Annotated in this window: 55 protein-coding genes and 1 tRNA gene (1 of these 56 cut by a window edge); 21 read left to right on the top strand and 35 right to left on the bottom strand. The window is 67.1% G+C overall.

All coding sequences use genetic code 11. The annotated features are described in order from the left end of the window. Positions 1–680: the 5' portion of an MJ0042-type zinc finger domain-containing protein gene (locus tag AC3ANX_RS01300; protein WP_488335249.1), read on the bottom strand. Its footprint begins 46 nt before the window's first position; the window shows 680 of its 726 coding nt (coding positions 1–680); it begins with the start codon at positions 678–680; the stop codon falls past the left edge of the window. A gap of 171 nt (positions 681–851) precedes the next feature. Between AC3ANX_RS01300 and ftsE the strand changes: the two genes are divergently transcribed. The 4 genes from ftsE to AC3ANX_RS01280 all read left to right on the top strand — a co-directional run bounded on the left by ftsE (position 852) and on the right by AC3ANX_RS01280 (position 3,784). After that, positions 852–1,559: a cell division ATP-binding protein FtsE gene (gene ftsE, locus AC3ANX_RS01295; protein ID WP_488336856.1), complete on the top strand. Its 708-nt coding sequence runs from the start codon at positions 852–854 to the stop codon at positions 1,557–1,559. Next, positions 1,556–2,449 (top strand): cell division protein FtsX, encoded by an 894-nt coding sequence (locus tag AC3ANX_RS01290; RefSeq protein WP_488335248.1) that lies wholly within the window; start codon positions 1,556–1,558, stop codon positions 2,447–2,449. Before ftsE ends, AC3ANX_RS01290 begins: the two co-directional genes overlap by 4 nt. A gap of 112 nt (positions 2,450–2,561) precedes the next feature. Beyond that, the gene (locus tag AC3ANX_RS01285) at positions 2,562–3,098 is read left to right on the top strand and encodes a YdcF family protein (RefSeq protein ID WP_488335247.1); all 537 of its coding nucleotides are present in this window, start codon (positions 2,562–2,564) and stop codon (positions 3,096–3,098) included. Next, the gene (locus tag AC3ANX_RS01280) at positions 3,095–3,784 is read left to right on the top strand and encodes a lysophospholipid acyltransferase family protein (protein ID WP_488335246.1); all 690 of its coding nucleotides are present in this window, start codon (positions 3,095–3,097) and stop codon (positions 3,782–3,784) included. Before AC3ANX_RS01285 ends, AC3ANX_RS01280 begins: the two co-directional genes overlap by 4 nt. Positions 3,785–3,803: 19 nt before the next feature. On the opposite strand, the gene AC3ANX_RS01275 is transcribed toward AC3ANX_RS01280, so the two are convergent. From AC3ANX_RS01275 to AC3ANX_RS01265, 3 genes are all read right to left on the bottom strand, one after another. After that, a complete protein-coding gene (locus AC3ANX_RS01275) occupies positions 3,804–4,382 on the bottom strand; it encodes a hypothetical protein (RefSeq protein ID WP_488335245.1) in 579 nt (192 codons plus the stop codon). A 112-nt stretch (positions 4,383–4,494) separates the two neighbouring features. After that, on the bottom strand, positions 4,495–5,187 hold the full coding sequence (locus tag AC3ANX_RS01270) for an RlmE family RNA methyltransferase (RefSeq protein WP_488335244.1): 693 nt from the start codon (positions 5,185–5,187) through the stop codon (positions 4,495–4,497). Positions 5,188–5,197: 10 nt separating this feature from the next. Further along, positions 5,198–6,214 (bottom strand): Ppx/GppA phosphatase family protein, encoded by a 1,017-nt coding sequence (locus AC3ANX_RS01265; protein ID WP_488335243.1) that lies wholly within the window; start codon positions 6,212–6,214, stop codon positions 5,198–5,200. 179 nt (positions 6,215–6,393) lie between these two features. On the opposite strand from AC3ANX_RS01265, the gene AC3ANX_RS01260 reads away from it, so the two are divergent. Next, positions 6,394–6,467 (top strand) — tRNA-Gln (locus tag AC3ANX_RS01260). A 102-nt stretch (positions 6,468–6,569) separates the two neighbouring features. Here the strand turns inward: AC3ANX_RS01260 and AC3ANX_RS01255 are convergent. Further along, the gene (locus tag AC3ANX_RS01255; protein ID WP_488335242.1) at positions 6,570–7,430 is read right to left on the bottom strand and encodes a metallophosphoesterase family protein; all 861 of its coding nucleotides are present in this window, start codon (positions 7,428–7,430) and stop codon (positions 6,570–6,572) included. A gap of 70 nt (positions 7,431–7,500) precedes the next feature. Between AC3ANX_RS01255 and AC3ANX_RS01250 the strand changes: the two genes are divergently transcribed. The 4 genes from AC3ANX_RS01250 (at position 7,501) to AC3ANX_RS01235 (ending at position 10,750) form a co-directional block, all read left to right on the top strand. Further along, positions 7,501–8,394: a diacylglycerol/lipid kinase family protein gene (locus tag AC3ANX_RS01250; RefSeq protein ID WP_488335241.1), complete on the top strand. Its 894-nt coding sequence runs from the start codon at positions 7,501–7,503 to the stop codon at positions 8,392–8,394. A 77-nt stretch (positions 8,395–8,471) separates the two neighbouring features. Then, positions 8,472–8,897, top strand: a complete 426-nt coding sequence (locus AC3ANX_RS01245; protein WP_488335240.1) for an HIRAN domain-containing protein — start codon at positions 8,472–8,474, stop codon at positions 8,895–8,897. A 148-nt stretch (positions 8,898–9,045) separates the two neighbouring features. Continuing rightward, positions 9,046–10,194, top strand: coding sequence for a zinc-dependent alcohol dehydrogenase (locus AC3ANX_RS01240; RefSeq protein WP_488335239.1), 1,149 nt, complete (start codon positions 9,046–9,048; stop codon positions 10,192–10,194). Continuing rightward, positions 10,187–10,750, top strand: coding sequence for a hypothetical protein (locus AC3ANX_RS01235; RefSeq protein WP_488335238.1), 564 nt, complete (start codon positions 10,187–10,189; stop codon positions 10,748–10,750). The genes AC3ANX_RS01240 and AC3ANX_RS01235 overlap by 8 nt, the downstream gene beginning before the upstream one ends. A 147-nt stretch (positions 10,751–10,897) precedes the next feature. Here the strand turns inward: AC3ANX_RS01235 and AC3ANX_RS01230 are convergent, their stop codons facing one another. The 6 genes from AC3ANX_RS01230 to AC3ANX_RS01205 all read right to left on the bottom strand — a co-directional run bounded on the left by AC3ANX_RS01230 (position 10,898) and on the right by AC3ANX_RS01205 (position 17,129). After that, positions 10,898–11,215 (bottom strand): hypothetical protein, encoded by a 318-nt coding sequence (locus AC3ANX_RS01230; RefSeq protein ID WP_488335237.1) that lies wholly within the window; start codon positions 11,213–11,215, stop codon positions 10,898–10,900. Positions 11,216–11,406: 191 nt separating this feature from the next. Beyond that, the gene (locus tag AC3ANX_RS01225; RefSeq protein ID WP_488335236.1) at positions 11,407–12,129 is read right to left on the bottom strand and encodes a PP2C family protein-serine/threonine phosphatase; all 723 of its coding nucleotides are present in this window, start codon (positions 12,127–12,129) and stop codon (positions 11,407–11,409) included. Beyond that, positions 12,126–13,115 (bottom strand): type VI secretion system-associated FHA domain protein, encoded by a 990-nt coding sequence (locus AC3ANX_RS01220; protein ID WP_488335235.1) that lies wholly within the window; start codon positions 13,113–13,115, stop codon positions 12,126–12,128. The genes AC3ANX_RS01225 and AC3ANX_RS01220 overlap by 4 nt, the downstream gene beginning before the upstream one ends. 17 nt (positions 13,116–13,132) lie before the next feature. Further along, positions 13,133–14,791: a protein kinase domain-containing protein gene (locus AC3ANX_RS01215; protein ID WP_488335234.1), complete on the bottom strand. Its 1,659-nt coding sequence runs from the start codon at positions 14,789–14,791 to the stop codon at positions 13,133–13,135. Next, entirely contained in the window at positions 14,788–15,414 is a 627-nt protein-coding gene (locus AC3ANX_RS01210; protein ID WP_488335233.1) for a LysM peptidoglycan-binding domain-containing protein, read from the bottom strand. Before AC3ANX_RS01210 ends, AC3ANX_RS01215 begins: the two co-directional genes overlap by 4 nt. A 107-nt stretch (positions 15,415–15,521) precedes the next feature. After that, positions 15,522–17,129 carry an EAL domain-containing protein gene (locus tag AC3ANX_RS01205; RefSeq protein ID WP_488335232.1) on the bottom strand — a complete coding sequence of 536 codons (1,608 nt, stop codon included), beginning with the start codon at positions 17,127–17,129 and terminating at the stop codon, positions 15,522–15,524. A gap of 305 nt (positions 17,130–17,434) precedes the next feature. On the opposite strand from AC3ANX_RS01205, the gene AC3ANX_RS01200 reads away from it, so the two are divergent. Further along, a complete protein-coding gene (locus tag AC3ANX_RS01200) occupies positions 17,435–18,115 on the top strand; it encodes a hypothetical protein (RefSeq protein WP_488335231.1) in 681 nt (226 codons plus the stop codon). Between the two features lie 62 nt (positions 18,116–18,177). On the opposite strand, the gene thrS is transcribed toward AC3ANX_RS01200, so the two are convergent. Beyond that, positions 18,178–20,178 (bottom strand): threonine--tRNA ligase, encoded by a 2,001-nt coding sequence (thrS, locus tag AC3ANX_RS01195; RefSeq protein WP_488335230.1) that lies wholly within the window; start codon positions 20,176–20,178, stop codon positions 18,178–18,180. 169 nt (positions 20,179–20,347) lie between these two features. Next, positions 20,348–21,166: an LD-carboxypeptidase gene (locus AC3ANX_RS01190; RefSeq protein WP_488335229.1), complete on the bottom strand. Its 819-nt coding sequence runs from the start codon at positions 21,164–21,166 to the stop codon at positions 20,348–20,350. A gap of 125 nt (positions 21,167–21,291) precedes the next feature. Between AC3ANX_RS01190 and AC3ANX_RS01185 the strand changes: the two genes are divergently transcribed. After that, complete coding sequence (locus tag AC3ANX_RS01185; RefSeq protein WP_488335228.1) at positions 21,292–22,689, top strand: glutamate ligase domain-containing protein; 1,398 nt, start codon at positions 21,292–21,294, stop codon at positions 22,687–22,689. Positions 22,690–22,710: 21 nt separating this feature from the next. Further along, on the top strand, positions 22,711–22,965 hold the full coding sequence (locus AC3ANX_RS01180) for a DUF6356 family protein (RefSeq protein ID WP_488335227.1): 255 nt from the start codon (positions 22,711–22,713) through the stop codon (positions 22,963–22,965). A 19-nt stretch (positions 22,966–22,984) separates the two neighbouring features. On the opposite strand, the gene AC3ANX_RS01175 is transcribed toward AC3ANX_RS01180, so the two are convergent. Continuing rightward, the gene (locus AC3ANX_RS01175; RefSeq protein ID WP_488335226.1) at positions 22,985–24,949 is read right to left on the bottom strand and encodes a potassium transporter Kup; all 1,965 of its coding nucleotides are present in this window, start codon (positions 24,947–24,949) and stop codon (positions 22,985–22,987) included. A gap of 141 nt (positions 24,950–25,090) precedes the next feature. Between AC3ANX_RS01175 and pdeM the strand changes: the two genes are divergently transcribed. Next, positions 25,091–25,753 (top strand): ligase-associated DNA damage response endonuclease PdeM, encoded by a 663-nt coding sequence (gene pdeM, locus AC3ANX_RS01170; RefSeq protein WP_488335225.1) that lies wholly within the window; start codon positions 25,091–25,093, stop codon positions 25,751–25,753. A gap of 144 nt (positions 25,754–25,897) precedes the next feature. Here the strand turns inward: pdeM and AC3ANX_RS01165 are convergent, their stop codons facing one another. Continuing rightward, positions 25,898–26,410: a class I SAM-dependent methyltransferase gene (locus AC3ANX_RS01165; RefSeq protein WP_488336855.1), complete on the bottom strand. Its 513-nt coding sequence runs from the start codon at positions 26,408–26,410 to the stop codon at positions 25,898–25,900. Between the two features lie 194 nt (positions 26,411–26,604). Between AC3ANX_RS01165 and AC3ANX_RS01160 the strand changes: the two genes are divergently transcribed. Continuing rightward, positions 26,605–26,925, top strand: a complete 321-nt coding sequence (locus AC3ANX_RS01160; protein WP_488335224.1) for an antibiotic biosynthesis monooxygenase family protein — start codon at positions 26,605–26,607, stop codon at positions 26,923–26,925. 87 nt (positions 26,926–27,012) lie between these two features. Here the strand turns inward: AC3ANX_RS01160 and AC3ANX_RS01155 are convergent, their stop codons facing one another. After that, complete coding sequence (locus AC3ANX_RS01155; RefSeq protein WP_488335223.1) at positions 27,013–29,295, bottom strand: CDC48 family AAA ATPase; 2,283 nt, start codon at positions 29,293–29,295, stop codon at positions 27,013–27,015. Positions 29,296–29,616: 321 nt separating this feature from the next. On the opposite strand from AC3ANX_RS01155, the gene AC3ANX_RS01150 reads away from it, so the two are divergent. Continuing rightward, a complete protein-coding gene (locus AC3ANX_RS01150; protein ID WP_488335222.1) occupies positions 29,617–30,507 on the top strand; it encodes a LysR substrate-binding domain-containing protein in 891 nt (296 codons plus the stop codon). Between the two features lie 361 nt (positions 30,508–30,868). Here AC3ANX_RS01150 and AC3ANX_RS01145 read toward each other — a convergent pair whose 3' ends face one another. After that, positions 30,869–31,324, bottom strand: a complete 456-nt coding sequence (locus AC3ANX_RS01145; protein WP_488335221.1) for a peptidylprolyl isomerase — start codon at positions 31,322–31,324, stop codon at positions 30,869–30,871. A 152-nt stretch (positions 31,325–31,476) separates the two neighbouring features. On the opposite strand from AC3ANX_RS01145, the gene mgtE reads away from it, so the two are divergent. Continuing rightward, on the top strand, positions 31,477–32,886 hold the full coding sequence (gene mgtE / locus AC3ANX_RS01140) for a magnesium transporter (protein WP_488335220.1): 1,410 nt from the start codon (positions 31,477–31,479) through the stop codon (positions 32,884–32,886). Positions 32,887–32,910: 24 nt separating this feature from the next. After that, on the top strand, positions 32,911–33,315 hold the full coding sequence (locus AC3ANX_RS01135; protein WP_488335219.1) for a DUF1489 family protein: 405 nt from the start codon (positions 32,911–32,913) through the stop codon (positions 33,313–33,315). Between the two features lie 103 nt (positions 33,316–33,418). Here AC3ANX_RS01135 and pheT read toward each other — a convergent pair whose 3' ends face one another. From pheT to rpmI, 5 genes are all read right to left on the bottom strand, one after another. Continuing rightward, positions 33,419–35,806 carry a phenylalanine--tRNA ligase subunit beta gene (gene pheT / locus AC3ANX_RS01130; RefSeq protein ID WP_488335218.1) on the bottom strand — a complete coding sequence of 796 codons (2,388 nt, stop codon included), beginning with the start codon at positions 35,804–35,806 and terminating at the stop codon, positions 33,419–33,421. Positions 35,807–35,894: 88 nt separating this feature from the next. Then, complete coding sequence (gene pheS, locus AC3ANX_RS01125) at positions 35,895–36,977, bottom strand: phenylalanine--tRNA ligase subunit alpha (protein ID WP_488335217.1); 1,083 nt, start codon at positions 36,975–36,977, stop codon at positions 35,895–35,897. A gap of 55 nt (positions 36,978–37,032) precedes the next feature. Next, positions 37,033–37,653 carry a LysE family translocator gene (locus tag AC3ANX_RS01120; RefSeq protein WP_488335216.1) on the bottom strand — a complete coding sequence of 207 codons (621 nt, stop codon included), beginning with the start codon at positions 37,651–37,653 and terminating at the stop codon, positions 37,033–37,035. Between the two features lie 236 nt (positions 37,654–37,889). Further along, entirely contained in the window at positions 37,890–38,255 is a 366-nt protein-coding gene (gene rplT, locus AC3ANX_RS01115; RefSeq protein ID WP_242147995.1) for a 50S ribosomal protein L20, read from the bottom strand. Positions 38,256–38,273: 18 nt separating this feature from the next. Further along, the gene (rpmI, locus tag AC3ANX_RS01110; RefSeq protein ID WP_093223455.1) at positions 38,274–38,477 is read right to left on the bottom strand and encodes a 50S ribosomal protein L35; all 204 of its coding nucleotides are present in this window, start codon (positions 38,475–38,477) and stop codon (positions 38,274–38,276) included. Positions 38,478–38,629: 152 nt separating this feature from the next. Between rpmI and AC3ANX_RS01105 the strand changes: the two genes are divergently transcribed. Then, on the top strand, positions 38,630–40,753 hold the full coding sequence (locus AC3ANX_RS01105) for an AsmA family protein (RefSeq protein ID WP_488335215.1): 2,124 nt from the start codon (positions 38,630–38,632) through the stop codon (positions 40,751–40,753). A gap of 30 nt (positions 40,754–40,783) precedes the next feature. Here AC3ANX_RS01105 and hisN read toward each other — a convergent pair whose 3' ends face one another. Continuing rightward, a complete protein-coding gene (gene hisN / locus AC3ANX_RS01100) occupies positions 40,784–41,566 on the bottom strand; it encodes a histidinol-phosphatase (protein WP_488335214.1) in 783 nt (260 codons plus the stop codon). 183 nt (positions 41,567–41,749) lie between these two features. Between hisN and AC3ANX_RS01095 the strand changes: the two genes are divergently transcribed. After that, a complete protein-coding gene (locus AC3ANX_RS01095; RefSeq protein WP_488335213.1) occupies positions 41,750–42,808 on the top strand; it encodes a GGDEF domain-containing protein in 1,059 nt (352 codons plus the stop codon). Between the two features lie 393 nt (positions 42,809–43,201). Here AC3ANX_RS01095 and AC3ANX_RS01090 read toward each other — a convergent pair whose 3' ends face one another. Next, on the bottom strand, positions 43,202–43,489 hold the full coding sequence (locus tag AC3ANX_RS01090) for a 4a-hydroxytetrahydrobiopterin dehydratase (RefSeq protein ID WP_488335212.1): 288 nt from the start codon (positions 43,487–43,489) through the stop codon (positions 43,202–43,204). Positions 43,490–43,544: 55 nt separating this feature from the next. On the opposite strand from AC3ANX_RS01090, the gene ccmA reads away from it, so the two are divergent. Beyond that, entirely contained in the window at positions 43,545–44,138 is a 594-nt protein-coding gene (gene ccmA, locus AC3ANX_RS01085; protein WP_488335211.1) for a heme ABC exporter ATP-binding protein CcmA, read from the top strand. Between the two features lie 20 nt (positions 44,139–44,158). After that, the gene (locus AC3ANX_RS01080; protein WP_488336854.1) at positions 44,159–44,785 is read left to right on the top strand and encodes a heme exporter protein CcmB; all 627 of its coding nucleotides are present in this window, start codon (positions 44,159–44,161) and stop codon (positions 44,783–44,785) included. Positions 44,786–44,815: 30 nt separating this feature from the next. On the opposite strand, the gene AC3ANX_RS01075 is transcribed toward AC3ANX_RS01080, so the two are convergent. The 11 genes from AC3ANX_RS01075 to coxB form a co-directional block, all read right to left on the bottom strand. Beyond that, positions 44,816–45,451, bottom strand: coding sequence for an outer membrane protein (locus AC3ANX_RS01075; protein ID WP_488335210.1), 636 nt, complete (start codon positions 45,449–45,451; stop codon positions 44,816–44,818). A gap of 211 nt (positions 45,452–45,662) precedes the next feature. Further along, positions 45,663–46,538 (bottom strand): class I SAM-dependent rRNA methyltransferase, encoded by an 876-nt coding sequence (locus AC3ANX_RS01070; RefSeq protein ID WP_488335209.1) that lies wholly within the window; start codon positions 46,536–46,538, stop codon positions 45,663–45,665. Further along, on the bottom strand, positions 46,535–47,938 hold the full coding sequence (thrC, locus tag AC3ANX_RS01065; RefSeq protein ID WP_488335208.1) for a threonine synthase: 1,404 nt from the start codon (positions 47,936–47,938) through the stop codon (positions 46,535–46,537). Before thrC ends, AC3ANX_RS01070 begins: the two co-directional genes overlap by 4 nt. Before the next feature lie 93 nt (positions 47,939–48,031). Further along, positions 48,032–48,595 carry an SURF1 family protein gene (locus AC3ANX_RS01060; RefSeq protein ID WP_488336853.1) on the bottom strand — a complete coding sequence of 188 codons (564 nt, stop codon included), beginning with the start codon at positions 48,593–48,595 and terminating at the stop codon, positions 48,032–48,034. 53 nt (positions 48,596–48,648) lie between these two features. Further along, on the bottom strand, positions 48,649–49,050 hold the full coding sequence (locus AC3ANX_RS01055) for a DUF983 domain-containing protein (RefSeq protein ID WP_488336852.1): 402 nt from the start codon (positions 49,048–49,050) through the stop codon (positions 48,649–48,651). A gap of 5 nt (positions 49,051–49,055) precedes the next feature. Continuing rightward, on the bottom strand, positions 49,056–49,970 hold the full coding sequence (locus AC3ANX_RS01050; protein WP_488335207.1) for a cytochrome c oxidase subunit 3: 915 nt from the start codon (positions 49,968–49,970) through the stop codon (positions 49,056–49,058). A 34-nt stretch (positions 49,971–50,004) separates the two neighbouring features. Then, positions 50,005–50,487 carry a cytochrome c oxidase assembly protein gene (locus AC3ANX_RS01045; RefSeq protein ID WP_488336851.1) on the bottom strand — a complete coding sequence of 161 codons (483 nt, stop codon included), beginning with the start codon at positions 50,485–50,487 and terminating at the stop codon, positions 50,005–50,007. Positions 50,488–50,534: 47 nt separating this feature from the next. Next, positions 50,535–50,669, bottom strand: coding sequence for a hypothetical protein (locus AC3ANX_RS01040; protein WP_488335206.1), 135 nt, complete (start codon positions 50,667–50,669; stop codon positions 50,535–50,537). A gap of 12 nt (positions 50,670–50,681) precedes the next feature. After that, positions 50,682–51,587: a heme o synthase gene (locus AC3ANX_RS01035; protein ID WP_488335205.1), complete on the bottom strand. Its 906-nt coding sequence runs from the start codon at positions 51,585–51,587 to the stop codon at positions 50,682–50,684. Positions 51,588–51,665: 78 nt separating this feature from the next. Next, positions 51,666–53,357, bottom strand: a complete 1,692-nt coding sequence (gene ctaD, locus AC3ANX_RS01030) for a cytochrome c oxidase subunit I (RefSeq protein ID WP_488335204.1) — start codon at positions 53,355–53,357, stop codon at positions 51,666–51,668. Positions 53,358–53,360: 3 nt separating this feature from the next. Continuing rightward, complete coding sequence (coxB, locus tag AC3ANX_RS01025; RefSeq protein ID WP_488335203.1) at positions 53,361–54,467, bottom strand: cytochrome c oxidase subunit II; 1,107 nt, start codon at positions 54,465–54,467, stop codon at positions 53,361–53,363. Positions 54,468–54,581: the final 114 nt, after the last annotated feature.

The raw sequence follows: 54,581 nt of genomic DNA, 5'->3' as shown, positions 1-54,581 counted from the left end.
TTGACCGGCACGTCGAGCTTGGCGCTGTTGAAGGCGACCTGCCCATGCGGCGCGAGCATCATCGCGTCGGGGCGGATCGTCCAGCTATAGACAAGGCGGCCACGCTCGTCGCGCAGCTCGGCGCGAATGTCGGGCACCTGCTGGCGCGTGTCGGTGGGGTTGAGCACGTTGCCGCTGATCGCAAAAATCTCGCTGCCATTGTCGAGATCGTGATGGTCGATCGGCTTGCTGACGATCTTGAGCGGCGTCTCGGTCGGCCCGATCGGCAGGCCGAGCTGCGCGGCGAGCCCCGGCGCGCCCGAATAGAGCACGGCGGCCGCGGCGATCAGCATCACCAGCCCCGCCGCGATCGCCGCCAGCGTCCAGCGTTTGGCAGGGTTGCGGCGCGGCTTGAATGGCGGGCGATGCGCAAAGGCGTCGTAATCGGCGGCGCGGTAGCTGTCGTCCTCATAGACGCGCGGCTGCGGCGGTTCAGCACTTACGACCGGCTCGGCTGGCTCGGCGTCCGGCTCGGGCGCCGGCGCGACGGGTTCCGGCGCGGCAACCTCCGCCTCGGGTTCGACGCCGGGCTGGAACCAGCTATGCCGGCAGTTCGCGCAGCGCACCGTGCGCCCGTCGACGCCGATCGCGGTGTCGGGGACGAGATACCGTGTGCGGCATTCGGGGCATTCGAGGATCATGACGGTTACGCAGTCTCAAGGCAGCGGGCCACCCGCAGCCTCGCCCCGAATCTAAGCATCGCTGCGGCGCGGTGGCAAGTCTTTCGAGTCGCGCGGCTTGATGGATCGCGTGCGATCGTGCGATGGCGTGGCTGGGGCATGACTGAGGAAGCGAGCGGCACGCGCCGATCCATGGCGAATATCGTCCAGTTCGAGAATGTGGGCTTGCGCTACGGCGGGGGCGCCGAGACGCTGTCCGACGTGAGTTTCACGCTGTCGACCGGCGCGTTCTACTTCCTCACCGGTGCGAGCGGTGCGGGCAAGACCTCGCTGCTCAAATTGCTCTACCTCGCGCAGCGGCCGACGCGCGGCGCGATTCGCATGTTCGGCGAGGATGCGGTGACATTGCCGCGCGCGCGCATCCCCGGTTTCCGCCGCCGCATCGGCGTGGTGTTCCAGGACTTCCGGCTGGTGCCGCATCTGTCCGCCTACGACAACATCGCCCTCCCCTTGCGCGTCTCCGGCGTGGCGGAGAGCGATATCGATGCGCCGGTGCGCGAGATGCTGGCATGGGTCGGGCTCGACCAGCGCATCGAGGCCAAGCCGCCGACGCTGTCGGGTGGCGAGCAGCAGCGCGTCGCGATCGCGCGCGCGGTGATCGGGCGGCCCGAGATCCTCGTCGCGGACGAGCCGACCGGCAACGTCGATCCCGACATGGCCGAGCGGCTGCTCCATCTGTTCGATTCGCTCAACCGGCTCGGCACCACCGTCGTGGTGGCGACGCACGATTTCCACCTGCTCGGGCGCATCCCCGATGCGCGGATGATGCGGCTCGACAAGGGGCGGCTGCTCGATCCGACCGGCTCGCTGCGTTTCCCGCCGCCGGACGAGACGGCATGAAGATCGGCTTCGTCACCGCCGCCGCCGATCGCCGGCTGCTGGACGAGCGGCGCGGCACGCGCGCGATGATGTGGATCATGGCGATCATGCTGTTCCTGACGGCACTTGCCGCCGCGCTCGGGCTGGCGACGCTCGCCGCGACGACCCTGCTCGACCGGCAGTTGGTGGGGCGGCTGACCGTGCAGATCGTCGAACCCTCCGCACCGGCGCGCATTGCACAAACGCAGGCGGCGCTCGCCACCCTGCGTGCCATGCCGGGCGTGCGCGACGCCGCCGAAGTCGATCGCGACCGGCTCGCGCGGCTGCTGCGGCCGTGGCTGGGCGCGGATGGTGCCGATCCCGACCTGCCGATCCCCGCGATGATCGACGTCGATCTCGCCTCGGGCAACGATGCCGCGATGGCGGCGGTGCAGGCGGCGGTGGCGCGTGTCGCCCCATCCGCGCGGGTCGACCGGCACGAGAGCTGGATGTCGCCGGTCAGCAGCTTCATGCGGCTGGTGACGTGGCTCACCGCCGGGCTGGTCGCGCTGATCGCGGGGGCGACCGCCGCCGTCGTGATCCTGGCGGCGCGCGCCAGCCTGGAGACGCACCGCGACACGATCGAGGTGCTCCACATGCTCGGCTCGACCGACGTGCAGCTCGCGCGGCTGTTCCAGCGCCGCATCGCGCTCGACACGCTGATCGGCGGGGCAGCGGGCACGGTACTGGCGGCGATCGTGACGGCGGCGATGGGCGCGCGGCTGGCGGCACTCGGCTCGGACCTGCTCGACGGGCTCACGCTCGGCCAGCGCGACTGGGCGCTGCTGGCGATGCTGCCGTTCGCCTTCGCGCTGCTCGCCACCGTCGCCGCGCGCTTCGCGGTGATGCACGCGCTTAGCAAGATTTTGTGATGGGACGTATCTCCCTCCCCCTGCTCGTCGCTCCAGCGCACGCTGGAGCCTTTTGCGGCAAGCGCGCGCGCTATCACCGGGAGACCCCAGCTTTCGCTGGGGTGACGGGACGATGATCCGCAAGCTCGCCGCGTCGCTTGCGCTGCTGTGGGGCGGTGGCTTCGGCGTGTTCCTCGTGACGATGCCGGGGCCGCTCGACGATCGCCGGACCGATGCGATCGTGGTGCCGACCGGGGCTGCGGGGCGGATCGATCGCGGGCTCGCGCTGCTCCAGCGCCACGCGGCGCAGCGCATGCTGGTGTCGGGCGTCGCGCCCGAGGTGCGGCCGGGTGAGCTGGCGCATCAATATCACGTCTCGCCTGCGCTGATGGCGTGTTGCGTCGATCTCGGCCATGAGGCGGTCGACACCCGCTCGAACGCGGAGGAGACCGCGGGCTGGCTGCGCGAACATGGCTATCACACGGTGCGGCTCGTCACCTCTAACTGGCACCTGCCGCGCGCGCGGCTCGAACTGGTCAACGCCACCGGCGACGACATCACCGTGCTGGGCGACGGCGTGGCGAGCAAGCCGCGCTTCGTCACGCTGCTGGGCGAATACAACAAGCTGATCGTGCGCCGCATCGCGCTGCTGCTGGGGATCGGAGCGTGATCGTGCTGCGCAACCTGGCCTTCATGGCGATCTTCTACGGCGGTTCGGTGCCGTTCGTGCTGCTTTCGCCGGTGGCCGCGCTGTTCGGCAGGCGTGCGCTGCTCGGCTATGCGCGCGCGTGGATCGGCTTCCATGCGTGGGCGGCGCGCGTGTTGCTCGGCATCGTGACGCGGGTCGAGGGCGATCCGCAGCTCGCCACCCCCGCGCTCTACGCCGCCAAGCACCAGTCGATGTACGAGACGCTCGAACTGAGCCGCCTGCTCAACCGGCCGACGATCGTGATGAAGCAGGAACTCGCCGCGATCCCGATCTGGGGTTGGGCGGCGCGGCGCTACGGCGTGATCGTGGTCGACCGGGAGGCATCGGCGGGCGCGCTCAGGCGGATGCTCCACGACGCCAGAATCGCGCTCGATGCGGGCCGCTCGATCGTGATCTTTCCGGAAGGGACGCGCGTCGCGCCCGGTGAAGCGCCGCCGCTCAAGGCCGGGTTCGCGGGGCTGTACCAGATGCTCAAGCTGCCGGTGGTGCCGGTCGCGCTCGACAGCGGGCGGGTGTGGCCGCGCAAGGGCTGGAAACGGCCCGGCGTGGTGACGATCCGCTTCGGCGAGGCGGTGCCGCCGGGGTTGCCGCGCAAACAGGCCGAGGCGCTGGTGCATGCCGCGATGAACGTGCTGGAGCGGGACTGAGCAGAGCGACGCCCGCCGGTCAGTGCACTTCCTGCTTGGTCTGCTTGTGGAGGTTGGGACCGAGCAGATCGCGATCGGTCTTCGACCATGCCAGACCGGGGCTACGCGGCAGATTTTCCTGGTAGAAGCCGCCCGGGTCGCCGGTGAAGCCGGGTTGGTTGTGCAGCGCGCCGTCCGCCATGTTCAGCTTGTTGTGCATCGCCTCATGGACGATCATGTTGGCGAGCAGCGCGGGCTGGTCGCAATACGGAGCGTTCCAATAGACCTCCGAAAGGTTGCCGCTTGGTCCGATATAGGTGCGGCCCGCGATGTTGGGGTCGGTCTCGACGGGATAGCGTTTGTATTTCGTCAGGATACTCTGGTTCCGCGACGCGACGACGTGGACGACGACGTCCTGCGCGTTGATGTTGGTCGGTGCAGTTTTGACGATGGAGACGCTGCCCATCTTGATGCTGCACGTCGGCAACGTGCAGATCTCGCCGTAGAGTTTCTCGACCCGCGCCTTCACCGCGTCGGGATCGTCGATCTCGCTGGTGCCGGTGAGCAGCGAACGGATGATGACATGAAAAGCGTCGGGGTCGGTGTTCCAGCTTGCCATCGCGGCGCGGCTCCCATTCCGGTTGGTCTTGGGCTTGCCTCCAGAGCGCGACGTTATACTTCGTGGAAACTATGACGGTGTAGCCGAAACCGCGGCGGTTGACTACCCCGGTTCAGTCGTCCGCCGCGTCTTCCTGCTTGGCGGCGCGCCCCTTGAACCCCTGCGCCACCACATACCATTCCGACGATGCCTTGCGGCTCGCCGGTGGCTTGGCATGCTTCACGGTGGCGAAGTTGCGCTTCAGTTCCGCCACCAGTGCCGAATCGGCGCCGCCCGCGAACACCTTGCCGACGAAGCCGCCGCCGGGCTCGAGCACATCGACCGCGAAGGCGACCGCCGCCTCGACCAGCGCCATCGTGCGCAGCGCATCGGTCTGCGGATGGCCGACGGTGTTCGCCGCCATGTCGGACAGCACAAGGTCGGGCGCGCCGCCGAGCTCTGCGATCAGCCGGTCGGGCGCGGCATCGTCCATGAAGTCCATCTGGAGCAGCACCACGCCGTCGATCGGGTCGACCGGCAGCAGATCGATGCCGACCACCGCCGCCTTGGGCACCTGCCGCCGCACCACCTGCGCCCAGCCGCCCGGCGCGACGCCGAGATCGACCACCCGCCGCGTGCCTTTCAGGAACCCGAACCGCTCGTCGAGTTCGATCAGCTTGAACGCGGCGCGGCTGCGATAGCCCTCGGCCTTGGCGCGCTTCACATACGGATCGTTGAGCTGGCGTTCGAGCCAGCGCGTCGATTGCGGGGTGCGCTTGCGCGCGGTTTTCACGCGGGTGCGCAGGCCACCGCCATCTCTGCTCATCGGTTGAGGCTCAAAACACAGGTCCATTCATCAGGCGGCGGAGAATGCCCTCGCGGATACCGCGATCGGCCACGCCGAGCCGTTCCGCCGGCCACAGGTCGAGAATCGTCTCGAGGATCGCGCAGCCCGCCACCACCAGATCGGCGCGCTCGTTGCCGATGCACGGCAAGGTTGCGCGCTCGGCGAGGCTCATCCGCGACAGATCGCTGCTGATCTTGCGCATCGAGGCGGCGGGCACGATCAATCCGTCGATTGCGGCGCGGTCGTAATGCGAGAGTTGCAGGTGGACGCTGGCGAGCGTCGTCACCGTGCCGCTGGTGCCGAGCAGGCGTGGCCGCTCGACGCGCGGCAGGCGACTGGCGAACCCGGCGAAGCTCTCCGTCACCGCCGCGCGCATGCGGGCGTAGGCGGCGGCGCGCCCGTCGGCGCCCTCGCCGTGGCCAAGGCTCTCGGTCAGCGAGACGACGCCCCACGGCGCGCTATGCCAATCGAGCACCTTCGGGTTCGCCCCGCGCGTATCGACCAGCACCAGTTCGGTCGAGCCGCCGCCGATATCGAAGATCAGCGCCGGCCCTTCGCCGGGCTCGATCAGCGCATGGCAGCCGAGCACCGCCAGCCGCGCCTCCTCCTCGGCGGAGATCACGTCGAGGTGGATGCCGGTCTCGGCATAAGCGCGCGCGATGAAATCGGCGCCGTTGGCGGCGCGCCGGCACGCCTCGGTGGCGACCGCGCGCGACAAGGCGACATTGCGGCGCTTGAGCTTGTCCGAACAGATCTTCAGCGCCGCGACCGTGCGCTCGATCGCCGCATCGCTGAGCCGCCCCGACGAGGCGAGACCTTCGCCCAGCCGCACGATCCGCGAGAACGCATCGACCACCGCGAAGCCGCTGCCCTGCGGCCGAACGATCAGCAGCCGACAATTGTTGGTGCCAAGGTCGAGCGCGGCGAAGTGCCGCGCTTCGGGCCACCGCGCATGCGCCTCCTTGGGGGCCGGACGGGCGGGAGGGACATCCCGCCGATGCGGCATTCCGGGCGACTGATCCCCCATGCCGTCAACTCACTCTCTTACCATCTGCCGTCGCGACGTGCCGGAATGGCCCGCGCCCGGTGCTTGGGGCTTACGCTAACCCAGCCGCGCCGATGCGGCAAGCGGATCACGCACCGGTTGACAGCGCCGCGCGCGCCATCTAGGGGACCAGCCCGCGTTGCCCCGTCGTCTAAAGGTAAGACTACGGACTCTGACTCCGTTAATTGAGGTTCGAATCCTCACGGGGCATCCAGCGGCTTGCACTCAGGTGCTTCAGGTCAGCGTGAGAAAGCTTCCGCGTTCCGGACGCCGCTTTCCCGGCGTGTTCCCATCGGCGACGCAGGAATAGTGTGGTTCAGCGCGCGAATTGCGTGTCGCCGCTCGTGGCGCCATCATCGGCGGACCAGCCGGCACTGGTAAGCTGAAATTCGACATGACTCGCGCGGTGGAACGCCTCACCGTCCCAAGCGACCACCTGAAGGTCGACGAAATTGCTGCGCTCGACCTTCAGCCAGTTGAAGCTCTGCGGCTCGTCGTTGCGCAGCCGCGTAGAGGTGGCGGTGCCGGCCTGTACGATCAGCGCGCGCCCGGCATGTTCGACCATCTTCGCCGCCGCCTCGGCATAGGTGCGGTGGAAATGGCCAGCCAGTGCGATGTGCACGCCCGCTTCGCAAGCCGACCAGACCGCATCGTCATGCCGGCCGATCGCTTCGCTCAGCTCGCCGCCAGCGCCGATCGGCATCGCGAACAGAGGATGGTGTGTAACGAGAATGCGCGTTTTGCTCGGCGCGACGCCTGCGAAACATCGGCGCAGCCGATCGAGCTGGGCATGGTTCAACCGCCCGTCCTTGAAGGTGAGCGAGCGCGCAGTGTTGAGGCCGAGCACCGCCACCGCGTCATCCTCGAACCACGGGCACAGATCTTCGGCGACGTAGCGTTTGTATCGAGTGAGCGGCGCGGCGAACCGGCGCACCACATCATACAACGGTATGTCGTGATTGCCCGGCACCACCAGCAACCTATGCCCGGCCGCGCGCAGGCGTTCGAGATACGCCGCGGCCTCGCGGAACTGCGCAACACGGGCACGCTGTGTGAAGTCACCGCTGATGATGACCAGATCGGGACGATGCGTGTCGAGCCAGGCCTCGGTCGCAGCGACGATCCTCGGGTCGTTCGCGCCAAAGTGGATATCGGACAGGTGAGCGATTCGCGTCATGCGGGACTAACGGGTCACATCATGGCCGGTTGCCACTGCACCCAAATTCACGGTCGGACGTTCCCGATACATGATCACATCTTCCCTGCCGCGCGAGGCGGCGCTCATCGTCAACGCACATTCACGACGGGGCAAGGATCTGTTCGCCGAGGCGAAGCGCAAGCTGGAGGATGCCGGCATCACATTGCGCGTGGCGCATGCGGTCGAAGATCCGACGACACTTGCGACCTTCGTCAGGCAGGCGGTGAGGGACGGCGCGCCGATGGTGATCGTCGGTGGCGGTGACGGCTCGCTGTCCGGCACGATCGACGAGCTCGTCGGGCGAGACTGCGTGTTCGCCGTCCTCCCGCTCGGCACGGCCAACAGCTTTGCGCGCACGCTGGGGTTGCCGCTCGATCTCGACGGGGCAATCGCGGCGATCGCAGGTGGCGCGCGTCGGCGCGTGGATCTCGGCAAAGTCAACGGCGACTATTTCGTGAATGGCGCGTCGATCGGCCTGCCCGCGATGATCGGAGAAACGGTCCCGCACGCGCTGAAGCGCTATCTCGGGCGCGCCGGTTACCTGCTGTGGGCGCTGCGCTGTTCGATCCGGTTCCGCGCATTCCGGTTGCAGATCGACGACGGCAAGACGCAAAGAAACATGTGGTCGACGGAGGTACGCATCCTCAACGGTCGCTATCATGGTGGCGTCGAACTGTCCGACAGCGCCCATCTCCAGAGCGGCGAGATTGTGATCCAAGCGGTGGTGGGCCGGGGCCGCACGCGGCTGGCCGCCGACTGGTACGCGAAGTTCTTCCACCTGAGGAACCGCCACGCCCACACGCAGGAGTTTCGTGGCAGCGAATTCCGCATCACTACGACGCCGCGCCTGAAGGTGTCGATCGATGGCGAGGTTCTGACCGAAACACCGGTCGTCGCGAAGATCGCGGCGAAGTCGGTGGAGGTCGCGGTGCCGGCGGCCTGAAACGATCCTCAGGGAACGGATCGGGCCATCCCAGCTTGATCCTGACGCAAACCGCCGCCGCCGGCTGAATCATCCTCATGCAAGACCTGACCCTCGCCGTCGTCGGCATCGACTTCCCTAACGCGAACGGCAGCAACCGCCGGTCCGAGGCGATGATGACTGCGCCGGGCGCGCCGGTGCAGCTGGTGCCGGAACCCAGGAACAAGCACGACGCGAACGCCATTGCCGTGTTCAGTCCGCAGGGCGTGCAGATCGGCTACGTCAACGCCGAGCGCGCGCCGTACGTCGGGTTGCGGATCCGTCGGGGTGAGGACGTGGCGGCGATCTTCCAGGGCATCGACGGCGGGTCGGCGTTCATCCGCGTGCGGTTTGGCGGCGGCGTACCGACGCTGCCGCCGGCATCCGGCCAGCCGTCAGCGCCATCTCGGGCGCTGCGGGGAGCCGAACCGTTCGACCCGGATGGTTTCCAGCCGGACGAGGAGGGCCCGGAGTGGGGTGCCTGATGAATGGAGTGCGAAGCCCCGCCCTCCATTCATCCGACATGTATCCATCGGGAGCGCCCCTGCCGTACGCCCAAGAACGTCTTGATCTATGTAAGTCATTGGAACAAGAATATTTCACCACCGTTCGCGTCGTAACGGAGGATGATTTATGCTGGCGATGGATTACCGTGGGCCGTACAGAGTACGTCTTTCCGAAAAGCCGGATCCGCGTATTCTTCATCCACGCGATGCCATTGTACGCGTAACGCGCTCATGCATTTGCGGGTCCGATCTGCATCTATATCACGGCATGGTGCCGGACACGCGCGTAGGCACCACCTTCGGTCATGAGTTCTGCGGTATCGTCGAGCAGGTGGGACCAGAGGTGGAGAATCTCAAGCCGGGCGATCACGTGCTCGTGCCGTTCAACATCGCGTGCGGCCAATGCCATTTCTGCAAGCAGGGGCTGTTCGGCAATTGCCATGAGTCCAACGCGCAGGCGACGGCGGTCGGCGGCATCTTCGGCTATTCGCATACGGCGGGCGGCTACGACGGCGGCCAGGCCGAGTATGTGCGCGTACCCTATGCCGATGTCGGGCCAACGGTAATCCCCGACTGGATGGACCCGGACGATGCGGTGCTGCTCACCGATGTGGTGCCGACCGGCTATCAGGCGGCCGAGATGGCGGGGATCCAGCGGGGCGACACGGTCGTGATCTTCGGTGCCGGCCCCATCGGCATCATGGCGGCCCGTTGCGCCTGGCTGTTTGGTGCCGGCCGCGTGATCGTGTTCGATCATCTCGATTACCGGCTGGAGTTCGCGCGGAGCTACGGGCCAGCCGAAGTCTATAATTTCAAGGAGGTGGACGACGTGGTGGTCTTCCTCAAGAAGACCACCGACGGTCTGGGCGCGGATGTCGCGATCGACGCGGTCGGCGGTGATGCCAAGGGCAACTTCCTGCACACGCTGTTCGGCACCAAGCTGAAGCTCGAGGCCGGATCGGCAATCCCCCTGCACTGGGCCATCAACTCGGTGAAGAAAGGCGGTATCGTGTCGGTGGTCGGCGTGTACGGGCCGACGGGCAACATGGTGCCGATGGGCAACGTCGTGAACAAGGGCATCACGATCCGGGCCAATCAAGCCTCGGTCAAGCGGCTGCTGCCCCGCCTGATCGAACATGTGCGCAACGGCCATATCAACCCCAAGGCGCTCATCACGCACAAAGTGCCGCTCGCCGACGTCGCGGATGCCTATCACATTTTCGCCGCCAAATTGGACAACTGCATCAAGCCCGTATTGGTGCCGAACAATGGATGAGCAGGAGCGGACCATGGCCCTTCCCGTCAAGACCGACAGCATCCGCAAGACGGAGAGCCCCCGGCTCGTCGATCCGTCGACCATAACCGGCTGGGGCGTCGATGCGGATCCGAGGAATGATCCGACCTACCCGATCCGCGATCAGTCGCAGGACCACGGGTTGACGCGCAACTGGGATCGGCCGCCGGTGCAACCGGCCACCGTGGAAATCCTGCAATCGATCGAGCATGTCCGCCAGCCGGCCGTGATCGGCACCTCGGTTCCACCGAGTGGGGTCAGCGGCGTGATGCGACGCATCGCCTTCCGCTGGAGCGAATCGCATTGGCTGCACTGGCTGCTGCTGCTTGGCGCAGACCGGGTGAACGTGGTCGAGGGCGTGGTCGAGGATCTGTCGAAGGCGCAGGTGCCAAACATCCCAGCGGAAATGGGTTTCCGCTCGGAATTGGCGTTCAACAAGACGAGTCTTGCCCGGAAGGCCGCCGCCATCGGCGCGGTTTCCGTGCTCGCCGCCGTACTTCTACGCCAGAGAACGCACTTGAAGGATCGGCAGGATTGAAGCCAACCCATGTTGAACGGATCCGGTCCAGTCGGGCACGGCCTCCAGCCGAACGAGGATGGGCCTGAACGGGTGCTCGGCATGTGAGCTTGCGCGGACATGCCGACACCTAGTCAGGAGAGCAGGCAAGCCGTGAAGGGCACCCGTTCAAAGTGGCATCTGCTCGTCGTCGTAAGAGGGTCCGGTATCGGATCGCGACACTTCGCTCGCCGCCTCGCTCCCTTTCGCGAAGTCGCGGACGAGTGCTTCCCCTATCATGGCGCGCCAGACATCATTCGCCACCTCGACATGGTTCGCCGGGTCATCCCCGGGGACAACCTCCGCACCCGCCTCGGCCATGCCCTTGCCCGGCTCTCGCATTGCCTTGAGCAGCTCGATCGCAGCGGCACGCGCCCCCTCAGGTCCGGGCGCAGCCCCATCCGTTTTCAGCAGGTCGGCAAGGGCGGCAGCTAAGCGCTCGATCATCGTATCATCCATTCGGACCAGCTACCACGCAGGCGATGGAGGCGCCAGATCGTGCGGAAGCCTCAAGCCCCGAGCGTCGAACGACTGGCCGCCGGCCCCGATGGCTTTGACGCGCTCTCCATCCAGTCCGTTACGAGCGCGAGGCGATCTGCTGCGATCGCGCCGCCGCTTAGGCTGCTAGCCGCGCTTCGTTAACGCGCTTCGACGCAGACGAACGCGATGTTGTCGCTGCCGTCGCGCTCGAGCGCGTGGCGCAGCAACGTATCCGCGAACGCATCAAGGTCTTGATCCGCTGCCCTGGTATCGAGAGAGCGCGACAGGCCATCGGAGCAAAGTAGAAGGCGGTCACCGATCACCAGATCCAGAGTTGCCGTGGATATATCGACCGTATCAGACACTCCGAGAGCACGCGTCACGACATTGGCGGAAGGATGTCGAGCGGCGGCGGCGGCGGTGATCAAGCCGGCGTCGACCAACTCCTGCACGACGCTGTGATCGTGGGAAACTTGTGTGAACTCATGGTTCCGGATCAAATACGCGCGGCTGTCGCCTACCCATGCGATCGTCGCGCGTGTCCCGGTGATATGAAGCGCGACGATCGTCGATCCAGCGTCAGTCCCCCGAGCCGAGTTGCGCGCGACGATAGCGGCATTGCCGGTTTCTATGGCAGCGAGCATACCCGCCGGGTCGATCTCTCCGGACGCCCTCACCAGATCGCGAAGACTGTCGACCACCATCTGCGCGGCGACGTCGCCGCCGCTATGTCCACCCATTCCGTCGGCGATCGCCCAGAGCATATGGTCCGGACAATCGAAAACGCGGTCCTCGTTGATAAGCCGGACACGCCCGACGTGCGACCGCGAAACCGACTGCACCGTCAAGGGCTCGCGTTCATGCACCTGCCAGAGACTCACTTGGACTGGTTCTCTGCGGCATCGTAGGCGGCGACAAAGGCCCGTTCGAGCACGCCGCCGCCGGTGTCGAGCTGCTCGGTCAAGTCCGCGTGCCGCCGGGCGACTTCCTCGCTCTGGCACGCCGCCCGGCTCTTCAGGATCGAGCCCCGTCCTTCGAGCGCGCTATCGAGGGCTTTCGGGTCGAAGCTGTCGATCGCGGCGCGCAGAGATCCATGCAGGCCCGCGAACGTGGCGATCAGATGGCGTTTCACGTCGCGAAACGATGCTTGCAGCGCCTCCGGGCCCGACAGAAAGCTGCCCGACCCCGCCAACAACAGGTCGATGGCGAGACGCTGCGTCGGCGCCCATTTGAACGGGTTATTGCCTGTTCCGCCGATCGTGGTGCGGGACAATTTATATTGGCCGCGGGCGCGATCGCGCTCGCTCATCAAATCCCCGATGCCCAGAACCATCTGGCGATACGAAGCACCCGCCCGCCGCATGATCTCGGCCGGATCCTCGCTCGACAGCAGAGAGGCGTCGAGACCCGCGCCTTCGCAGAACGCCTCCAGCAGCGAGCCGGTGCCGCCCGCCGTCGGCGTTTCCCCGTCGCTCCAGCTGTCCGGGACTGCGATCGAATCGCCGAGTGGCGGTGTCAGCACGATCGTCCTTGCCGAGTCGAGGCGGTCCTCGGCATGTGGAGCGTGGCTCGCCTTCATGCGGAACCGACCGAAACGGATCGTCGCGGGAACCGGCACACAGACGTCGGTCGCTTCGGCAAAGCGCTCACCGGTCGCATCGTCGAACACGCCGTTGGCACCCAGCGCCCGCAAAAACAGCCCGTCAGCCAGCACGGCGAATTCGCAATGCGCGCGTGAGAGTTCGCAGTCGGGATCGGCGATCGTCCAATCCGCCGCGCGATCGCGACCTATTCTGATCACGCCCTCGCGAAGCAGACGGGCATCGAGTGGCTGAAGCTCGTCAGCGACGTCGAACAGTTGAAGCATGTACATCGCGAACGCCCTTATGCAGCCAGCCTGGATGACGAGGCGACCCGCGTAGCGAGCACGATCCCCTCGCCATCGTCCTCGCGGCTGAGCCGAGGCTCCACGGCTGCGGCCGCGCGATTGAAGGCATCGAACGTCGCGCCGAACTCGTCGCCGCGCCGATGCGAGATCCGCATCGCGAATGCAGCATCGCAGGCTTGGTCGAGCGCGCGGCGCAGTTGCGCCAACGGTCGCGCGACAAGCGCACCGCTGAGATAGCCGACGAGGCCTACCGCAAGCATGACCACAAGCGACAGGAGAAGCAGCGACGTGCGCGCACCAGCGATCGCCGCGTCGAGGCCGTCGCGGCGCACCACGAGATCGACCGTCCCGAAGCGTGATCCGGAATAGGTGATCGGGTGGACGAAGCGTAACCCTGCCCCTCTTCCGCTGTCCGCGGCGGCGCTGACGGCGGATGCGCCTTCGGATGGCATCACCACTTCGCCGGCCACGGAATGATAGCGACGGCCGATAAGGCTCGGATCGCCGGCGGCGCGGATCACATTGTGCGTATCGGCGACGATCAAATCGCGAATGGCGGGATCCCGGGCAGCCGTGGTGGCGAACGCCTGAAGTGCCGACCAATCCTGCTGACTGTCGGGAAGGCCGGCATTCTCCGCCGCCAGCACCGCCGCGTTGTTTGTGACGAACGCCGTGATCGAGCCGCCTGATGTCCTCGCCATATGTTCCAGCGTGTCGGTCTCGCGAGACAGCGTGGACGTAACGCAAACCGCCAGGGCGGCCGCCGTCACCGCCGACAGGACGAGGGGCAGCTTGATCCGGAACGACAGGCCGCGTCGCGCGCTGCGCGCCTCGACATGCATCGCAAGCTCGCGCTCCAGCGCGCGTTCGAGTGCGCCGCCGTCGGCAAACCGCTGGTCAGGCTTTTTGGCCAGGAGTTTGTCGATGATGAAGCTGAGGCCGGGCGGGCAGTCGGCGGTCGAACGGTCGATCGGCTCGACCTTTTCCTGCGCGATCTGGATCGCAAGCGTGGCGAGCGCCGTTCCCGGGAAAGCGACCTTGCCCGTGATCATCTCATAGAGGACCACCCCCAGCGAAAACAGGTCCGAGCGATGATCGACCGGCAGGCCTAGCGCCTGTTCAGGGCTCATATAGCGCGGCGTACCGATCATCTGCCCCACTTGGGTGCGCGCGAGCTGATCGACGTCACCAATCCTGGCGACCCCGAAATCGAGAAGCTTGGCGGTCCTGCCATCGGCGGAGAGCAGGATGTTCGAGGGTTTGACGTCACGGTGCACGACACCGGCGCGGTGCGCATAGTCCAGCGCGCTCGCCAGTTGGCGACCGATCGCGAGTACGCGTTCGTAGGGCATCCGGCCATGCTGAAGCAGCGCGGTGTCGAGCGGCTGACCATCGATCAGCTCCATCGCGATGTACGCCACGCCATCGCTCTCGCCGACATCGAAGATCGTCGCGATGTTGGCGTGGCTGAGAGCACCCGCGGCACGCGCCTCGCGCAGAAACCGCTGTCCGATCTCCGGGCTTCGCGCGTAATCGGGTTTCAGGACCTTGATGGCGACCGGTCGATTGATTTCGGGATCGTGCGCACGATAGACTTCCGCCATCGCGCCTTCGCCGAGGCAGGAATCGATGATGTAGCGGCCAAGCGAACTCATTTTCGCGCCCTCACGGTTGCCGCGATCCGTTCCGCACGCGAAAGATCGTGCGCGATCAGCGGATTGGCGGGATCAAGTGCAGCAGCCCGGCGCAGTAACCCGACTGCCCGCTGGACGGCGCCCTGGTTGAGCGCGGCCAGTCCGGCGGTTCGCGCAGCGCGGGCTGCGGCGGGGTTGGCGACGGGTTTTGCGGGGGCGGCGGGCGCGGGCTTTGCGGCGGACCTCGGCTTTGCCGGCTTCGGGCTCGGGGCTGCTTGCACTGGGGCGGGACGGCGGGCCGGCTCCGCCTTGGGAAGGTCTCCCGGTATGCGCACGATTTCACCTTCGGTAAGCACGAAGGGCGCTTTCAGGCCATTGTATCGACCGAGCTGATACGCTTTGAGTCGGTTCCCAAGAAAGCGTTGCGCCAGCCCGACGATCGTATCGCCCGTCCGGACGGTGTAGGGATAACTATCCGGTCCAAGCAGTTGCTTTGGATCCTGTTCGATCGAATCCTTGAGCAGATGCGCGGAAGCGTTGGCCGGTTCACGCTTGAGCAACGCGCCGAGCTGCTTGCGCGCGGCCGCTTCCTTGCCCTGTTCGAGAAGATCGGCGATCGCCTCGACCTCGTTGGCAGTCGTCATGGTCGGGGCAGGAGGCGCGGCGCCTGGATGCGGTGCCCTTCCGGAACAGGCCGAGAGCGACACGGCACATGCTGCCACGATCGTCCACCCCGTCTGATTACGCGACGTCATGCACTGAGCCTCTCACCGGAATTGTGTTCGCCGCCACTGAGTGACAGCAGCCTGTTCAGACCGCGCGTGTCGCGGACGAAAGCCGCGAAACGGTCGGCGTCGAGCGGCCGACTGAAGTAATAGCCTTGGAAATGATGGCAGCCGTGCCGTCTCAACCAGGCATATTCGGCCTGCCGTTCCACGCCTTCGGCGAGCACGCGTATGCCGAGGCCGCGCGCCAGAGCGATGATGCTCTGGCAAATCGCCTGGCTGTCGATGCGGGTATCGACATCGGTGACGAACTCCCGATCGATCTTGATCTTGTCGAAGCGCAGCGTTCGCAGCGAACTGAACCCCGAGAAGCCGGTGCCGAAATCGTCCACGGCAAGCTTGACGCCCAATTCGCGCAACTGCCCGAAAACACGCCGGCAGTGGTCATTATTGTTGGTGGCGACGCTTTCCGTCAGCTCGATTTCCAGACAGCCGGCCGTAAGGCCGTGCCGCTGCAAGGTCCGTTGCACCAGCACCGGCAAGTCGTCGTTATCGAGTTGAGCGCCCGATACGTTCACCGCCATGCGCAGGTCGTTGAAACCGCGTTCACGCCACTGGCCAGCCTCCCGAACGGCCGCATTCATCACCCATGCGCCGATCTCGCCCGCAAGCCCGAGTGTTTCCATGAGCGGTACGAACCGCGCCGGTGACACGAAGCCGCGTTCCGGGTGCCGCCACCTCAAAAGCGCCTCGGCACCGCACACGCGCCCGGCGCCGGCATCCACCAGCGGCTGGAACTCCAGGGAGAATTCCCGACGCGCGATCGCTTGCCGCAACTCCTGTTCGAGGTCGTAACGATCGCGTGCGAATTCGACCGGATCGACCATGACGGTGCTTTGCGCGGCAAACTGCTCCGGAAGCGCCAGCAGCGCCAAGGTGCGGACCAGGAAGATCGACGCGCTCGCCTCGGTCGCTCGATCATACGTGCCAAGTCGCAGCTTCAACTGCGGCTCGACATCCCGATCACCATCGGGAATTGTATCCGTCAGCGCGTAACACATCGCTTCGAGTTCCGTCCTCGCGGCATCTTCAGCCGTTCCCGAGCCGAACCATATAGCGAACTGGTTACGGTCGACCTGCGCCAGAAAGCGAGTGGCGGGCACCATCTTGGCCAGACGAGCGGCAAGCACCGCGCAGATACGCTCGCCTTTCGCCGGATCGAACGCCGCCACCCTTTCGAAATCCATGAACGCGACGACGCCGAGGACGCCGCTCGCATCGGCATCGATCCGGGTCAGCAGCGCCTCGCGCAACGGCAGGCCGCTTACCGGGTGCGTCACGTTCAGGCGATGGTTGACGGACGCCAGTTGATCCTCGAGGTCGGTGATGTCGTCTTCGAGCGAGAACGTCGCCAGCGGGCTTTTCGACGTGGATGAAGAAAGGCGTTCCGCCGCCGCGGCGATCGTCCGATGCAGGCGCAAGTTCATCAAGGCGCAGAGGACGACCGTCGCGACGAGAACGCCTGTCGCGACCGACATGCTGTTTCGCGCCAGCCCCGCGCACGCCAGGCCAACGATCGGCGCCAGCACATCGTAGCGAGTCGCCCGGGCAAGTCTTGAGGGATGTTTCAGCACGCTTCCCGCGTACAAGCCAAAGGATACGAGCAGGTTAAGACCCGCGGAGCGACCCCGCGCCTGCCGTGTGCCGGCGCGGGCGGCGTGGCATCACGGTCGTTGCAGGGCCGGACGTGTCGCACGCACGCAAGCTCCCGCCACAGGTCCGGCACAGCGCGATATGTTGACGAAAGCCTGCGCGCCGGCTCGGGGCGACTGCGTTAAGTACATCTCCGAAATCGCGAATCGTCGTCAACGCGCATAGTGAATGCGTACTTGCTTACCGTCGCTCGCCTCGATGCAGCGACAAGCCGGACGGGGGTCTCATGAAGTCGGTGTTTTGGGCTGCGGCACTCGCGGCCGTGTCGTTGCTTGCCCAGCCTGCCGCCGCCAAGGACGAACCCGCGCCGAAGCCCGGCCGGTTCAGCCTGGGCGTGACTGGGGGTACGCTTGGTGTCGGGCCGGAACTCGGCTACCGGGTCAATCAAACGATCGGCGTGCGCGCCAACGCGACGTTCCTGTCGTTCAGCCACAGCGTCAAGTCGAACGACGTGCGCTACGACGGCACCGCCAATCTCAAGTCGGGCGGCGCCTCGATCGACGTCTATCCGTTCGGCGGCGGCTTCCGCCTGTCGGGGGGCGCACGCGCCAACGGCAATTCGGGCCGGCTCCACGCCACGCCGATGAGCAACACCCGCATCGGCGGGGTCGAATTCACGCCTGCGCAGATCGGCACGATCACTGGCGACGTCGAGACCAAGAATTTCGCGCCGCAAGTCACGCTCGGCTATGGCGGAACGCTGCGGCGCGGCCTTACCGTCACCGCCGAGGCGGGCGCGCTGTTCCAGGGCGCGCTGCAATTGCGCGACTATCGGGCGAACGGCGGGCTCGCCAACAATGCGCTGTTCATCGCGCAGCTCGAGAAGGAGCGGCTGCGCGTCCAGAACACGCTCGACAAGTACCGCGTCTATCCGATCGTGCAGATCGGCCTCAAATACCGGCTCTGATCGTTACCCGACGGCACGCGAAGCCGGTCGAACCGCGAGGGGTTCGGCCGGCTTCGTTGCGTTCAGCGCAGGTCGGGCGGGGTCGCCTCCGCGACCAGCCGCGCGATCACCGTGTCGAGCGTCAGCACCTCCTGCTTGGCGCCCTCGCCGAGCGGACGCAGCGCGACGGTGCCCTCCTCCGCCTCGCGCTTGCCGACCACCAGCAGGTTAGGCACCTTGGCAAGGCTGTGCTCGCGCACCTTGTAGTTGATCTTCTCGTTGCGCAGATCCGTCTCGACGCGCAGCCCCGCCGCCTTGAGCTTGCGCGCGACTTCGGCGGCATAGCCGTCCGCGTCCGACACGATCGTCGCCACCACCGCCTGCACCGGCGCCAGCCACAGCGGAAAACGGCCGGCGTGATGCTCGATCAGGATGCCGAGGAACCGCTCGAACGTGCCGAGGATCGCGCGGTGCAGCATCACCGGGCGGTGCCGCTCGCCATCGTCGCCGACATAGGACGCATCGAGCCGCTCGGGCAGCACGCGGTCGGACTGGATGGTGCCGACCTGCCACGTCCGCCCGATCGCGTCGGTGAGGTGGAATTCGAGCTTGGGCGCGTAGAAGGCACCCTCGCCCGGCAGCTCCTCGAAGCGGTCCTTGATGGCGTTGCTTAAGTTCGATTGCAGCACCGCCTCACGCAGTTCCGCCTCGGCCTTGTCCCACATCGCATCGTCGCCGAAACGCTTGTCGGGGCGTAGCGCCAGCTTGACCGCATAATCCTCGAAGCCGAGATCCTTGTACACGCTGTCGAGCAGCTCGCAGAAATCGCGTACCTCGCCGATCAACTGATCCTCGCGCACGAAGATATGCGCGTCGTCCTGCGTGAACTGGCGCACGCGCATGATGCCGTGGAGCGCGCCGTGCGGCTCGTTGCGGTGGCAGCAGCCGAATTCGGCCATGCGGATCGGCAGGTCGCGATAGGATTTGATGCCCTGGCGGAAGATCAGCACGTGCGCCGGGCAGTTCATCGGCTTCAGCGCCATCAGATCGGCCTTGCCCGACAGGATCGGGCCTTCCTCCTCGGCGTTGGGGATCTCGTCGGGCACCACGAACATGTTCTCGCGGTACTTGCCCCAATGGCCGGACTGCTCCCATTGGCGCGCGTCCATCAACTGCGGCGTCTTGACCTCGGCATAGCCCGCCGCGTCGAGCCGGCGGCGCATATACGCCTCCAGCGCGCGCCACAGCACGAAGCCCTTGGGGTGCCAGAACACCGAGCCCTGCGCTTCGGACTGGAGGTGGAACAGGTCCATGTCCGCGCCGATGCGGCGGTGGTCGCGCTTGGCGGCTTCCTCCAGCCGGGTGAGATGCTCGTTCAACTGCTTCTTGTTGAGCCAGCCGGTGCCGTAGATGCGGCTGAGCATCGCGTTGTTCTGGTCGCCGCGCCAATATGCGCCCGATACGCGCGTCAGCTTGAAAGCGTCGGGATCGAGCTTGCCGGTCGAGGCGAGGTGCGGCCCGCGGCACATGTCGAGCCAGTCCTCGCCCGACCAATAGACCGTCAGCGGCTCGTCACCGGGCAGTTCGGCGGCCCATTCGGCCTTGAACGTCTCGCCCTGCTGCTTCCAGCGCGAGATCAGCGTCTGGCGGTCCCACACCTCGCGCTTCAAGGGCTTGTCGGCGCGGATGATCGCGCGCATCGCCTCCTCGATCGCGGGCAGGTCCTCCTCGGTGAACGGGCGATCTTTCGGCGCGAAATCGTAATAGAAGCCGTCGTCGGTCGACGGGCCGAAAGTGATCTGCGTCCCCGGGAACAACTGCTGCACCGCCTCGGCAAGGATGTGCGCATAATCGTGGCGCGCGAATTCGAGCGCGTCGGCCTCGTCGCGCGTCGTCACCAGCGCGAGCTGCGAATCGTGTTCGAACGGGCGCGTGATGTCGCGCAATTCGCCATCGACGCGCGCGCCGATCGCCGCCTTGGCGAGCCCCGGCCCGATCGCGGCGGCGATGTCCGCCGGGGTAGTCCCCGGGGCTACCTCGCGGACGGAACCGTCGGGCAGCGTGATTCGGAACATTTCGGACATCGTGACGACTTCACCATAGAGTTGAATTGCACCCGCTTATGCGGGCGCGGCCTATATAAGCAAGCGCGGGCGCGCCGCCACACCCGTCGCCCCGGCGAAGGCCGGGGCCGTTGCGTGTCGGGGCGACCGGCTCGCCAAGTCATATGCCGGCCTCCGCCGGGGCGACGGGTCAGGCGATTCCGAACGGCACCACCTTGTTCTGCGCGTCGTGCGCGATGTCGGCGCGGCCGAGATAGGGCACGCCCATCTCGCCGCACCAGCGCACGATCATCTGTTCGGGGGTCTCGCCGAACTCGGGGGTGTTCGCCACCACCTCGGTGATGCGGCCGAGCCGGATGCCGGCGATCCCCTTCAACTGCGTGGCGTGCGCCATCTGCGAGAGCATGCGGTCGATCCGGTAGAGCGGTTCGGACACTTCCTCGATCATCAGCACGTGGTCGGTCAGGTCGGGCAGCCAGTGCGTGCCGATCAGCGCACTGAGGATCGACAGGTTGAACGCCGCCGCCGGTCGTCCGTCGAGGCTCGGCTCCAGTCCAGCGCGGTCGCCACGCACCAGCCACGCCAGCGAGCGCATCACGTCATGCGCCTGATCGCCCTGTCGGCTGACCTCGGACGGCATCGGTCCGTGCGCAGGCCGCCCGATCCGCCGCGCATAGAGCGCGCCGAGCAGGAACCCCATGTCCGAATAGCCGAGATAGTGTTTGTGCGCCGCCGCTGGCCCGAGCTGCGGCATGACAGTGTGGAGGATGCGGTTGGAGCCATAGCCGCCGCGCGCGAACCAGATCGCATCGAATGCGGCATCATTGGCGAATTCGAGGAAGGCGGCGGCGCGCATCGCATCGCTGCCGGCGAAATGGCCGTCTTCCATGAAGCATTGCGGGTGGACGACGATCTCGACCTCCGGAAAGGCGAGCGCGGACAGCGCCTTGATGCGCGGCTCCACCACCGGATCGATCGGGCGCGCCGGCGCGCAGATGGCGATTTTCATTCTGAGCTCACCCTTCGTTCGCCCCGAGCGAAGTCGAGGGGCACGCGCTGAAATGTGCCTCGACTTCGCTCGGCACGAACGGTCTAGGTTGCCCTGCACCGCGAAACTTCGGATAGCGTGCTGCGATGCAGTCCACCAACCCCTACTTCTTCGTCGGCGTCGGCGGCAGCGGGATGATGCCGCTGGCGATGATCCTCGCGGGCCGTGGCGCGCGTGTGTCGGGCTCGGATCGCGCGCTCGATCAGGCGCGGCTGCCCGCCAAGTTCGACGCGCTTCGCGCGCTCGGCATCGACCTGTTCGCGCAGGACGGCAGCGGCATCATCTCCGCCGACCAGATCGTCGTCGCCTCCGCCGCAATCGAATCGACCGTCGCCGATATCGTCGCGGCGCAAGCGGTGGGCGCGACCCGGCTCAGCCGCGCGCAACTGCTCGCCGATCTGTTCAACGCGAGTGATCTGCCGATCGGCGTGGCGGGCACCAGCGGAAAATCGACCGTCACCGGCATGATCGGCTGGATCCTGCACGCCACCGGGCGCGACCCGACCGTGATGAACGGCGCGGTGATGAAGAATTTTGCCGTGCCAGAAGCGCCGTTCGCGAGCGCGCTGGTCGGCTCAGGCGCGGCGTTCGTCAGCGAGGTGGACGAGAGCGACGGTTCGATCGCGCTGTACCGCCCGAAGATCGCGGTGCTCAACAACGTCAGCCTCGACCACAAGTCGCTCGAGGAATTGCGCACGCTGTTCGGCGATTTCGCACGCCATGCCGAAACGGTGGTGCTCAACATCGGCGATGCCGAAACCGCCGCGCTCGCCGCCGCTCTGCCCAAGCCGCCGATCACCTTCGCGGTCGAACGCGCGGCCGACCTCGTCGCGGAGAACCTCGCACCTGAACCCTTCGCGATTAGCTTTGACCTCGTTGCGGACGGCGCACGTCACCGTGTGCGGCTGGCAGTGCCGGGGCGGCACAACGTCTCCAACGCGCTCGCCGCGATCGGGGCCGCGCGGGCGGCGGGCGTACCGCTGGCCGAGGCGATTGCCGCGATCGAAGGGTTTGTGGGGCTCAAACGTCGCTTCGAACTGGTCGGGGAAGCCGCCGGCGTCGCGGTGATCGACGATTTCGGGCACAATCCGGACAAGATCGCCGCCACGCTCGATACGCTCCACGCCTTCTCCGGGCGGCTGCTCGTGCTGTTCCAGCCGCACGGCTATGGGCCATTGAAGGTGATGCGCCACGAGCTGGTCGCGATGTTCCGCGAGAAACTTGGGGCCTACGATGTGCTGGTGATGCCCGATCCGGTCTATCAGGGCGGCACGGTCGACCGCGCGGTAACGAGCGCCGATCTGATCGCCGAGATCGGCGGGCACGCGCGCCACATCGCCGACCGTGCCGCCGCCGCCGTCGCTCTGGTGGCGGAGGCGCGAGCGGGCGACCGGATCGTGGTGATGGGCGCACGCGACGATACGCTGAGCGCACTCGCCGCCGACATGCTGCCACAGATTGCTGCCAGACGGGCGGACGCCTAAAAGAGGCAAAGGAGTAAACGCATGTTCCGCCGCCTGTTTCTCGATCACCCCGCCTCCGTCGGCGAGAGCTATGGCGAGCATTTCGGCGTGGCGACGCGGTTCGGCGTCATCATGATCGGTGCGGGCGTGGCGGCGGTGCTCCACGGCGTGCTGCCGTTCGCGTTCAAGACCACCGGCAGCCGCACGATCGTCCGCCTCCACCGTGAGATCGCCGCCAAGCGCGCCGCGACGGCAGCGGCGACCGATCAGGCCAAGACGGTCGAATACGTCATCTGATCGGCCGTCCGCTACGGCGCTAGACGGTGACCTGCTCGCCCAGTTCGAGCACCTTGCCCGGCGGGATGTGGAAGAAGTCGGTCGGGTCGCTGGCGTTGCGCTGGAGGAACATGAACACGCGGTCCTGCCAGATCGGCATGCCCTGATCGGCGGCGGGCTTTATCGTGTTGCGGCCGATGAAATAGCTCGTCTTGGCCGGGTTGAGCCCCTTGCGCTGATCGGTGCTCGCCAGCCCGAGATCATGCGGCACGTCGGGCGATTCCATGAAGCCGTAGGTCAGCACGATCGAGCTGAAATTGTCGTCGATCGGCTTGGTGCGGATCCGTTCGTCCGCTTCGACGAACGGCCGGTCGGCGGTGCGGATGCTGACGATCAGGTTGCGCTCGTGCAGCACCTTGTTGTGCTTGAGGTTGTGGAGCAGCGCGCCCGGCGCGCCATCGGCATTGGCGGTGAGGAACACCGCCGTCCCCTCGACTCGCTCGGGCGGGCGACGCGACAAGGCGGCGGCGAGATCGGCGAGCGGGACGCTCTGCCGCTTCTCGAACTCGCGCACGATGCCGCGCCCGCGCACCCAGGTCGCGACCAGGAAGCCGATCACCGCCGCCACCAGCAAGGGCACCCAGCCGCCTTCGATCACGCGCAGGATGTTTGCGCCGAAGAACACCAGATCGAGCAGCAGGAACGGCAGGATCAGCGGGATCGAACGTGCCCGCGACCAGCCCCAGGTGTAGCGCACGACGATATAGGCGAGGCAGGTCGTCACCACCATCGTCCCCGTCACCGCGATGCCGTACGCCGCCGCCATCGCCGAGGAGGTGCGGAACTGCACGACTAGGATCAGCACGCCGGCCAGCAGCAGCCAGTTGATCGACGGCAGATAGATCTGCCCCGCCTGGCTCGCCGAGGTCTGGCGGATGCGCAACCGGGGCAGCAATCCGAGCTGGATCGCCTGTTGCGTGAGCGAATAGGCCCCGGTGATGACCGCCTGGCTGGCGATGATGGTGGCAAGCAGCGACAGCACGATCAGCACCGGCCGCACCGACTCGGGCGCCATCAGGAAGAACCAGTCCTGATCGCCGATATCCCGCCCGGCAGCGTGCGCCGCTTCGAGTGCGTTGAGCACGAATGCGCCCTGCCCCAGATAGTTGAGGAACAGGCACGGCAGCACGAGGCCGAACCAGCCGATGCGGATCGGCTTCACCCCGAAATGCCCCATATCGGCGGTCAGCGCCTCCGCGCCCGTCACGGTCAGGAACACCGCGCCCAGCACGAACAGCCCCATAACGCCGTGCGTGGCGAGGAACAGCACGCCGTAAGAGGGCAGGAACGCGCGTACGATCGAAAGCTCGTCGCTGATGTGCCACAGGCCGAGCCCGCCGATGCACAGGAACCACAGGATGCACACCGGGCCGAACAGCTTCGACACGCTGGCGGTGCCGCGCGACTGGATCGCGAACAGCCCGATCAGGATGGCGATGGTGAGGAACAGGATGAAATCGTCGCCGAACATCCCCCCCGCGCCCGGCAGCGTCTTCAACCCCTCCACCGCCGACAGCACCGACAGCGCCGGCGTGATGATCGCGTCGCCGTAGAACAACGCCGCGCCCGATGCGCCAAGCACCAGCGCGATCATCGAACGCTTGCCGAGCGCACGCCGGGCCAGCGCGGTGAGCGCGAGCACGCCGCCCTCGCCGTGATTGTCCGCGCGCATCAGGAACACGACATATTTGATCGTGACGATGAAGATGAGTGCCCACAAGGCGAGGCTCAGCACGCCGAGCACCTCGTTCACCTCCGCGCCGTCGGCGGTGGTGAGCGCGAGGGCTGCGCGAAACGCGTAGATCGGGCTGGTGCCGATATCGCCGAACACCACGCCGATCGCGCCGATCGTCAGCGCGGCCATTGCCGGATGCGCGGGGGCCGGGTGCGCGGGAGCGGCATGGGACTGCGTTGGATGACCTGTCGTTTCAGGCACGGTGGACATGCGGTGGACCTGTCATTGGACGCGGCTCGAAAGACGGGGCGCTGTACGCTTGCTGAACGGACGTGCAAAGGGAATTGTTGCAGTGCCGCAGCCGACCTCGGGGGGCTTGATCCGGCGGCCGCTTTGCGGTCTAGCACGGCGATGGTTCGCTTTTCGTTCGCAGGGTTCGATCTGGTCGCGCTGACGCAAGGGGCGCTGTTCTGGCCCGCGCGGCGCGCGCTGATCGTCGCCGATCTGCATTTCGAGAAAGCGAGTTGGTTCGCGATGCGCGGGCAGATGCTGCCGCCATACGATTCGCTGGCGACGCTCGCCGATCTGACCGCGCTGGCGACCGCGACGGGCGCTGCCGAAATCTGGTGCCTGGGCGACAGTTTCCACGACAGTGCCGGCTGCGAACGGCTGCCCGAAGCCGCGCAAGTCGCGCTCCGCACGCTGACGGCGCGCACGCGCTGGACGTGGATCACCGGCAATCACGACGTCGCTTTGGTCGATCGCTGCGGCGGCGACGTTGTGGAGGAGGCGGTGGTCGACGGGCTGGTGCTGCGCCACGAGGCCGAGGCGGGCGAGGCGCGGCCCGAACTGTCGGGGCATTATCATCCCAAGCTGCGGCTGCGCGTGCGCGGGCAGAACATCTCGCGGCGGTGCTTCGTCGCGACGCCGACCAAGCTTGTGCTGCCCGCGTTTGGATCGCTCACCGGTGGGCTCGACGCGGGCCACCCGGAGATCGTCCGCGCAGTCGGGCTCGGTGCGGAGGCGCTGGTGCCGGTGCGCGACCGGCTGCTGCGCTTTCCCATCGCGGCATAGCTGCCGCAGGCGGCAACCGCTCGCCAAGCCATCCGACTCCCCCGTTCGTGCTGAGCGTGTCGAAGCACATGCCCGATACCTCGCGTTGCGGGCACGCCCTTCGACACGCTCAGGGCGAACGGGCTTACTTTGCCGCCGCGAGCGTCAGTCCTTCCAGGCCCAGAACAGGTGCGCGGGCGGCACGTTCCACCATTCGAACGCCGGATCGATCCGCGTGAAGTGCGGCGACAGGAAATCGCGCACCCGCGCGCGGAACTGATAGACCAGGAACGCGCCGCCCGGGCGCAGCACCTTGTGCGTCGCCACCGCGATCGCATCGCCGACGCCCGGCGGCAGCGTCGAGAACGGCAGCCCCGACAGCACGTAATCGGCATGTTCGAAACCGTGTTCGGCGATGATCGCCTGCACATCCGCCGCCGACCCCTCGACCGCGACGAAGCGCGAATCGCGGATCTCGCGACGCAGATGCTGGATGAAATCGGGGTTGGTATCGATCACCAGCAGGGTCGCATCGGGCGCGAGCCGGTCGAGGATCGGCTGACAGAAGGTGCCGACGCCGGGGCCATATTCGACGAACAGCCTGGTCTTGCCCCAATCGACCCGCCCCAGCATCCGCGCGATCAGCTTCTGCGACGATGGCACGATCGAGCCGACCATCACCGGATGCTTGATGAACCCGCGCAGGAACAGCGCCTGCGGGGAGTTGCTCCATTTGCGGTCTCGCGCAGGCGAACGGTCGCCGAGGGTAGAGAGGGTCAACGGCACATCCTGTTGGTCATTGTCACACCGGCGTAACCAACACGTTCCGGAATCGGTTGCAAGCCCGTCGCGTTGCAGGGCATCGCGCGGCGATGGATCAGGATCGTACCGGCCAGACGCTCGTCGTCTTCCTGTCGCGACGCAGCGGCGTGGACGAGGCCGGCTACGCCGCGGCGGCGGCCGAGATGGACGCACTCGCCGCACAACAGCCCGGCTATCGCGGTATCGAGAGCACGCGCGGGGACGACGGGTTCGGCATCACGATCAGCTTCTGGGCGGACGAGGCGAGCGCACTGGCGTGGCGCGCGCACCCGCGTCATGCCGAAATCCGCGCGCTTGGCCGCGGGCGCTGGTACGACTGGTACGAGGTGATCGTCGCGGAGGCATCGCGCGGATATCATCGGACGAAATAACCGTCGCCCCGGCGCAGGCCGGGGCCGCTATGTGGCGGGCGTGACACCCTCCGCACAGCGGCCCCAGCTTGCACCGGGCCGAGGCGTTCACTCCTCGCGCGGCCTGAGCTGCCCCGGCGAGACGAAGCCGATCGGTTGCAACGACGACGCATCCTGCTTCAGCCGCGTCGCCATCTGCTCATACTCGCGTTCCAGCTCGGGCGTCACCGAGGCGCGCGACTCCTTGAGCGCGGCGTCGAAATGCGCCTGCGTCACCTGCCCGACCGACAGCGACTGACGCAAAGCGACCAGACCCGCCCGCCGCACCAGATCGCCGAGATCGGCGCCGGTGAACCGATCGGTCCTGCCCGCCAGATCGGCGAGATCGACATCGTCCGCCAGCGGCATCTTGGCGCTCTGGATACGCAGGATGCGCTCGCGCCCCTCGCGGTCCGGCACGCCGACGTAGATCAGCTCGTCGAACCGCCCCGGCCGCAACAGCGCCGGGTCGATCAGATTGGGCCGGTTGGTCGCACCGATCACGATGACCGCCTGCAACTCCTCCAGCCCGTCCATTTCGGCGAGGATGGTGTTGACGACGCGCTCGGTCACCTGTGGCTCGCCCATGCCGCCGCCGCGCGCGGGCACCAGCGAATCGAGCTCGTCGATGAAGATCACGCAGGGCGCGACCTGCCGGGCGCGCGCGAACAGCCGGGTGATCTGCTGTTCGCTCTCGCCATACCATTTGCTGAGCAGGTCGCTCGACTTGGTGGCGATGAAGTTCGCCTCCGCCTCGCGCGCGACCGCTTTCGCCAGCAGCGTCTTGCCCGTGCCGGGCGGGCCGTAGAGCAGAAAGCCCTTGGCCGGACGGATGCCGATACGGCGGAACGCATCCGGGTCTTTCAAGGGCAGCTCGACGCCTTCCTTGAGCCGCATCTGCGCGTCGTCCAACCCGCCGACATCCTCCCAGCGGACGCGCGGCGCCTCGACCATCACCTCGCGCATCGCGCTCGGCTGGACGCGCTTGAGCGCTCCGAGGAAATCCTCGCGCGTCACCGCAAGCGTATCGAGCACCTCGGGCGGAATCGTACCCTCGGCGAGGTTGAGGCGCGGCATGATCCGCCGCACTGCCTCGATCGCCGCCTCACGCGCCAGCGCGGCGAGATCGGCACCGACGAAGCCGTAGGTGGTCCGTGCCAGTTCGGCGAGATCGACCTTCTCGCCCAGCGGCATGCCGCGCGTGTGGATGCCGAGGATCTCGCGCCGCCCGCGTTCGTCGGGCACGCCGACGATGATCTCGCGGTCGAACCGGCCGGGCCGCCTGAGCGCCTCGTCGATCGCCTCCGGGCGGTTGGTCGCGGCGATCACCACCACGTTGGCGCGCGCCTCGAGACCGTCCATCAGCGTCAGCAACTGCGCGACGAGCCGCTTCTCCGCCTCGCCCGACACCTGCCCGCGCTTGGGTGCGATCGAATCGATCTCGTCGATGAACACGATCGACGGCGCGTTCTGCGCAGCCTCCTCGAACACGTCGCGCAGGCGCTTTTCCGATTCGCCGTACGCCGAGCCCATGATCTCGGGGCCGTTGATGAGGAAGAACTCGGCCGCCGATTCGTTCGCCACCGCGCGCGCGAGCCGGGTCTTGCCGGTGCCGGGCGGCCCGTGCAGCAAAACGCCCTTGGGCGGATCGACGCCGAGTCGCTGGAACAATTCGGGATAGCGCAGCGGCAATTCGACCATCTCGCGCAACTGGTCGATCGTCGGCCCCATGCCGCCGATATCGTCATAGGTGACGTCGGCGCGGCGCGCTTCCTTGGGTTCCTCGTACTCGGGGCGCAGTTCGATCTCGGTGGTCTCGTCGACATGGACGACGCCCTTGGGCGTGGTCGAGATCACGACGAGGCGGATCTCCTGCAACGCATAGGCCGGCGAGCGCAGGAATTGCTGGACGCCCGGCGGCATGTTCTCGACGCGCTGCTGACCGGCGGTGGCGACAACGTCGCCCTGCGTCAGCGGGCGGCCGAAGAAGGTCCGTTTCAGTGCGGTCGAGGAGCCTTGCAACCGCAGATTCTGTTGCGCGGGCGCGAACACCACGCGCGCGGCCGGCTTCGATTCGACCTTGCGCACCTCGACGAAATCGCCCGAACCGACCCCGGCGTTGGCGCGTTGAAGCCCGTCGATGCGGATGATCTCGAGCCCCTCGTCCTCCGGATAGGGCGCGACCGCGCGCGCAGGCGTGGTCGATTTGCCCTCGATTTCGATTACGTCGCCCTCGGCCAGGCCAAGCGCCGCCATGATCGCACGCGGCACATGCGCGAGGCCGCGCCCGCTATCCTCGGGGCGCGCGTTGGCGACCTGCAACTTCTTCACTGGTACTTCGCTGTCGGCCATCGACCCCGCCCCTGGAACGCATGTTCAAGCGCGGGAGATAGGAAGTGGTTCCCGCAATGCGAGGGGGAAGCGGCTTGCGACCGCCAAGTGCCGGACGCAAAAGAAAAAAAAGGCCAGCCCCGCGAGGGGCCGGCCGTGAAAGTTTTAGGAGAGGATGCCTGAAAGGCACCCCTGATGTGCAGCGCAGCGCAGTTTTGTGCAAGTGCGAAAGGTTTCCGCAAAGATGCGTATATTGCAATCGCACGCCAGTTTTTGCATCTTAAGGATGGCGAGGCAGCGCTTCGCCTCCTATGTTGCAGTGCACAAGGAACCGGGAGTTCGATGCGCAGACTGCCACCACTGACGGCGATCGAAGCCTTTGTCCAAGTCGCGCGGCTTGGCTCGATCAAGGCCGCCTCGCAGGAACTGGCGCTCTCCGCGCCGGCGCTGAGCCGCCGCGTGCAGGCGCTGGAGCGCTTCATCGGCAAGCCGTTGTTCGAGCGCCGGCACCAGGCGGTCGTGCTCAATGCAGACGGCGAACGCCTGCTCCAGCAGATCGCCCCCGCGCTCGACAGCCTGTCCGACGCGGTCGAGGTGATGACCAGCGGCACCGAGATGCTGCGGCTGCGGCTTGGCATCATGCCGCTCTACGCGTCGCAGCGGTTGTTCCCGCATCTCGGCGATCTGCGCACCAAACACCCCGAGCTGCATCTCGATATCGACACGGCCAGCCACGGCTTCGCGCGGTTGGGCGAAGGGCTCGATGCGGTGATCGCGCTCGCGCGCGAGATGGACCCGGCGCTGTACGGCAAGCGGCTCGACCGCAATTCGATCTATGTGATCGGCGCGAAGGCGATGGCGGAAGGCCCCAATCCCGTCACCAAGCCCGAGCAGCTCGCCGGGCTGACCGCGCTCGTCCACAAGGACATGCCCGACCTGTTCACCGAATTCTGGAGCGCGGCGGGGTTACAGGACACAGCGCCGCTCGCGATCGACCATTTCGACTCGGGCCCGCTGATGCTGGAGGCCGCCGCGCAGGGGCTCGGCGTCGCCTTCATGCACGAAAGCCACTTCGCCGACGCGCGCGACCCGCGACTCGTGCGGCTGTTCGATATCGAGATCGAGAGCCCGTACAGCTATTGGTTCGCCTGCCGCCCGCGCGCGATGCTGCAACGCCCGGTCAAGCTGTTCCACGACTGGCTGGTGACGGCGATCGCCGATCCGAGCGTTTAGGCGCTTTCGGCCCCGTCGCCCGAGTCCCCCCGTTCGTGCCGAGCGAAGTCGAGGCACCTGCGCGTGGGACCATCCCTCGACTTCGCTCGGCACGAACGGGGGGCTGGCGGATGTCTTTGGCTCGGGGAGGTTTGCACGTCGCCCCCACCCTTCCCGTTCGTGCCGAGTAGGGATCGAGTAGGCGAAGCCGTATCGAGAGCCCGTATCGAAGCACAGGTAATCGCGCGGGGCTGTCCCTCGATACGCTACCTCGATACGCCCGGTGGGCTACTCGGCAGCTACTCGGGACGAACGGTGGGATAGAAAACGGGCGCGGTAATGAGCCCCCTCCCCGCGCACGGAGAGAGGGCCCGAACGTCGATTACGCAGCGACCGCCTTGACGATCTTGCCGGGCGTGCGGGGCGGCTCGCCCTTGGGGAGCGCGTCGACATGCTCCATGCCCGACGTCACTTCGCCCCAGACGGTGTACTGGCCGTCGAGGAAGCGCGCATCGTCGAAGCAGATGAAGAACTGGCTGTTCGCCGAGTTCGGATCGTTGGTGCGCGCCATCGACGCCACGCCGCGGACGTGCGGCTCCTTGGAAAACTCGGCCGGCAGGTTCGGCTTGTCCGAACCGCGCATGCCGGTGCCCGAGGGGTCGCCGCCCTGCGCCATGAAGCCCGGAATCACGCGGTGAAACACCACGCCGTTGTAGAAGCCCTCGTTCGCCAGTTCGGCGATGCGCGCGACGTGCTTGGGCGCGAGATCGGGGCGCAGCTTGATGACGACGTCGCCGCTCTCGAGCGTCAGCGTCAGCGTTTCGGGAGTATCGGCCATCCTGCTAATCCTTGTCCTTGAAAGTGCGGTCCGCACGTAAGGTGTATCCCCCGCGCTGACAATCGCGTCATGCCAACGCGCGAGCGTTGGCTTTGTGGGCAGGCGGCGTTAGGAGCCGCTCGTACCGGCGCCGATTGGCAGGAGGCGAGACGATGAGCGAAACCGAACTGCCCCCGATCGAAGCCGAAGACGAAGCCGAGGCCCAGCTCGACGAGGACGACCGGCTCAAGCCCGAGTTCGTCCGCGCCGTGCTGGATGCGGTGTACGAAGGCGATGCTGAGGGCGCGCGCGCGCTGGTCGAGCCGCTCCACCCCGCCGACATCGCCGATCTGTTCGAGCTGACCCCGCACGAGGACCGCGCCGATCTCGCCAAGGCGGTGACCGACCTGCTCGACGCCGACGTGTTCGCCGAGATGAACGATTACGTCCGCGAGGATTTGATCGACGCGCTCGAGCCGCACGAAATCGCCGATATCGCCGCTGAACTCGATACCGACGACGCGGTCGCGATCATCGAGGACATGGACGTCGAGGATCAGCGCGAGGTGCTCCGCGCGCTCGACCCCGACGACCGTGCCGCGATCGAGGAGGCGCTGTCCTACCCCGAGGAGTCCGCTGGCCGCCTGATGCAGCGCGAGCTGATCGCGGTGCCCGAGCATTGGACCGTCGGCAATGTGCTCGATTATCTGCGCGGCCATGAGGAACTGACCACCGATTTCTGGGAAATCTACGTGGTCGATCCCGCGCACAAGCCGGTGGGGACGTGCAAGCTCTCCTGGATCCTGCGCACCCCGCGCGGCATCTGCATCGGCGACGTGATGCAGCGCGAGCAGACGCTGATCCCGGTCGATATGGACCAGGAAGAGGTGGCGCTCCGCTTCCAGAAATACGCTTTGATCTCGGCCGCGGTGGTCGACATGAACGGGCGGCTGGTCGGCATGATCACCGTCGACGATGTCGTCCACATCATCCAGCAGGAGGCGGGCGAAGATATCCTGCGGCTGTCGGGCGCGGGCGAAGGCGATATCAACGAACCGATCCTGCTGACGGTGCGAACGCGCTTCCTGTGGCTGGTCGTCAACCTCGGCACGGCGATGCTCGCCGCGTCGGTGGTGGGGTTGTTCCAGGGTGAGATCGGGCGGTTCGCGCTGCTCGCGGTGCTGATGCCGATCGTGTCGGGCATGGGCGGCAACGCCGGCACGCAGACGCTGGCGGTGGTGGTGCGCGCGCTCGCCACCAATCAGCTGACCAGCTCCAATACCCTGCGCATGATCCTGCGCGAATTCCGCATCGCCGCCGCGAACGGTGCGATGCTGGGCGTGCTGATCGGGCTGGGTACGTTCCTGATCTTCGGCAACCTGCATCTGGGGCTCGTGATCGCGCTTGCCATGCTCATCAACAATCTGGTGGCGGGCCTGGCGGGCGTGCTGATCCCCGTGACCCTCGACCGGCTCGACGTCGATCCCGCCGTATCCTCGGCGGTGTTCGTGACGACGATGACCGACGTGATGGGGTTCTTCTCGTTTCTCGGGCTGGCGACCCTGTGGGGGCTTGGCGGTTAGCCGCGCGGTGCCCAGATGGAGGCGATGGCACTCCATCTCACCAAGGTCGCGTTCGGGTCCACCAGTTACGACATGCTTGCCGACCGGCTGGAAGCGCGCGTCGCCGCCGGGCCGCTGTTCCTGACCACGCGCTACCTGCCCAAACGGCACGAGGAGGTCGCCGGGCAGGGTTCGCTGTTCTGGATCATCAAGCACACGCTGGTGGCTCGCTCCGCCATCACCGGCTTTGGCGAGGCGGAGGACGGGCGCGTCGCGATCCACCTCGCGCCCGCGCTGGTGCGCGTCCAGCCGCGCCCGAAGCGCGCGCATCAGGGCTGGCGCTATCTCGAAGCCGATGATGCGCCATCGGACTTCGGCGAGGGCGATTACGAGGCGGACGCGATGCCCGCGACGTTGCTGGCGAAGCTCAGCGCGCTCGCCTTGCTCTAGTCGACAAAACCCGTTCGCCCTGAGCTTGTCGAAGGGCGTGACACATGCGCCGACTTTTGGGGCATGTGCTTCGACAGGCTCAGCACGAACGGTGGTGGTGGAATTACCCCCGCAACACCGCACCCTGCTTCGCGGCGGCCGCCACCACCTTGTCGGCGATCGCCTTGAGCGCCTCGTCAGTGAAGCTCTTGTCGCCGGGTTGCAGCGTCACCTCGATCGCGATCGAGCGCACGTCGTCCCGCTCGAACAGGTCGAACAGCCGCACCGCCGTGATCGCCGCCTTATCCGCACCCTTCACCGCTCGCACCAGCGCATCGGCGGCGAGCCCGGCCGGCACGGTGAAGGCGAAGTCGCGCCGCACCGGCTGGAGCGCGGGCGGCGCATAAGCGGCACGCATGAAGCCCCCCGCACCTTTGGCGTCGCCGCGCTTGGCCGGGATCGCATCGAGGAACAGCTCGACCGCCGCGATCGGCCCGTCGAGATCGAACGCACGCGCGGTGAGCGGATGGACGATGCCGAACGCCGCCAGCACCGTCTTCGGTCCCAGTCGCAACGTGCCCGATTGGCCGGGGTGCCAATGCTCGCCAGCTTCGCCGAAAATCTGCAGGTTCTCGACCGGCGCGCCCGCCGCGCCGAGCAGCGCGAGCGCCTCGGCCTTGGCATCGAACGCGTCGAAGGGCTGTGCCTTGCCGCTCTGCCAGCCGCGCGCGCGCTTCTCGCCCGCCAGCACGACGCCCAGCGTGGTGCGCTCCGCCTCGGCGAGATAGCGGCGGCCGATCTCGAACAGCCGCACCCCGTCCGCACCACGCTTGAGGTTGCGCGCCGCCGCCGACAGCAGCCCGGGCAGCAACGAGGGGCGCATGATCTTGAGGTCTTCGCTGATCGGATTGGCGAGGCTCCACGCACCACCGCCAAACGGGGCGGCCTCAGCTTCGGAGACGAAGCTCCACGTCACCGCCTCGCCCAGACCACGCGCGGCGGCGGCGCGGCGCACGCGACGCTCGACCTTCTGCTCGGGCGTGGCGGTCGGCGTGGCGACGCCGGGGATGCGCGGCAGCGGCACCGGCGGCACATGGTCGATGCCAACCATGCGGATCACCTCCTCGACCAGATCGGGCACGCCCTCGACATCGCGCCGCCAGCTCGGCACGCCGACCTGCCAGTCGGCGGCGACGGTGAAGCCGAGGCTTTCGAGGATCGCCTGCTGCCGCTCGGGCGCGACCGCGAGGCCGCCGAGCGTCTCCGCACGCGACGGATCATAGTGGATGACGGTAGCGGGCACCGGCGGTGTGCCGGCGCGGGTGATGCCGCTCGGGGTGCCGCCGCACAGGTTCACCACCATCCCGGTCGCGATGGCGAGGCCGTCTTCGACGAACGCGGGGTCGACGCCGCGCTCGAACCGCTGGCGCGCATCGCTGGTGACGCTGAGTTTCTGGCCGGTACGGGCGATGCTCTCGGGATCGAAATAGGCGCATTCGATCACCACGTCGGTGGTGTCCGCACCGCACCCGCTCGATTCGCCGCCGATGATGCCGGCGATGCCGAGCGCACCGCTGTCGTCGGCAATCACGGTCATCGTGTCGTCGAGCGTGTAGGTCTTGCCGTTGAGCGCGAGCAGTTGCTCGCCGGGAGCGGCCTTGCGCGCGACGAGTCCGCCCGACAGCTTCGCGCGATCATAGACGTGCAGCGGCCGGCCGAGATCGAACGAGACGTAGTTGGTGATATCGACCAACGTCGAGATCGGCTTCTGCCCGATTGCCTTGAGCCGGCGCGCCATCCACTCGGGCGCGGTGCCGTTGGTGACGCCCGTCACACCCTGGCCGTAGAAGGCGGGGCAGCCCTCGGCATCCTCGATGCGGATGTCCGGCCCCGCGCCCTCGCCCGCAATCGCCACGGATGCCTGCGCCGTGCCGGGCACGACCAGCGGCTTGAGCATCCCCAATCCGGCGGCGGCGAGATCGCGGGCGATGCCGCGCACGCCCATGCAATCCTGCTTGTTGGGCGTGATCGCCACGTCGATGACCGGATCGTTGAGTCCGGCGTACTCCGGGTACGGCGTGCCGAGGGGCGCATCAGCGGGCAGCTCGATGATGCCGTCGTGGTCCTCGCCGAGTTCGAGCTCGCGGGTCGAGCACATCATCCCGTTCGAGACGACGCCGCGAATCTCCGCGACTTTCAGCACCATGCCGTTCGAGGGCACGGTCGCGCCGGGCATGCCGAACACACCGACGAGGCCGGCGCGCGCGTTGGGCGCGCCGCACACCACTTGCATCGCGCCGTCACCAGCATCGACCGACAGCACCTGAAGCTTGTCCGCCTGCGGATGACGCTCGGCGGTGAGCACCTTGGCGACGCGGAAATCGGCGAGCTTGGCGCCGGGGTTCTCGACGCCCTCGACCTCAAGGCCGATGCGGGTGAGCGTATCGGTGACCTCGGACAGCGAAGCGGTCGTGTCGAGATGCTCGTGGAGCCAGGAGAGGGTGAATTTCATGCGATCAATCCGTCACCCCAGCGCAAGCTGGGGTCTGTCTGTAGGGTGGCGGCAGCGCGTGCGCTGGGGTGACGAGAGTTGCGGGCGCTCACGCCCCCACCCCACCGCTCAAGGTCGGCACGTCGAGCGCGGAGAAGCCGTGATGTTTCAGCCAGCGCGCATCGCCGTCGAAGAAGGCGCGCAGATCGTCCATGCCGTATTTGAGCATCGCCAGCCGGTCGATCCCGCAGCCGAACGCGAAGCCCTGCCATTCGTCGGGATCGTAGCCGCCCGCCGCGATCACGCTGCGATGGACCATGCCCGAGCCGAGCACCTCCATCCATCCGTCCGATCCGCCGATCACGCGCTTGCCGTTCACAACCGAGAAGCCGACGTCGACCTCCGCCGAGGGTTCGGTGAAGGGGAAGTAGCTCGGGCGCAGCCGCAGCACGATATCGTCGCGCTCGAAGAACGCCTTGAGGAAGGTCTCGAGCGTCCATTTGAGATGGCCGAGCGTGATCCCCTTGTCGATCACCAGCCCTTCGACCTGATGGAACATCGGCGTGTGGGTGGCATCCGAATCGCTGCGATAGGTGCGGCCCGGCGCGATGATGCGGATCGGCTTGGTGCCGCCGGCCGCCTGCATCGCGCGGATTTGCACCGGGCTGGTATGCGTGCGCAGCACGCGCGCCTCCTCGTCACCGTGCGCGTTGAGGTAGAACGTATCGTGCATCGCCCGCGCGGGGTGCGTCTCGGGCATGTTGAGCGCGGTGAAATTATACCATTGCGTCTCAATCTCGGGACCAGTCGCGACCGCGAAGCCGAGATCGGCGAAGATCTCGGCGAGTTCGTCCATCACCTGGCTGACCGGGTGGATGCTCCCCGTCGGCGCGGCCTCGGGCGGCAACGTCATGTCGAGCGTCTCGCGCGCGAGCTTCGCGTCAAGTTCGGCACGGTCGAGCGCGGCCTTCTTGTCGACGAGCGCAGCGGTCAGCCCCTCACGCACCGCCTGGATGCGCGGGCCCTGCACCTGCCGCTCGTCGGGCGACATGCCGCCGAGCGTTTTAAGCAGCGCGGTGACGCTGCCCTGCTTGCCGAGCGCGGCGACACGCACCGCATCGAGCGTGTCGAGGCTGTCGGCGGCATGGATGCGCGCGAGCAGGTCGGTATGGAGTTGGTCGAGATCAGCCATCATCACTTCCTTGGTCGCGGCGCACGAAGCCGAGCGCGCCGCTCAGGTCAAGCGGTCACACGCGGCTGCCGAGCAGCGCCGCGCCGAAACCGATGAAGATCAGCCCCGATGCGCGGTTGAACAACCGCCGTCGGTTGGCCGGCGCAAGCCATGCCGCGAGCGAGCGCCCACCGACCGCATAGACCGCATACCACGTGGTTTCGATCACCACGAAGCTGCCGATCAGGATGCCGAGCTGCGGCAGGAACGCGCGGTGCGTATCGAGGAACTGCGGGAACAGCGCGGCGGCGAAGACGATCAGTTTGGGGTTGGACAGCCCGGTCGCCAGCCCCGTGCCGTACAAGGCACCGAGCGACCGGCGCGGCGTCGCCACCTGCGCATCGTCGGCCGCGACCGGCGCCCGCCACGCCTTGACGCCGAGCCACACCAGATAGGCGACGCCCGCATAGCGGATGATGTCGTACAGCAGCGGCGACGCCTTGAGCAGCGCTCCGAGCCCGGCAGCGGAGGCGAGCAGGCATAGTAGCACCGCGCTCATCAGCCCCGCCATCGCCGCCAGCGCGCGGGTCGTGCCGTGCTGGATGCTCTGCACCATCACGTGCAGCATGTTGGGGCCGGGCATGCCGGAAATCAGGAAGACGGTGGTGACGTAAAGCCACCAGATGTTGGGCGCCATGATGCTTCCTTCGTGCGCCGTTGTCCCGCGCATCACTCCGTTCGTGCCGAGTAGCGATCGAGTAGGCGCCGTATCGAGAGCGTGTATCGAGGCACCTGTACCACGAAATTGCGCCTCGACACGCCCTGCGGGCTACTCGGCAGCTACTCGGCACGAACGGGCTGGTGAGTCTGAAAGAAAAAGGGCGCCGGTGGTACCCCACCGACGCCCCTTGTCTCGTCTTGCGACAGATCGCCTCAGGCAGCCTGGGGCAGAGCCGCCTTCGCCTGCGCGATGATCGCGCTGAACGCAGCGCCTTCGTGCATCGCGATATCGGCCAGGACCTTGCGGTCGAGTTCGACACCGGCGAGCTTCAGGCCGTGCATGAAGGTCGCATAGGTCAGCCCCTCAACGCGGACGGCCGCGTTGATGCGCTGGATCCACAGGGCGCGGAAGGTGCGCTTCTTAACCTTGCGGTCGCGATACGCATACTGGCCGGCCTTCTCGACGGCCTGACGGGCGATGCGGATCGTGTTCTTGCGACGGCCGTAATAGCCCTTCGCCTGATCGAGAATCCGGTTGTGCTTGGCGCGGGTGGTAACACCCCGTTTTACGCGTGCCATTTATTTAATTCCTTCCGCTCAACGCAGGCCGTAGGGCGCCCAGGCCTTCACCGCAGCGGTGTCGGCCTTGGCGAGAACCTTGGTGCCGCGGTTCTGGCGGATGTACTTGCCGTTGTGATGCAGCAGGCGGTGGCGCTTGCCGGCGACGCCGTGCTTCAGCAGGCCGGTGGCGGTGAGCTTGAAGCGCTTCTTCACGCCGCTCTTGGTCTTGAGTTTGGGCATTTTCGTCTCCTTCGTTTCGCGACGAATTATGAACGGCCACGGCAGCCCATACCGGCCGGGCAGTTCCTCTTACTCGCGGGAAGCGGGGCGCTTAGCGATTCGCCCGGCGAATTGCAACCGGAACCGCAGCGCCACGCGAAGGTTGTCCGCGCATGGATAGCGCGACCAGCATCACCCCAGACGCGCCGACCACGCCGCGCCGGCGCAGCCGCAGGTGGCGGATCGTGCGCAACGTCGTGCTCGGCATCGTCGCGGCGCTGTTCCTCGTGTGGCTGGTGCTCTACATCACCAAGGGCCGCTTCCTCAAACATCCGTTCGAGCGGATCACCGCCGGGCTACTCCACCGCACCGTGCAGGTGCGTGGCGATTTCCAGCTCTATTTCGATCCGATCACCATCAAGTTCCTCGCTGAAGGCATCACGATTTCGAACCCCGCCTGGGCGACCAAGCCCAATCTGTTCGAGGCCGGGCGGATCGACACCCGAATCGCGCCGCTGTCGCTGATCTGGGGGCGCAAGACGATGCACTTCCTCGATCTGACCAAAGGCGCGATCGACCTCGAATGGGATGCCGCGCACACGCATAACAGCTGGACCTTCGGCGACGGCAAGGGCGGCAAGCCGCTGACGCTGCCGATCGTGCGGCGCGCGCTGGTAGCGCAGACCAGCCTACGCTACCGCGACCCGAAGATGCGGCTGACCGCCGATCTGTCGTTCGAGCCGATCCGGTCGCAGGGCACCAACATCACCGACGCGATCCGCTTCACCGGTAGCGGCGTGGTGCGCGACACGCCGTTCACGCTGTCGGGCGCGCTGCTCTCCCCCAACGAGACGGTCGCGCGCGGCAAGAACCAGTTGCAGCTTACCGCCAACGCCGCACACAACATCGTCGACGTTTCGGGCACGCTGCCCGGCCTGACCGACATCGAAGGTGTGCCATTGGCGGTGAAGGCGCGCGGGCGCAACGCGGCCGAGTTGCTGCGCATCATCGGTGTCGTCATCCCACGCACCCGCGCCTATACCGCGCATGCGACTTTGGTGAAGACCGGTGAGGAATATGCCTTCACCCGCTTCGCCGGCCGATTCGGCGCGAGCGATCTGGCGGGCAAGTTCACCATCCGCAACGGCGCGCCACGGCTGAAGATCGACGCGGCGCTCGCGACGCGCTCGCTCGACATCATCGATGCCGCGCCGTTCATCGGCTACGATCCCGACACGGTCGCCGCGAAGGGCGCGGTCGCCGCCGCCGCCGAGACCGGCTCCGGCCCGGCGCACGTACTGCCCGACGCCAACCTGCGCGTCGATGCGATCAAGAATTTCGACGCGGCGGTGCACTGGACGGTGGGCGTGGTGCGGTCGCGCAACGTGCCGATCTCGCATATTGACCTCACCGTCTCGCTGGTCGACCGGCTGCTCAAGCTGTCGCCGCTGACCTTCTCGATGGCACGCGGCAATGTCGCCGCCGATATCATCATGGACGAGCGCCGCGCGCCGATGCACACCGATTACGACATCCGCCTCGCACCGACGCCGATGGGGAAGTTGCTCGCCGGCTATGGCGTCGACGAAGCCGGGACGAGCGGCGTGGTCAAAGGCCGCATCAAGCTCGCCGGCGATGGCGACACGCTCCACCAGTCGCTGGCAAGCTCGCGCGGGCGGATCGCCTTCACCATGCCCAAGGGCACGTTCTGGACGCGCAACGTGCAGATCGCCGAACTCGACATCGGCACGTTCGTGCAGAAGATGTTCCAGGGCAAGCTCAAGGAGCCGGTGCAGATCAACTGCGGGCTGATCGGCTTCACCGTGCGCCGCGGAGTCGCGGCGGCGGACCCGATCCTGATCGACACGACCAAGAACGTGATGATCGGGCGCGGCGGGTTCGGCTTCGGCACCGAGGCGATTGACATGGCGTTCCGCGCCGATGCCAAGAAGATCAGCCTGTTCTCCGCCCAGTCGCCGATCGGCATCCAGGGCAGCTTCGCCAAGCCCGCGATCAACCCGATCAGCGCGGACCTGATCGAACGCGCGGGCGCGGGCGTGGCGCTCGGGCTGGTCGGCACGCCGCTGGCGGCGGTGCTGGCGTTCGTCGACGTGGGCGACGCCAAGGCGGCGCAGTGCGGCCCGGTGCTGGCCGGCGCGACCGCCACCGCGCAGCGCACCACCAAGGGCAAGCCACGCGACGACGTCGGCCACGGCACCACCGCCAAGGCCGAGGACGGCAAGCGCTCGGCCGGCGAGAAGCACGAACAGCGCAAGAAATTCCTCGGGCTGTTCTGAGGCCGGCGCTTTCGCCGCCCTACACGACGCTCAATGCCCCCGACAGGCAAGCGCCTCGAGAATCTCCTCGATCCGCGCGGGATCGCCTGCCGCGACTACTTCGCCGATGCTGTCGGCGGTGAGCGGATCGCCCTGCCAGTCGCACATCCGCCCGCCCGCGCCCTCGACGATCGGCACCAGCGCCGCGAAATCGTGCAGCTTGAGCCCGGCCTCGACCACCACGTCGAGCCAGCCGCTCGCCACGCACCCGTAATTGTAGCAGTCGCCGCCCAACACCGTGCTCATCACTGCGCCGTCGAGATGCTCGAACGCATGCAATTGCGTATCGTCGAACAGCGCGGGCGAAGTGGTGGCGAGCAACGCCTTCGCCAGATCGGGGCAGCGCCGCGCCTGCGCCGGTTGGCCGTTGAACGTCGTCGGCCGTCCGATCGTGCCGACCCAGCGCTCGTTGAGGATCGGCTGATCGAGCACGCCGAGCACCGGCCAGCCGTCCGCCACCAGCGCGATCAGCGTGCCGAAGATCGGCCGGCCTGAGATGAACGCGCGCGTGCCGTCGATCGGGTCGAGCACCCACGCCCGCCCGCTCCTGCCCTCGCGTACGCCGTACTCCTCGCCGATGATCGCATCGTCGGGGAAGCGCCGTTCGATGATCGCACGCATCGCCGCCTCCGCCGCGCGGTCGGCGAGCGTGACGGGGGAAGCATCGTCCTTCGCCTCCAGCCCATGCGGCTGCCGGTAATAGGGGCGGATCGCAGCCCCCGCCGCAGCGGCGAGTTCGGCGGCGAGATCGAGATCGGCGGGGGAGACACGCATGCCCCCTGCCTAGCCGCGCCGCTTCGAAACCGCCAGACTCCGCGCCGCCTTCCAGAATCGAAACGGCATCGAAACATCCGACCCCGGTGACGGGTTGTTAGCAGTTGTGGCCGTAGCCGAACCTCGGGGAGCACGGCGGCGCGGGGGCGCGGCCGTTTGCTGAAGGGTGAGCAGAACGTGACGATGGCAGCGCTCAGACACGGCGGCAGGGTCGAAACCGGTCCGGAAACGCTGTTCGACCGGATACGCGACTTCCTGCTCGATCAGCGGCTCAGCCCCGATCCGCGCCACTATCAGTTCGCCTATCGCATGATGACGGAAAGCGACGGCGGGCTCGCCCGGTCGGTAAAGACGCTTACCGACGGCGGCTTCCGCCTCAGCGCGCAGGATATCGAAACGCTCGGCGGCGAAGCGGTGCCGACGCAGGCGACCGTCGTGCCGCTGCGCGCGCCTGTGCAACGCAGCAGCGACGCCGACACGCCGCCCGACCCGGTGGCGATCGCCGAGGGGCTGGTCGCGCGCACGCAGATGCAGGTGGAGGGCTTCACCGACATGATGCAGGCGATCCGCAGCGAGACCGAGGATTTCGGCCGCGATCTCGCCGCCAGCGCCGATGCGATGCGCCGATCGGACCGCGCGGCGGACGAGGTGGTGCGGCTGACCAGCGTGATGCTCGCGCGTGTCCAGGCCGCCGAGAGCCGGCTCGCCGATGCCACTAGCGAAGCCTGCGAGTTGCGCGCCAAGCTGGAGGAGGCGCGCGACAATGCCCGCCGCGATCCGCTCACCGATCTGCCCAACCGCCGCGCGTTCGAGGAAGCCTTCGCGCTCGCCTGCGCGGAACAGCCGCTCCATGTCGCGGTGTGCGACGTCGATCGCTTCAAGTCGGTCAACGATCGCTTCGGCCATGCCGTTGGGGATCGCGTGCTGAAAGCGATCGGTGCTGCGCTGAGCGCGGCCTGCGCCGGGCATCTTGTCGCGCGCTACGGCGGCGAGGAGTTCGCGGTGCTGTTCGTCGGCATCACCCCCGATGCGGCGGTGGCGACGCTCGAGGCCGCGCGCGAGCAGGTCGCCGCACGACGCTTCCGTGTGCGCGAATCGAACGAGGCGATCGGTACGATCACCTTTTCGGGCGGGATGACCCCGGTGGTGCCGGACGAGGATCTTGCCACCGCGTTCGGACGTGCCGACCGGCTGCTGTACGAAGCCAAGAACGCTGGCCGTAACCGACTGTTCACCGCATAGGGTTTTTCGCCATATCTTGGCGCGATACGCTGTTCGGGCCGGGCCGATTACAACGGCGAAATCGACTATCCTCAGCCGATTGCACGGTTTTCCTGTTTGGCACGCCCTGTGCAACTCCCATGACATCGGCCGCCGGATGGTCCGGCTTGCCGACATAAAGGGACAGACCTCATGAACGCTCGTTTCGCCTCGCTCCAGCAACTCGCCGTCTCGCTTGCGGGGGCGCTCGTCTTTACCGTGCTGCTCGCCGGCACTGCCGTCACTGCCGCCCCGATCGCATGATCGGGCGGCAGATGGCCCGTCCGATCGCCTTCGCCGCTGCTGCGTTCGTGCTGACCAGCCTGATGCTGTTCGGCCACTTCAAAGCCGTCGGGCTGCTCTGACGCCCGGCGGTTACGCCAGCGCCTCGATCGCGCGGGCGAGATCGACATCGCGGTGCGACAGCCCGCCCGCGTCATGCGTCGTCAACAGGATGTCGACGCGATTCCACACGTTGCTCCATTCAGGATGATGATCGGCCTTTTCGGCGAGCAGCGCGACGCGCGTCATGAAAGCGAACGCGCCCGAAAAGTCCGCAAAGGTGAAGGTACGCGTGATCGCATCGCGCGCCTCGTCATAATCCCATTCATCGAGTTCATCGAGCGCCTCGGCCCGCTCGGCATCGCTCAGTTGCTCGATCATCGTCGCCATCCTCACCGCTGGCGCAGCGCGCGCCTTCTCGCCTAAGGCATAGCCGATGGCCGCCCCCGATCAACCGCCCACCGCACTCGCGTTTCGCGACGTGACCTGCGTGCGCGGCGGGCGGCAGTTGTTCGCACGCCTCAGCTTCACGCTCGCGCCCGGGGACGCCGCGCGCGTGACCGGCCCCAACGGCGTCGGCAAGTCGAGCCTGTTGAGCATTGCCGCCGGGTTGCTCGCGCCCGCGGGCGGAACGGTCGAAACGCCGCCGTGCGCGCTGATGGCGGAGGCGGCCGCGCTCGACGGCGGGCGTCGGCTCGATGCCGCCCTCGCCTTCTGGGCAGCGCTCGACTCAGCGGACGATCCGGCGCGCCGCGTGTCGGATGCTCTGGCCGCAACCGGGCTCGCCTCCCTCGCCGAGGTGCCGGTGCGCTTGCTTTCGACCGGTCAGCGCCGTCGCGCCACGCTCGCACGCGTGGTGGCGAGCGGCGCACCGCTGTGGCTGCTCGATGAACCCGCCAACGGGCTCGACGCCGCCAGCGTGGAGATGCTGGAAGCGCTGATCGCCGCGCACCGCGCGCGTGGCGGCATCGCGCTGGTCGCCACCCATACCGAGGTCGCGCTGCCGGACGCGCAGGAGATCGCGCTGTGACCGGCCTCGCCCGCCTCGTCATGCGCGATCTGCGGCTCGCCTGGGCTGGCGGCGGGCTGATCAACCCGGTCGCGTTCTTCCTGCTCGTCGCGATCCTGTTTCCGTTCGCGATCGGCCCCGACGCGGCGCTGCTCGCGCGTGTCGGTGGCGGCGTGATCTGGGCGGCGGCGCTGCTCGCCGCGCTGCTCCCGGTCGAGCGGCTGATCGGGCCGGATGCGGAGAGCGGGGTGTTCGATCAGCTCGCGGTGCGCGGTTTCTCGATGAGCGGGGTCGCCGCCGCCCGCATGCTCGCGCACTGGCTCGGCTTCGCGCCGCCGCTGATGCTGGCGGCAGTGGTCGCGGCCGGGTTGCTCGGCATCACGGGAGAGACGCTTGCCCGCGTCGAACTCGGGCTGCTGATCGGCACCCCGGGCCTTGCAGCGCTCGCCGTGGCGACCTCGGCGCTGATCGCCGGCCTGCGCGGCGCAGGGGCGATCGCCGGGCTGCTGATGCTGCCGCTCGCGGTGCCGTTGCTGATCTTCGGCGCGGGCGCGCTCGACACCGGCGCGGGCGTGGGCGCGCTGAAGTTGCTCGGCGCGGTCAGCCTCCTGCTGGTCGCAGGCGCGCCGTTCGTCGCGGGCGCCGCGATCCGCGTCGCGATGGAATAGCGGCGGAGCGCCGGCCCCGCCCCCTTTCGATCAGAAGCGGTAGCCGACGCCGCCGACCACCTGATGCCGGTCGAGCGTGACGCGCTTGCGCGCATCGACGAAGTCGGTACGGCCAATTTCGTAATGCGTGTAGGTATATTCGAGCTTGGTATAGACGTGCGGCGTAAGGCCGATCTCGGCGCCCGCACCGGCGTGGTAGCCGTTGAGATCCTGCGACAATACCACCGGCTGCGAGAACGCCGTGCTGTTCGCGCGGAAATCGAGCGTGCCGTTCGAATAGCCGCCCTTGATATACACCATCGAATTGTGCGGAAGCGCATAGCCGACGCGCACACCCGCAGTGATGTTGCGACCCGCGCTGAGGCATTCCTCGACGATGCCGAGCGATTGGCAATCCTTGGTGGTCGCCCCCGCGATGCCGGCATAGGCACCCACGAACGCGCTGCCGTTGAACACCGCGTCGTAACCGATTTCGGTGCCGTAGGTGAAGCCGCTGCGGCCGCCGCTGAACCGCTGGCTACCGTTCGTGTCGGTGTAGGTGACGACCGGCGCGGCATTGTCCCAGCCGCCGCGCAGTTCGATACGCGCGCCGCCGACCGGCTGTTCCTGCGCGAGCGCCGGCGTGGCGACGAGCAACGCTGCGCCGACGATGACAAAAGACTTCATGATGCCCCCCGATGATCCTTCACGCGGCGTGACTAGGGGAGAAGGCGTTGATCTTGCGTTAAATCCGTGCGGTGTTCTTGATGCAGGCGCGGTGAGAACTTGCGCCGAACTGGCGGCATCTCGCGGGCGCGCCGCGGCGAAGCCGCGTCGTTGGACGGGGCCCTCGGCCCCGCCGGCCGGGCGATTTTCGCACGGTGGCGTGGCGCCGGGCTTAAGCCCGGTCGCCGCGCCACCGCGCGAAAATCGCCGTCGGCAACAGCAACCCGCGCGCCTCTTCACGCACCGCCATCTCGCCGACCTCGACCGTCCCGCCAAGATCGCCGAGTGCCTGACGCACCACCTCGCCGATCGCCAGCGCCGACATCCGCACCGCATAGACCGTCAGCACGAGGAACTTGCTATCCTTGTCGAGCAAACGGCGGCAATCGGCGATCAGCCCGGGCAAGCCTTCCTCCAGCCGCCACACCTCGCCGTCCGGCCCGCGCCCGAATTTGGGCGGATCGAGGAAGATGCCGTCGTACCGCTTGCCCCGGCGCACCTCGCGCGCGGCGAACTTGGCGGCATCGTCGACCATCCAGCGGATCGGCCGGTCCGACAGGTCGGAAAGGAAGGCGTTGGCCTTGCCGGCATCGACCGATTTCTTCGAGGCATCGACATGCGTCATCGCCGCGCCCTTCGCAGCCAGCGCCAGCGTGCCGACCCCGGTATAGCCGAACAGGTTCAGCACGGAATCGCCCTCCGCCACGGCTCCACGCATCCACGCCCATTGCGGCGCCATGTCGGGGAAGAAGGCGAGATGGCGGAACGGCGTGTTCTGGGCGGTGAACAGCAGCTCCTCCCACCGCACGTGCCAGCCGCCGCGCGGCACGTCGCGCGACAAATGCCAGCGTCCGCCGCCCTCCTCGTCCGACGCGCCGATGAAATCGCCGTCGGCTTCCCACGTATCGGACGCAGGCGCCCACATCGCCTGCGGCTCGGGCCGGATGAAACGGAAGCGGCCGTAGCGTTCGAGCTTGCGACCGTGGCCCGAATCGACCAGCCCGTAATCCGCCCACGGCTCGGCGATGAGAGTGTGGAGCTGCGTCACCCCCGCGCGACCGCACGCTCGGCGATATAGGCGGTCACCGCCTCGAACGTGCCGGGCAGCGAGGCGTAGCGCTCCTCGCGGTCGAACAAATCGCCCATCCGCGCCGGCAGGCTCGGGCGGATGCCGGTCGCACGCTCGACCGCATCGCCGAACTTGGCCGGATGCGCGGTGGCGAGCGTCACCACCGGCACATCCGCCGGCAGCCCCGCCCGGCGCGCGGCGGCGAGGCCGATCGCGGTATGCGGGTCGATCACCTGTCCGGCATCCTCGTGCGCCCAGCGCATCGCCAGCGTCATGTCGTCGAGATCGACCGCGTCGCTCGCGAACAGCGCAGACGCGCCGCCAGCCTGCGCATTGGTGAGTCGCATCGCCTTGGTGCTCTCGAACCCCTGCATCTGCGCGGCGAGGGCGCGGCCGTCGCGACCGCCGAGATCGAACAGCAGCCGCTCGAAATTGCTCGACACCTGAATGTCCATCGACGGGCTCGGCGTCGGCACGACGGTGCCTTGCGAATAATCGCCCGCGCTCAGCGCGCGGTGAAGGATGTCGTTGACGTTGGTGGCGACCACCAGCTTCGCAACCGGCAGCCCCATCTTGGCGGCGACGTACCCTGCGAACACATCGCCGAAATTGCCGGTCGGCACCGAAAAGGCGACCGGCCGCTCAGGCGCGCCGAGCCGGACCGCGGCGTAGAAATAATAGACCACCTGCGCCATCAGCCGCGCCCAGTTGATCGAGTTCACCGCCGACAGCGCATAGGTGCCCGAGAAAGCGGCGTCGTTGAACATCGCCTTAACCAGCGCCTGACAATCGTCGAAACTGGCGTCTTCCAGCGCAAGGTTGTGGACGTTGGGCGCGAACACCGTCGTCATCTGACGGCGCTGCACGTCCGACACGCGGCCCTTGGGGTGGAGCATGAAGATATCGACGCCGGCCCGCCCCGCCAGCGCATCGATCGCCGCCGAGCCGGTATCGCCCGACGTCGCGCCGACCACGGTGACATGATGCTCGGAACCCTTGAGGAACCGCTCGAACAACAATCCAAGCAATTGCAGCGCCACGTCCTTGAAGGCGAGCGTCGGGCCGTGGAACAGCTCCAGCAGCCAATGTTGGTGGTCGAGCTGCACCAGCGGGGTAACGGCGGCGTGCGCGAAACGGCCATACGCCTGCTCGCATAAGCCGCGCAGATCCTCGCGCGACAAGGAGCCTTCCACAAACGGCGCCATCACCGCGACGGCGGTGTCGACATAGGACGCACCACGCAACGCCCCGATCTCCTCGGCCGACAGGCTCGGCCAGGTCTCGGGCAAATACAGCCCCCCGTCGCTGGCGAGGCCGGCGAGCGTGACCTGTTCGAAGTTCAGGGCGGGCGCATCCCCGCGCGTGCTGATGTAGCGCATACGCGGCGGGTTAGCGGGGTGGGCGGTTCACCGCAACCTGCCGGTTGATGCACGCGCGCTTGCTACGCTTGGGCCAAACCGACTGCGGACCGGTCAGCGGCCGCGTCGCTTGCGGAGCGCCAGCGCGTAGATCACCACCGCGATCCCGGCGAACACGAACCATTGCACCGCATAGGCAAAGTGGTTGTTCGGCACCGACGACAGATCGGCCGGCGGGTTCGCCGCCAGCCCGGCCAGCGGCGGATCGGCGACCAGCATCAGCACCTTCGGCGCGGCGCGGCCGACCATCCCGGCGATCAACGGCTGATGATCGGGCGCATAGGCGAGGTAGCCCCGCACCGCCCCGCCACGCCACGTCGGCCGCGCGTTGGGACGATCGCTCACCCCGATCTGCACCGCAAAGCCCGGTCCCTCTGCACCGGTACGGCACCGGGCGATCTGCCGCCAGCCGGGCTTGCCGCGCGCATCGTGCCCGCCTTCGCTCGTCCAGCCAGTCGGTTCGAGGCAGAACGCGGACGCGCGGCGGAACAGCAGATCGTCGCCGAGCGGCACGCGCGGAAACGCGATCGGCGGCAGCGCGCGGTTCGCGGTCAACCGCGCGAGCAACGCCTCTTTCTCGTGCAATCGCCGGAGCTGCCACATGCCCAGCGCGATCATCGCCGCCACCGCCAGCGCGACGAGGATCGTGGCGAGCACCGGCACGCGTTTGCTCAACGCTCGATCCGCCCCTCGCGCGCGGCGTTGCGAAATTCGCTGGCGATCAGTGCCGCCTTGGCGATGCGCAGCGACCAGACCGTGCCCGCGATCGTCACCGGCACCCATATCAGCAGTTGCAACCAGATCGGCACGTCGAACGCGAGTTGCAGCCAGATCGCCAGCCCGACCACGATCGCACCAAGGATCAGGATCAGGAACGCCGCCGGCCCGTCACCCACGTTGAAGCCCGCGAAGTCCAGCCCGCACACGCGGCAACGATCGGCGAAGGCGGTCCACCCGGCGAACAACGTCCGCGCACCGCAGCGCGGGCACAGCCCTTTGAGCGAAACCTGCGCGAAGCTCGGCAGGGGGCTGGGCGCGGGCGTGCCCGGCGCGGTCGGATCGGGATCGGGCAGCTTGCTCAGCCCGCGTGGACCGGCGCGCCCCAGCCGCCCCACACGTAGATCGCGGCGAACAGGAACAGCCACACCACGTCGACGAAATGCCAGTACCACGCCGCCGCCTCGAACCCGAAGTGCTGGCGCGGGGTGAAATCGCCGCGATAGACGCGCACCAGATTGACGATCAGGAAGATCGTGCCGATCATCACGTGGAAGCCGTGGAACCCCGTCGCCATGAAGAACGACGAGGTATAGTTGATACCCTTGAACGGGAACGGCGCGTCCGAATATTCATACGCCTGGATCGAGCTGAAGGTGAGCCCAAGCAGGATCGTCAGCCACAGCCCTTTCTTGACGCTGTCACGATCCCCGACGCCGATCAGCCCCCACAGGCCCTTCATCTCGCCGCCGCGCTGATTGTGGATCAGCGCATGGTGCGACCAGGTCAGCGTCGTGCCCGACAGCAGCAGGATCAAAGTGTTGAGCAGCGGGAAGCGGAACGCGTCGATCACCTCCATGCCCTTGGGCGGCCAGACCGCGTTCGCCGCCGCCGCATCGGTGGCGAGGCTGACGGTGTGGCTCGCCGCATCGTAGATCAGCGGCCTGGGGAACAGCGAATAGTCGAAGAACGCCCAGAACCAGCCGACGAAGAACATCACTTCGGAGGCGATGAACAGCACCATGCCGTAGCGCAGGTGAAGCTGGACGACGGGGGTGTGATCGCCGGCATGCGCCTCGGTGATGACCTTGCTCCACCACAGGAACATCGTCGCGATGACGAGCGCCACGCCGAGGAAGAACACCGCGCCGCCATAGGCTGCCGAATGCATCCACATGATGCCGCCGACCGCCATCACGCCGCCGGCCATCGCGCCCATGATCGGCGCAATATCGGGGGGCAGGATGTGATATGCGTGGTTCTTCGCGCCGGCCATCTCTCTCGTCCCCGTTTCTCGGTTTGTCGTTACCCTAGCTCGTCGGTTTCGCAGAATCCACCGGGTAAAACGTATAGCTCAAGGTGATCGTCTGCACGTCGCTCGCATCCGGATCGGCGAGGATCTTGGGATCGACGAAGAAGATCACCGGCATCCGCGCGGTTTCGCCCGGCTTGAGCGTCTGCTGGGTGAAGCAGAAACACTGGATCTTGGTGAAATATTTGCCCGCCTGCGCCGGCGTGACGTTGAAGGTCGCGCTGCCGGTGATCGGATGGTCCGAGGTGTTGGTCGCGGTGAAGAACGCCATGTCGCGCGCGCCGACGTCGACCGTGTCGCTGCGCGTCTCCGGCTCGAACTTCCACGGCATGTGCGGCGCGACGTTGGTGTCGAAGTCGATTCGGATCTGGTGGTTGACCGCGCCCGGCGCGATCTTGCCTCGCTGCGTGGTGCCGTTGAGGCCCGTCGCCTGGCAGAACATCCGGTACAGCGGCACGCTCGCCCAGCCGAGCCCGGTCATGAAGCAGACCCCCAGCAGCGCGAGCAGCGCGGTGCGGAGGTTACGGCTCAATGCGCCATCCCGCCTTTGATCTTGGCGATGGTGATCGCGAAGACGAGGATCACGAAGCCCCCGAGGATCAGCCCGAGCACCATCGCGCGCTGGCGCTGACGTGCGCGGATCTCGTCATCACGCTGGCCCATCAGCCCAGTCCCCTACCGTAGCCACACATCGGCGACGACTGCGCCGAACACGATGAAAAGGTACAGGATCGACCAGGCGAACAGCCGCTTTTCCGGCTTCATCCGGTCGTCCACGCCAGTGGTGCGCGTCGCCACATGGAGCGCGAGGACGCCGAACACCGCGGTCGAGATCAGCGCCACCACGCCGTAGATCCAGCCGCTCAACCCCAGCGCCCATGGCGCGAGCGCGGCGAGCGCCATCGGGATCGTGTAGAGCCCGATCTGCGTGCGCGTGGTGCGCTCGCCCGCTACCACCGGCAGCATCGGCACGCCGGCGGCGGTATAATCGGTACGCATGAACAGCGCGAGCGCCCAGAAATGCGGCGGCGTCCACAGGAACACCAAAGCAAACAGCAGCAGCGGCAGCGGCGCGACCCCGCCGGTGGCCGCGGCCCAGCCGATCAGCGGCGGAAACGCGCCCGCCGCACCGCCGATGACGATGTTCTGCGGGGTGCGGCGCTTGAGCCAGACGGTGTAGATGATGACGTAGAACAGGATCGAGACGGTGAGGATCGCGGCGGCGGCGAGGTTCACCGCCAGCCCCATCAGGATCACCGAGAAGCACGACAGGCCGACACCGAACTGGAGCGCGGTCTCGCGGTCCATCCGCCCGGCGGGAAGCGGGCGGCGCTCGGTCCGGCGCATCTTGGCGTCGAGATCGGCCTCATACCATTGGTTGAGCGCCCCCGCCGCACCCGCGCCAAGCGCAATGCACAGGATCGCGGTGAAGCCGATCACCGGGTCGATATGCACCGGCGCGGCGAGCATCCCGCACAGCCCCGTGAACACGACCAGCGTCATCACGCGCGGCTTGGTGAGCGCGAGGAAATCGCGCCAATGGGCGGGCAGGTCGGGCGAAGGCGCGGTGGCGATGGTCATGATCGAGGCGCGCTATAGGCGCATGGGACACAGGCGAAAAGGCCGCGACGTGAAACGATCGCGGCCCCGCCCATCCGATCAGTGGTGGCCATCGCCGCCGTCGATCACCGGCAGCGTCTCGAACTGGTGATAGGGCGGCGGGCTCGACAGCGTCCATTCGAGCGTCGTCGCCCCCTCGCCCCACGGGCTGTCACCCGCCGGCTTGCCCGCAAACAGCGACCAGATCACGTTCACGAAGAAGAAGATCATCGAGAACGCCATGATCATATAGCCGATCGAGGCGAAGTGGTTCCAATATTCGAGGCCGTCGGTGTAGTCGGGCACGCGGCGCTGCATGTTCTGCAACCCCAGGAAGTGCATCGGGAAGAACAGCATGTTCACGCCAATGAAGAAGACGTAGAAATGCACCTGGCCGAGCGCTTCGTTGTACATCCGCCCCGACATCTTCGGGAACCAGTAGTAGAAGCCCGCGAACAGCGAGAACACCGCGCCCAGCGACAGCACGTAGTGGAAGTGCGCCACCACGTAATAGCTGTCCTGCATGTAATCGTCGATGCCGCCGTTCGCCAGCACCACGCCGGTGACGCCGCCGACCGTGAACATGAAGATGAAGCCGATCGCCCACAACATCGGCGTGCGGAAGGTCAGCGAACCACCCCACATCGTCGCGATCCACGAGAAGATCTTGATGCCGGTCGGCACCGCGATCACCATCGTCGCGGCGGTGAAGTACATCTTGGTGTTCACCGAAAGACCGGTGGTGAACATGTGGTGCGCCCACACCACGAAGCCGACCACGCCGATCGCCACCATCGCATAGGCCATGCCGAGATAGCCGAAGATCGGCTTCTTCGAGAAGGTCGAGATGACATGGCTGACGATGCCGAAGCCCGGCAGGATCATGATGTACACCTCGGGGTGGCCGAAGAACCAGAACAGATGCTGGTACAGGATCGGGTCACCACCGCCGGCCGGATCGAAGAAGGTCGTGCCGAAGTTGCGATCGGTCAACAGCATGGTGATGGCGGCGGCGAGCACCGGCAGCGACAGCAGCAGCAGGAACGCCGTCACCAGCACAGACCATACGAACAGCGGCATCTTGTGGAGCGTCATGCCCGGCGCGCGCATGTTGAAGATGGTGGTGATGAAGTTGATCGCGCCGAGGATCGACGATGCGCCAGCCAAGTGCAGCGACAGGATCGCCATGTCGACGCTCGGCCCCGGCTCGCCATAGGTGGAAAGCGGCGCGTACAGCGTCCAGCCGGTGCCGGCGCCGCCAAAGAACGGCGAGGCGAGCAACAGCGTGAACGAGGGGATCAGCAGCCAGAAGCTGATGTTGTTCATGCGCGGGAACGCCATGTCGGGCGCGCCGATCATGATCGGCACGAACCAGTTGCCGAACCCGCCGATCATCGCCGGCATCACCATGAAGAACACCATGATGAGCCCGTGCGCGGTGATGAGCACGTTCCACAGGTGCAGCGAATGGTCGAGCCCCTGCTCGCCGCCCGGCAGATAGGCGGCCCATGTCGTCAGATACTGGATGCCAGGATGCGCGAGTTCGGCGCGCATCAGCCCGGAGATGCCGCCGCCGATGATCCCCGCGCAGATTGCGAAGATCAGGTACAGAGTCCCGATATCCTTGTGGTTGGTCGACATGAACCAGCGCGCGAAGAAGCCGGGCGTGTGGTGCGCGTCATGGTCGGCATGGCCGTGGCCGTGATCGCCATGCGCTTCGAAGGCGGACGGGTGGAGCGCGGTGTCGGTCATGCCTTATTGTCCCGCATTGCCGGCGCCGGCGGGGTTGGCCGTCGCGCCCTGAGTGACTGTGGGTGCCTGCGCGGTGGCGTTTTCAGCCGGCGCGGTGGAGTTGCCCGCTTCGAACGCCGCGCCCGTTTCGGGCAGCGCCGCGCTGCCGACCGTGGCCACGGCGGGTTTGGCGCTCGGCATGGTGCCGCCCTTCGCCTTCACCCACTGCGCGAACACCGCCGGGCTGACCGCCTCGACCGTGATCGGCATATAGCCGTGGCGCGCGCCGCACAGTTCGGAGCAGACCCCGAAATAGACGCCCGGCTTCTCGATGGTGAAGCTCGTCTCGTTGAGGCGTCCGGGCACCGCGTCGAGCTTGATCCAGAAGGCCGGGATCGCCCAGCTATGGATCACGTCGTTCGAGGTGGTGATGAGCCGGATCGGCACGCCATAGGGCAGCACCACGCGATTGTCGGTGGCGAGCAGGCGCGGCCCGTCGACGTCGGTGCGCGCACGCTCGCCCTTGCCGACCTGATCCTTCTCTTTCAGCATGTTGGCGGTGATCTCGAACCCGCCGTTGTCGGGATATTGATACGACCAGTACCATTGGTTGCCGATCGCCTTCAGCGTCACCGCATTGTCGGGCGCGGGCTTGTACTGCGCGTTCAGCAACCCGATCGAGGGCAGCGCGATCGCGAGCAGGATCAGCACCGGCAGACCGGTCCACAACACTTCCAGCACGGTGTTGTGCGATGTCTTGGTCGCCACCGGATGCGCGGCCCGGCGGTAGCGCACCACCACCCACACGAGCAGGAACAGCACGAACACCGAGATAATCGTGATCAGCGGGAACAGGATGACGTTGTGGAACCACAAGGCGCGGCGGCCATTGGGCGTCACCTGCGGCTGGATGGTGTAACGGCCATCGACCGGCATGCCGACCCCGGCGACCGGCCGCATCTCGGGTGCGCCGTCGCGCGCAAGCATCGGATCGGCGGTGGTCGGCACCACGGCAGGTGCCGGCGTGGTCTGCGGCGCCGTCGGCGGCACGACCTGGGCGGAGACACCGCCCGGACCCGCCAGTGCGAGGCAGGCCGCAAGCACGACACCTTTCAAGCCCGTTATCCGCATCCCGTATCCTCACCCCTGTAGAATACGCCGATCTGGCCGACGCCGGGCGAGATTACGCCCAATTTTCCTGACCTATACGCGGGCGACCCGCCGCCCTCAAGCACCAAGCCACGT

The sequence above is a fragment of the Sphingomonas sp. BRN-1R genome, from assembly GCF_057748035.1.
The sequence above is the reverse complement of the archived record's forward strand: the minus strand, read 5'-3'. Positions and strand labels throughout refer to the sequence as shown.

Coding starts and splice junctions, on each gene's coding strand:
- ftsE (WP_488336856.1), top strand. CDS start 852: ATGGCGAATATCGTCCAGTTCGAGAATGTGGGCTTGCGCTACGGCGGG.
- AC3ANX_RS01290 (WP_488335248.1), top strand. CDS start 1,556: ATGAAGATCGGCTTCGTCACCGCCGCCGCCGATCGCCGGCTGCTGGAC.
- AC3ANX_RS01285 (WP_488335247.1), top strand. CDS start 2,562: ATGATCCGCAAGCTCGCCGCGTCGCTTGCGCTGCTGTGGGGCGGTGGC.
- AC3ANX_RS01275 (WP_488335245.1), bottom strand. CDS start 4,382: ATGGCAAGCTGGAACACCGACCCCGACGCTTTTCATGTCATCATCCGT.
- AC3ANX_RS01270 (WP_488335244.1), bottom strand. CDS start 5,187: ATGAGCAGAGATGGCGGTGGCCTGCGCACCCGCGTGAAAACCGCGCGC.
- AC3ANX_RS01265 (WP_488335243.1), bottom strand. CDS start 6,214: ATGCCGCATCGGCGGGATGTCCCTCCCGCCCGTCCGGCCCCCAAGGAG.
- AC3ANX_RS01255 (WP_488335242.1), bottom strand. CDS start 7,430: ATGACGCGAATCGCTCACCTGTCCGATATCCACTTTGGCGCGAACGAC.
- AC3ANX_RS01250 (WP_488335241.1), top strand. CDS start 7,501: ATGATCACATCTTCCCTGCCGCGCGAGGCGGCGCTCATCGTCAACGCA.
- AC3ANX_RS01245 (WP_488335240.1), top strand. CDS start 8,472: ATGCAAGACCTGACCCTCGCCGTCGTCGGCATCGACTTCCCTAACGCG.
- AC3ANX_RS01240 (WP_488335239.1), top strand. CDS start 9,046: ATGCTGGCGATGGATTACCGTGGGCCGTACAGAGTACGTCTTTCCGAA.
- AC3ANX_RS01235 (WP_488335238.1), top strand. CDS start 10,187: ATGGATGAGCAGGAGCGGACCATGGCCCTTCCCGTCAAGACCGACAGC.
- AC3ANX_RS01230 (WP_488335237.1), bottom strand. CDS start 11,215: ATGATCGAGCGCTTAGCTGCCGCCCTTGCCGACCTGCTGAAAACGGAT.
- AC3ANX_RS01220 (WP_488335235.1), bottom strand. CDS start 13,115: ATGCTTCAACTGTTCGACGTCGCTGACGAGCTTCAGCCACTCGATGCC.
- AC3ANX_RS01215 (WP_488335234.1), bottom strand. CDS start 14,791: ATGAGTTCGCTTGGCCGCTACATCATCGATTCCTGCCTCGGCGAAGGC.
- AC3ANX_RS01210 (WP_488335233.1), bottom strand. CDS start 15,414: ATGACGACTGCCAACGAGGTCGAGGCGATCGCCGATCTTCTCGAACAG.
- AC3ANX_RS01200 (WP_488335231.1), top strand. CDS start 17,435: ATGAAGTCGGTGTTTTGGGCTGCGGCACTCGCGGCCGTGTCGTTGCTT.
- thrS (WP_488335230.1), bottom strand. CDS start 20,178: ATGTCCGAAATGTTCCGAATCACGCTGCCCGACGGTTCCGTCCGCGAG.
- AC3ANX_RS01190 (WP_488335229.1), bottom strand. CDS start 21,166: ATGAAAATCGCCATCTGCGCGCCGGCGCGCCCGATCGATCCGGTGGTG.
- AC3ANX_RS01185 (WP_488335228.1), top strand. CDS start 21,292: ATGCAGTCCACCAACCCCTACTTCTTCGTCGGCGTCGGCGGCAGCGGG.
- AC3ANX_RS01180 (WP_488335227.1), top strand. CDS start 22,711: ATGTTCCGCCGCCTGTTTCTCGATCACCCCGCCTCCGTCGGCGAGAGC.
- AC3ANX_RS01175 (WP_488335226.1), bottom strand. CDS start 24,949: ATGTCCACCGTGCCTGAAACGACAGGTCATCCAACGCAGTCCCATGCC.
- pdeM (WP_488335225.1), top strand. CDS start 25,091: ATGGTTCGCTTTTCGTTCGCAGGGTTCGATCTGGTCGCGCTGACGCAA.
- AC3ANX_RS01165 (WP_488336855.1), bottom strand. CDS start 26,410: ATGGTCGGCTCGATCGTGCCATCGTCGCAGAAGCTGATCGCGCGGATG.
- AC3ANX_RS01160 (WP_488335224.1), top strand. CDS start 26,605: ATGGATCAGGATCGTACCGGCCAGACGCTCGTCGTCTTCCTGTCGCGA.
- AC3ANX_RS01155 (WP_488335223.1), bottom strand. CDS start 29,295: ATGGCCGACAGCGAAGTACCAGTGAAGAAGTTGCAGGTCGCCAACGCG.
- AC3ANX_RS01150 (WP_488335222.1), top strand. CDS start 29,617: ATGCGCAGACTGCCACCACTGACGGCGATCGAAGCCTTTGTCCAAGTC.
- AC3ANX_RS01145 (WP_488335221.1), bottom strand. CDS start 31,324: ATGGCCGATACTCCCGAAACGCTGACGCTGACGCTCGAGAGCGGCGAC.
- mgtE (WP_488335220.1), top strand. CDS start 31,477: ATGAGCGAAACCGAACTGCCCCCGATCGAAGCCGAAGACGAAGCCGAG.
- AC3ANX_RS01135 (WP_488335219.1), top strand. CDS start 32,911: ATGGCACTCCATCTCACCAAGGTCGCGTTCGGGTCCACCAGTTACGAC.
- pheT (WP_488335218.1), bottom strand. CDS start 35,806: ATGAAATTCACCCTCTCCTGGCTCCACGAGCATCTCGACACGACCGCT.
- pheS (WP_488335217.1), bottom strand. CDS start 36,977: ATGGCTGATCTCGACCAACTCCATACCGACCTGCTCGCGCGCATCCAT.
- AC3ANX_RS01120 (WP_488335216.1), bottom strand. CDS start 37,653: ATGGCGCCCAACATCTGGTGGCTTTACGTCACCACCGTCTTCCTGATT.
- rplT (WP_242147995.1), bottom strand. CDS start 38,255: ATGGCACGCGTAAAACGGGGTGTTACCACCCGCGCCAAGCACAACCGG.
- rpmI (WP_093223455.1), bottom strand. CDS start 38,477: ATGCCCAAACTCAAGACCAAGAGCGGCGTGAAGAAGCGCTTCAAGCTC.
- AC3ANX_RS01105 (WP_488335215.1), top strand. CDS start 38,630: ATGGATAGCGCGACCAGCATCACCCCAGACGCGCCGACCACGCCGCGC.
- hisN (WP_488335214.1), bottom strand. CDS start 41,566: ATGCGTGTCTCCCCCGCCGATCTCGATCTCGCCGCCGAACTCGCCGCT.
- AC3ANX_RS01095 (WP_488335213.1), top strand. CDS start 41,750: ATGGCAGCGCTCAGACACGGCGGCAGGGTCGAAACCGGTCCGGAAACG.
- AC3ANX_RS01090 (WP_488335212.1), bottom strand. CDS start 43,489: ATGATCGAGCAACTGAGCGATGCCGAGCGGGCCGAGGCGCTCGATGAA.
- ccmA (WP_488335211.1), top strand. CDS start 43,545: ATGGCCGCCCCCGATCAACCGCCCACCGCACTCGCGTTTCGCGACGTG.
- AC3ANX_RS01080 (WP_488336854.1), top strand. CDS start 44,159: ATGCGCGATCTGCGGCTCGCCTGGGCTGGCGGCGGGCTGATCAACCCG.
- AC3ANX_RS01075 (WP_488335210.1), bottom strand. CDS start 45,451: ATGAAGTCTTTTGTCATCGTCGGCGCAGCGTTGCTCGTCGCCACGCCG.
- thrC (WP_488335208.1), bottom strand. CDS start 47,938: ATGCGCTACATCAGCACGCGCGGGGATGCGCCCGCCCTGAACTTCGAA.
- AC3ANX_RS01060 (WP_488336853.1), bottom strand. CDS start 48,595: ATGATCGCGCTGGGCATGTGGCAGCTCCGGCGATTGCACGAGAAAGAG.
- AC3ANX_RS01050 (WP_488335207.1), bottom strand. CDS start 49,970: ATGGCCGGCGCGAAGAACCACGCATATCACATCCTGCCCCCCGATATT.
- AC3ANX_RS01045 (WP_488336851.1), bottom strand. CDS start 50,487: ATGACCGGGCTCGGCTGGGCGAGCGTGCCGCTGTACCGGATGTTCTGC.
- AC3ANX_RS01040 (WP_488335206.1), bottom strand. CDS start 50,669: ATGGGCCAGCGTGATGACGAGATCCGCGCACGTCAGCGCCAGCGCGCG.
- AC3ANX_RS01035 (WP_488335205.1), bottom strand. CDS start 51,587: ATGACCATCGCCACCGCGCCTTCGCCCGACCTGCCCGCCCATTGGCGC.
- ctaD (WP_488335204.1), bottom strand. CDS start 53,357: ATGACCGACACCGCGCTCCACCCGTCCGCCTTCGAAGCGCATGGCGAT.
- coxB (WP_488335203.1), bottom strand. CDS start 54,467: ATGCGGATAACGGGCTTGAAAGGTGTCGTGCTTGCGGCCTGCCTCGCA.